Annotated in this window: 44 protein-coding genes and 1 pseudogene (1 of these 45 cut by a window edge); 13 read left to right on the top strand and 32 right to left on the bottom strand. The window is 72.8% G+C overall.

Annotated features, from left to right (window positions below):
* Nucleotides 1-193 (top strand): annotated as a pseudogene (locus GRQ65_RS22660) (hypothetical protein); the annotation flags it as partial.
* Between the two features lie 41 nt (nucleotides 194-234).
* Here GRQ65_RS22660 and GRQ65_RS08875 read toward each other — a convergent pair.
* From GRQ65_RS08875 to GRQ65_RS08855, 5 genes are all read right to left on the bottom strand, one after another.
* Nucleotides 235-1,170, bottom strand: a complete 936-nt coding sequence (locus tag GRQ65_RS08875; protein ID WP_160877285.1) for a carbamate kinase — start codon at nucleotides 1,168-1,170, stop codon at nucleotides 235-237.
* Nucleotides 1,170-1,841 carry an SDR family oxidoreductase gene (locus tag GRQ65_RS08870; RefSeq protein ID WP_160877283.1) on the bottom strand — a complete coding sequence of 224 codons (672 nt, stop codon included), beginning with the start codon at nucleotides 1,839-1,841 and terminating at the stop codon, nucleotides 1,170-1,172. Before GRQ65_RS08870 ends, GRQ65_RS08875 begins: the two co-directional genes overlap by 1 nt.
* A gap of 115 nt (nucleotides 1,842-1,956) precedes the next feature.
* Nucleotides 1,957-3,954: a hydantoinase B/oxoprolinase family protein gene (locus tag GRQ65_RS08865; protein ID WP_237447935.1), complete on the bottom strand. Its 1,998-nt coding sequence runs from the start codon at nucleotides 3,952-3,954 to the stop codon at nucleotides 1,957-1,959.
* Nucleotides 3,954-6,077 carry a hydantoinase/oxoprolinase family protein gene (locus GRQ65_RS08860; RefSeq protein WP_160877281.1) on the bottom strand — a complete coding sequence of 708 codons (2,124 nt, stop codon included), beginning with the start codon at nucleotides 6,075-6,077 and terminating at the stop codon, nucleotides 3,954-3,956. Before GRQ65_RS08860 ends, GRQ65_RS08865 begins: the two co-directional genes overlap by 1 nt.
* A gap of 93 nt (nucleotides 6,078-6,170) precedes the next feature.
* A complete protein-coding gene (locus GRQ65_RS08855; protein WP_160877279.1) occupies nucleotides 6,171-7,019 on the bottom strand; it encodes a LysR family transcriptional regulator in 849 nt (282 codons plus the stop codon).
* A gap of 95 nt (nucleotides 7,020-7,114) precedes the next feature.
* Here GRQ65_RS08855 and GRQ65_RS08850 point away from each other — a divergent pair, with 95 nt between their 5' ends.
* Nucleotides 7,115-7,861, top strand: a complete 747-nt coding sequence (locus tag GRQ65_RS08850) for an SDR family oxidoreductase (RefSeq protein WP_160877277.1) — start codon at nucleotides 7,115-7,117, stop codon at nucleotides 7,859-7,861.
* A 122-nt stretch (nucleotides 7,862-7,983) separates the two neighbouring features.
* Here the strand turns inward: GRQ65_RS08850 and GRQ65_RS08845 are convergent, their stop codons facing one another.
* The 7 genes from GRQ65_RS08845 to GRQ65_RS08815 form a co-directional block, all read right to left on the bottom strand.
* Nucleotides 7,984-9,378, bottom strand: a complete 1,395-nt coding sequence (locus GRQ65_RS08845) for an amidase (RefSeq protein ID WP_160877275.1) — start codon at nucleotides 9,376-9,378, stop codon at nucleotides 7,984-7,986.
* Nucleotides 9,375-10,079: an SRPBCC family protein gene (locus GRQ65_RS08840; protein ID WP_160877273.1), complete on the bottom strand. Its 705-nt coding sequence runs from the start codon at nucleotides 10,077-10,079 to the stop codon at nucleotides 9,375-9,377. The genes GRQ65_RS08845 and GRQ65_RS08840 overlap by 4 nt, the downstream gene beginning before the upstream one ends.
* Nucleotides 10,079-12,514 carry an aerobic carbon-monoxide dehydrogenase large subunit gene (cutA, locus tag GRQ65_RS08835; RefSeq protein ID WP_160877271.1) on the bottom strand — a complete coding sequence of 812 codons (2,436 nt, stop codon included), beginning with the start codon at nucleotides 12,512-12,514 and terminating at the stop codon, nucleotides 10,079-10,081. The genes GRQ65_RS08840 and cutA overlap by 1 nt, the downstream gene beginning before the upstream one ends.
* Complete coding sequence (locus GRQ65_RS08830) at nucleotides 12,511-13,152, bottom strand: 2Fe-2S iron-sulfur cluster-binding protein (protein WP_160877269.1); 642 nt, start codon at nucleotides 13,150-13,152, stop codon at nucleotides 12,511-12,513. The genes cutA and GRQ65_RS08830 overlap by 4 nt, the downstream gene beginning before the upstream one ends.
* Nucleotides 13,145-13,984, bottom strand: coding sequence for an FAD binding domain-containing protein (locus GRQ65_RS08825; protein ID WP_160877267.1), 840 nt, complete (start codon nucleotides 13,982-13,984; stop codon nucleotides 13,145-13,147). The genes GRQ65_RS08830 and GRQ65_RS08825 overlap by 8 nt, the downstream gene beginning before the upstream one ends.
* Entirely contained in the window at nucleotides 13,981-15,354 is a 1,374-nt protein-coding gene (locus tag GRQ65_RS08820) for a uracil-xanthine permease family protein (RefSeq protein ID WP_202387794.1), read from the bottom strand. The genes GRQ65_RS08825 and GRQ65_RS08820 overlap by 4 nt, the downstream gene beginning before the upstream one ends.
* A gap of 114 nt (nucleotides 15,355-15,468) precedes the next feature.
* On the bottom strand, nucleotides 15,469-16,734 hold the full coding sequence (locus tag GRQ65_RS08815; RefSeq protein WP_160877265.1) for a PucR family transcriptional regulator: 1,266 nt from the start codon (nucleotides 16,732-16,734) through the stop codon (nucleotides 15,469-15,471).
* 78 nt (nucleotides 16,735-16,812) lie between these two features.
* On the opposite strand from GRQ65_RS08815, the gene GRQ65_RS23940 reads away from it, so the two are divergent.
* Genes GRQ65_RS23940 through GRQ65_RS08795 form a run of 4 tightly spaced genes read left to right on the top strand, consistent with a single transcriptional unit; the run spans nucleotide 16,813 to nucleotide 23,953 of the window.
* Nucleotides 16,813-17,559: an oxamate carbamoyltransferase subunit AllH family protein gene (locus GRQ65_RS23940; protein WP_160877263.1), complete on the top strand. Its 747-nt coding sequence runs from the start codon at nucleotides 16,813-16,815 to the stop codon at nucleotides 17,557-17,559.
* Nucleotides 17,556-18,968 (top strand): AllF/FdrA family protein, encoded by a 1,413-nt coding sequence (locus GRQ65_RS08805; protein ID WP_160877261.1) that lies wholly within the window; start codon nucleotides 17,556-17,558, stop codon nucleotides 18,966-18,968. The genes GRQ65_RS23940 and GRQ65_RS08805 overlap by 4 nt, the downstream gene beginning before the upstream one ends.
* Nucleotides 18,965-20,395, top strand: a complete 1,431-nt coding sequence (locus GRQ65_RS08800; protein WP_160877259.1) for a YlbE family protein — start codon at nucleotides 18,965-18,967, stop codon at nucleotides 20,393-20,395. Before GRQ65_RS08805 ends, GRQ65_RS08800 begins: the two co-directional genes overlap by 4 nt.
* Before the next feature lie 12 nt (nucleotides 20,396-20,407).
* Complete coding sequence (locus GRQ65_RS08795; RefSeq protein WP_160877257.1) at nucleotides 20,408-23,953, top strand: ATP-binding cassette domain-containing protein; 3,546 nt, start codon at nucleotides 20,408-20,410, stop codon at nucleotides 23,951-23,953.
* A 318-nt stretch (nucleotides 23,954-24,271) separates the two neighbouring features.
* Here the strand turns inward: GRQ65_RS08795 and moeZ are convergent, their stop codons facing one another.
* Nucleotides 24,272-25,477 carry an adenylyltransferase/sulfurtransferase MoeZ gene (moeZ, locus tag GRQ65_RS08790; protein WP_337191582.1) on the bottom strand — a complete coding sequence of 402 codons (1,206 nt, stop codon included), beginning with the start codon at nucleotides 25,475-25,477 and terminating at the stop codon, nucleotides 24,272-24,274.
* Nucleotides 25,478-25,650: 173 nt separating this feature from the next.
* Between moeZ and GRQ65_RS08785 the strand changes: the two genes are divergently transcribed.
* Both GRQ65_RS08785 and GRQ65_RS08780 read left to right on the top strand, forming a co-directional pair.
* Nucleotides 25,651-26,289: a TetR/AcrR family transcriptional regulator gene (locus tag GRQ65_RS08785; protein ID WP_337191581.1), complete on the top strand. Its 639-nt coding sequence runs from the start codon at nucleotides 25,651-25,653 to the stop codon at nucleotides 26,287-26,289.
* A gap of 67 nt (nucleotides 26,290-26,356) precedes the next feature.
* Nucleotides 26,357-26,581 (top strand): DUF3107 family protein, encoded by a 225-nt coding sequence (locus tag GRQ65_RS08780; RefSeq protein ID WP_160877255.1) that lies wholly within the window; start codon nucleotides 26,357-26,359, stop codon nucleotides 26,579-26,581.
* A gap of 16 nt (nucleotides 26,582-26,597) precedes the next feature.
* Here GRQ65_RS08780 and GRQ65_RS08775 read toward each other — a convergent pair whose 3' ends face one another.
* The gene (locus GRQ65_RS08775; RefSeq protein ID WP_160877253.1) at nucleotides 26,598-27,311 is read right to left on the bottom strand and encodes a ferritin-like fold-containing protein; all 714 of its coding nucleotides are present in this window, start codon (nucleotides 27,309-27,311) and stop codon (nucleotides 26,598-26,600) included.
* Nucleotides 27,312-27,566: 255 nt separating this feature from the next.
* Between GRQ65_RS08775 and GRQ65_RS08770 the strand changes: the two genes are divergently transcribed.
* A complete protein-coding gene (locus GRQ65_RS08770; RefSeq protein ID WP_439331853.1) occupies nucleotides 27,567-28,982 on the top strand; it encodes a DEAD/DEAH box helicase in 1,416 nt (471 codons plus the stop codon).
* A 114-nt stretch (nucleotides 28,983-29,096) separates the two neighbouring features.
* Here the strand turns inward: GRQ65_RS08770 and GRQ65_RS08765 are convergent, their stop codons facing one another.
* Complete coding sequence (locus tag GRQ65_RS08765; protein ID WP_160877249.1) at nucleotides 29,097-29,786, bottom strand: L,D-transpeptidase; 690 nt, start codon at nucleotides 29,784-29,786, stop codon at nucleotides 29,097-29,099.
* Nucleotides 29,783-30,562 (bottom strand): ParA family protein, encoded by a 780-nt coding sequence (locus GRQ65_RS08760; protein WP_160877247.1) that lies wholly within the window; start codon nucleotides 30,560-30,562, stop codon nucleotides 29,783-29,785. Before GRQ65_RS08760 ends, GRQ65_RS08765 begins: the two co-directional genes overlap by 4 nt.
* A 55-nt stretch (nucleotides 30,563-30,617) precedes the next feature.
* Between GRQ65_RS08760 and GRQ65_RS08755 the strand changes: the two genes are divergently transcribed.
* Nucleotides 30,618-31,376: an SDR family NAD(P)-dependent oxidoreductase gene (locus tag GRQ65_RS08755; RefSeq protein WP_160877245.1), complete on the top strand. Its 759-nt coding sequence runs from the start codon at nucleotides 30,618-30,620 to the stop codon at nucleotides 31,374-31,376.
* On the opposite strand, the gene GRQ65_RS08750 is transcribed toward GRQ65_RS08755, so the two are convergent.
* From GRQ65_RS08750 to GRQ65_RS08735, 4 genes are all read right to left on the bottom strand, one after another.
* Nucleotides 31,377-32,267 (bottom strand): PHP domain-containing protein, encoded by an 891-nt coding sequence (locus GRQ65_RS08750; protein ID WP_160877243.1) that lies wholly within the window; start codon nucleotides 32,265-32,267, stop codon nucleotides 31,377-31,379. It abuts the gene before it with no gap.
* Nucleotides 32,268-32,405: 138 nt separating this feature from the next.
* A complete protein-coding gene (locus tag GRQ65_RS08745; protein WP_337191580.1) occupies nucleotides 32,406-33,053 on the bottom strand; it encodes a DUF6758 family protein in 648 nt (215 codons plus the stop codon).
* Nucleotides 33,050-33,610, bottom strand: coding sequence for a histidine phosphatase family protein (locus tag GRQ65_RS08740; RefSeq protein ID WP_160877241.1), 561 nt, complete (start codon nucleotides 33,608-33,610; stop codon nucleotides 33,050-33,052). Before GRQ65_RS08740 ends, GRQ65_RS08745 begins: the two co-directional genes overlap by 4 nt.
* A 41-nt stretch (nucleotides 33,611-33,651) precedes the next feature.
* Nucleotides 33,652-35,616: a CASTOR/POLLUX-related putative ion channel gene (locus GRQ65_RS08735; RefSeq protein ID WP_160877239.1), complete on the bottom strand. Its 1,965-nt coding sequence runs from the start codon at nucleotides 35,614-35,616 to the stop codon at nucleotides 33,652-33,654.
* Nucleotides 35,617-35,671: 55 nt separating this feature from the next.
* Here GRQ65_RS08735 and GRQ65_RS08730 point away from each other — a divergent pair, with 55 nt between their 5' ends.
* Nucleotides 35,672-36,850 carry an MFS transporter gene (locus GRQ65_RS08730; protein WP_160877237.1) on the top strand — a complete coding sequence of 393 codons (1,179 nt, stop codon included), beginning with the start codon at nucleotides 35,672-35,674 and terminating at the stop codon, nucleotides 36,848-36,850.
* On the opposite strand, the gene GRQ65_RS08725 is transcribed toward GRQ65_RS08730, so the two are convergent.
* The 7 genes from GRQ65_RS08725 to GRQ65_RS08695 form a co-directional block, all read right to left on the bottom strand.
* Nucleotides 36,828-38,303 carry a hypothetical protein gene (locus tag GRQ65_RS08725; RefSeq protein ID WP_160877235.1) on the bottom strand — a complete coding sequence of 492 codons (1,476 nt, stop codon included), beginning with the start codon at nucleotides 38,301-38,303 and terminating at the stop codon, nucleotides 36,828-36,830. The two genes, GRQ65_RS08730 and GRQ65_RS08725, sit on opposite strands and share 23 nt — an antisense overlap.
* Before the next feature lie 16 nt (nucleotides 38,304-38,319).
* Nucleotides 38,320-39,789, bottom strand: a complete 1,470-nt coding sequence (locus GRQ65_RS08720; protein WP_337191579.1) for a peptide MFS transporter — start codon at nucleotides 39,787-39,789, stop codon at nucleotides 38,320-38,322.
* A gap of 40 nt (nucleotides 39,790-39,829) precedes the next feature.
* Entirely contained in the window at nucleotides 39,830-40,357 is a 528-nt protein-coding gene (locus tag GRQ65_RS08715; protein WP_160877231.1) for a MaoC family dehydratase, read from the bottom strand.
* Between the two features lie 83 nt (nucleotides 40,358-40,440).
* The gene (locus GRQ65_RS08710; protein WP_160877229.1) at nucleotides 40,441-40,605 is read right to left on the bottom strand and encodes a DUF5302 domain-containing protein; all 165 of its coding nucleotides are present in this window, start codon (nucleotides 40,603-40,605) and stop codon (nucleotides 40,441-40,443) included.
* Between the two features lie 39 nt (nucleotides 40,606-40,644).
* Nucleotides 40,645-42,237, bottom strand: coding sequence for a metallophosphoesterase (locus tag GRQ65_RS08705; RefSeq protein WP_160877227.1), 1,593 nt, complete (start codon nucleotides 42,235-42,237; stop codon nucleotides 40,645-40,647).
* A 48-nt stretch (nucleotides 42,238-42,285) separates the two neighbouring features.
* Nucleotides 42,286-43,479 (bottom strand): acyl-CoA dehydrogenase family protein, encoded by a 1,194-nt coding sequence (locus GRQ65_RS08700; RefSeq protein ID WP_160877225.1) that lies wholly within the window; start codon nucleotides 43,477-43,479, stop codon nucleotides 42,286-42,288.
* Between the two features lie 62 nt (nucleotides 43,480-43,541).
* Complete coding sequence (locus GRQ65_RS08695) at nucleotides 43,542-44,756, bottom strand: endonuclease/exonuclease/phosphatase family protein (protein ID WP_160877223.1); 1,215 nt, start codon at nucleotides 44,754-44,756, stop codon at nucleotides 43,542-43,544.
* Nucleotides 44,757-44,880: 124 nt separating this feature from the next.
* Here GRQ65_RS08695 and GRQ65_RS08690 point away from each other — a divergent pair, with 124 nt between their 5' ends.
* On the top strand, nucleotides 44,881-45,534 hold the full coding sequence (locus GRQ65_RS08690; protein WP_160877221.1) for a DUF4245 family protein: 654 nt from the start codon (nucleotides 44,881-44,883) through the stop codon (nucleotides 45,532-45,534).
* A 110-nt stretch (nucleotides 45,535-45,644) separates the two neighbouring features.
* Here GRQ65_RS08690 and GRQ65_RS08685 read toward each other — a convergent pair whose 3' ends face one another.
* The 4 genes from GRQ65_RS08685 to GRQ65_RS23935 are packed head-to-tail and all read right to left on the bottom strand — an operon-like array spanning nucleotide 45,645 to nucleotide 50,118.
* Nucleotides 45,645-47,147, bottom strand: coding sequence for a phospholipase D-like domain-containing protein (locus GRQ65_RS08685; protein WP_160877219.1), 1,503 nt, complete (start codon nucleotides 47,145-47,147; stop codon nucleotides 45,645-45,647).
* A 43-nt stretch (nucleotides 47,148-47,190) separates the two neighbouring features.
* Nucleotides 47,191-48,243: a hypothetical protein gene (locus GRQ65_RS08680; protein WP_160877217.1), complete on the bottom strand. Its 1,053-nt coding sequence runs from the start codon at nucleotides 48,241-48,243 to the stop codon at nucleotides 47,191-47,193.
* Between the two features lie 13 nt (nucleotides 48,244-48,256).
* Nucleotides 48,257-48,508, bottom strand: a complete 252-nt coding sequence (locus tag GRQ65_RS08675; RefSeq protein WP_237447934.1) for a DUF6752 domain-containing protein — start codon at nucleotides 48,506-48,508, stop codon at nucleotides 48,257-48,259.
* Nucleotides 48,508-50,118, bottom strand: coding sequence for a LicD family protein (locus GRQ65_RS23935; RefSeq protein WP_160877215.1), 1,611 nt, complete (start codon nucleotides 50,116-50,118; stop codon nucleotides 48,508-48,510). Before GRQ65_RS23935 ends, GRQ65_RS08675 begins: the two co-directional genes overlap by 1 nt.
* Nucleotides 50,119-50,241: 123 nt before the next feature.
* On the opposite strand from GRQ65_RS23935, the gene GRQ65_RS08665 reads away from it, so the two are divergent.
* Complete coding sequence (locus tag GRQ65_RS08665) at nucleotides 50,242-51,657, top strand: family 43 glycosylhydrolase (protein ID WP_160877213.1); 1,416 nt, start codon at nucleotides 50,242-50,244, stop codon at nucleotides 51,655-51,657.
* 333 nt (nucleotides 51,658-51,990) lie between these two features.
* On the opposite strand, the gene GRQ65_RS23930 is transcribed toward GRQ65_RS08665, so the two are convergent.
* Nucleotides 51,991-52,696 carry the 3' portion of an endonuclease/exonuclease/phosphatase family protein gene (locus GRQ65_RS23930; RefSeq protein WP_160877211.1) on the bottom strand. The gene runs 488 nt beyond the window's last position, so 706 of the gene's 1,194 nt are visible here — the last part of the coding sequence; the start codon falls outside the window, past its right edge; it ends in the stop codon at nucleotides 51,991-51,993.

Here is a 52,696-nt window from a genome sequence, read left to right as displayed (position 1 = left end):
CCGGGCCCTGCACACCATCGTCTTGACCAGGCAACGACACGACCCCGCCACCATCGCCTACACCCAACGACGCACCAGCGAAGGCAAGAACCCCCGCGAGATCCGCCGCTGCCTGAAGAACTACATCGCCCGCGACCTCTACCGACTCCTCGAGAACCCACCACAGGCCGCCGCCAGGGTTGACAGCCCATAGGAGCGTCAGGACTTCGTCCTTCCTCAACCCCCGGTGGGGGCTCAGCCCGGGAGGATCGTCGTCCCTGCGTTGCTGGTGACCGCGTCGACGATGTGGTCGAGGCTGGTGATGACCGAGCGGGCCCCGCCGCGCTCGACGAAGCGGCAGGCGGCGTCGACCTTGGGGCCCATCGAGCCGGAGGCGAAGTGGCCCTCGGCGGCCAGCGCGCGCATCTCCTCGAGCGTCACGGTCTCGACGTCGCGGGCCTCGGGGGTGCCCCAGGCGACGACGGCGTGGGGCACGTCGGTGGCGATGACGAGCACGTCGGCCCCGACGCTGCGGGCGAGCAGGTCGGCGCCGAGGTCCTTGTCGATGACGGCCTCGACACCGCGCAGGCGGCCCTCACCGTCGCGCACGTGCGGGATGCCCCCGCCGCCGTTGGCGACGACGACGAAGCCCGCCTCGACCAGCGCCTGCACAGCCGGGGCGTCGATGATCTCGAGCGGCTCGGGCGAGGCGACGACGCGGCGCCACCCCTTCTCGCCGCGGTCCTCCCAGGTCTCGCCGTGCTCGACGAGGACCTGCGCCTCCTCGGCGGGCAGGTAGCGCCCGATCGGCTTGGTGGGGGTCGTGAAGCCGGGGTCGTCGGGGTCGACGAGCGTGCGCGTGACGAGCGCCGCCGTACGCCGCAGCACGCCGTGCTCGAGCAGCGCGTCGTCGAGAGCGTCCATGAGCACCGAGCCGAGGGTGGCCTGGGTCTGGGCACCGCACCAGTCGAGCGGCACGGGCGGCACGACGCCGGCGGCGAGCTCGTTCTTGACGAGCAGGTTGCCGACCTGGGGGCCGTTGCCGTGGGTGATCACCACGTCGACGTCGTGGGCGAGCAGCTCGGCGACCGAGCGCATCGCGACCTGGGCGGCGGCGATCTGGTCCTCGGGCCGGGCGCGGCCCTCGGCGTTGGTCATGGCGTTGCCGCCGAGCGCGAGCAGGACTCTCATCAGGGGTTCCTTCCCAGCAGCATGTCGAGGACACGGGTGCCGACCGGCAGCCCGTGGCGGTCGTAGTGGTCGAACATCGCGCCGAGCGCGCCGCCGGTGGTGTTCGGCACCTGCACGGCGTGCACGCCGGCCTCCGCGGCCAGCTCGCGCACGGTCGCGACGCGGGTCGCGAGCTCGTAGGTCGCGCCCTCGTGGCCCGGCTCGGTGAGCACGACGGCGGCGGCCTCGCCCACCTCGGCGAGGTCGGCGAACCCGAAGGTCGCGTCGAGGTCGTACGGGACCTGCAGCTCGGCCCCCAGGTCGAGGTTCTGCAGGTAGGCCCCTGGCTGCAGCAGCGTCCAGGCGAGCCCGCTGCGGCGCACGAGGTCCTCGCTCATCGCCTTGCCGAGGTGGTGCGGCATCTGCGGGGCGTACGGCGAGGCGACGGAGTGGTAGACCACGCGCCCCACCCCGGCCTCGACGAGCCCGTCGAGCACCGTGGCGGCGTACGCCGGCTCGTCGGGGTGGAGGTTGGGCGCGACGACGTAGGCCGCGTCGCAGCCCGCGACCACCTCGGCGAGCCGGTCCCACTCGGCCCGGCCGGTGGCGACCGTCTCGACCCCGCGCGCGGTGAGCGCGGCGACGACGGCCCGGCCGGTCTTGCCCCGGCCGCCGACGACGGCGACGCGCATCAGCCGCACTCCGCTGGTTGAGGAGGTCGCGCTAGCGACCGTCTCGAAACCACACGAAGGCGACAGTGGTTTCGAGACAGGACTTCGTCCTTCCTCGACCACCAGCCCCGCAGCCTCATGCCAGCACGTCGACCTCGGCGTGGGCGGCGCCGCCGGCGAGCTCGGCGTAGCCCGGACCGCGGTGGAAGAACGCCTCCCCGGCCGCGGGGCGACCCGCGCGCTCGGCGGCGGTCGCGTCGGCGTCGAAGGACAGCGAGTCGTCGTCGACCGAGCCGGTCAGCACCACGCCGTACGACGACAGGGCGGCCTCGGGCGAGACCTTGCGCCACACGACGTCGCGCACGACGAGCTCGGGGTCGCGCTGCAGCGGGTCGCCCCAGCCGCCACCGCCGGTGGTGCGGATGCGGATGACCTCACCGGCCTTCACGGGCTCGTCGTCGGCGAGGGCGTCGACCTCGCGCTCGTTCGGGCCGCCAGGGTCGATGGTGACCTGGAACGGCGCTCCGGCGTGACCGCCCTTGACGCCCCAGCAGGCCAGGATCGAGCGGTCCGCGATGGACATGAAGTGGCAGTCCTTGAGCATCCGGATCGACTTCTCGTAGCCGAGGCCGCCGCGGAACTGGCCCGCTCCCCCGCTGTCGACGGCGAGCGAGAGCGACTCGACCCGGAACGGGAAGCGCGCCTCGGTGAACTCCGTCGGGAGGTTGCGGGAGTCGGGGACGACGTGGATGGTGTCCTCACCGTCGGCGTAGTAGCGCCCACCGGAGCCGCCGCCGAGCACCTCGCGCATGAGGTAGGAGCGACCCTCGAGGTCCTCGCCGTAGACGCCGGTGTAGCGGATCGTCTCCTGGTCGGCCGGCATCTTGCCGTCGACGGCCTTGGCGACCACGCCGGCGAGCACGCCGAGCAGACGCAGGATGACGAACGTGCGGGCGTTGGTCGGCGCCGGGAAGACCGGCGTGAGCAGGGTGCCCGGCGGCGGGAACTTCATCTCGATGAGCGGCACGATGCCCTCGTTGACGTCGAGCTCGGCCATCCGCTCGGGGGTGTCGGCGAGGTTGCGCAGGATCGGCGCCAGCCACTTCTTGAGGAAGACGCCGTCGCTGTAGTCGCCGCAGTGGTTGATCGGGCCCTTGGCCTGCGGGCTCGTGCCGCCGAAGTCGAGGACCAGCCGCTCACCCTCGGGGTCGTCGGCCGGCGTGCGCGTCAGGGTGATGCGCTGGGTGTGCAGCTGCGGCTCGTCGACGCCGTCGTGCTCGGCGTAGTCCTCCCACGTCCAGGTGCCGACCGGGATCTTGGACAGGATCTCGCGGCGGTAGGTCTCGGTCGTGCGGCTGATGATCGCGTCGAAGCAGGACTCGACGGTCTCGACGCCGTAGCGGTCGAAGAGCTCACCGAGGCGGCGCGCGCCCATGAGGCACGCCGAGCACTCGGCGTCGAGGTCGGCGGCGAGCGACTCGGGCATCCGGCTGTTGCGGGTCATGATCGACAGCGCGGCGCGGTTGGGCACGCCGGCGTCCCACAGCCGGATCGGGGGCACCATCAGCCCCTCCTCGAACACGCTCGTGGCGTGCGAGGGCATCGAGCCCGGCACGGCGCCGCCGATGTCGTCGTGGTGGCCGAATGCCTGGACGAAGGCGACGACCTTGCGCTCACCCTCGGGCCCGGCGAAGACCGGCACGGTGACGCACAGGTCGGGCAGGTGCCCGATGCCGCCCTCGGAGCGGTAGACGTCGTTGTGGAAGAAGACGTCGCCCTCGCGCATCTCCTCGATCGGGAAGTCGCGGGCGACCGGGTGCACCAAGGCGCTGTACGAGCGGCCGGTCAGCTTGCGCAGCAGCCGGTCGTGGATGCCGGCGCGGAAGTCGTGGGCGTCGCGGATCATCGGGCTGCGCGAGGTGCGGCCGATGGCGGTCTCGACCTCCATCTCGACGCTGGCCAGCGAGCCCTGGACGATCTCGACCAGCACCGGGTCGGCGCTCGCCCCGGCGTCGCCGGTGAGGTGGCCGAACGGGAAGTCCGTGGGAGCGCGGCGGCTCTCGGCGGCCCGGGCCGTCTCGTCCGCGTGGTCGTGCGGGGCGGAGGTGACGACTCCGCTCGAGCAGGTGCACATCAGCTGTTCTCCTTGTCGGCGCCGGCGTTCGAGCGGGTGACGATGATGTTGAGGAACTCGTCGATGCGGGCCGAGAAGCCCGGGTGCAGCGGCACCGTGGAGCCGAACTCCTCGATGATCGCCGGGCCCTCGACGACCGAGCCGGGGGTGAGGTCGGTGCGCCAGAGGACCGGCGTGTCGACGTACCCGTCCTCGGCGGCGAAGCAGACCTGGCGTCGGCCCTTCTCGGCCGGCAGGGTGCCGTCGCCGGAGGCGTGCTTGGCGATGTCGGGGCGCTGGATCGGACCGATGCCCGACACGCGCAGGTTGACCCACTCGACCTGCTGGGACGGGTCGGCGCTGAAGTCGTAACCGTAGAGCGCCTTGTGCTCGGCGTGGAACCTCGCGGCGACCTCGTCGAGGACGCTCGCGTCGACGTCGCCCTCCGGCACGCTGACGCGGACCTCGAAGGCCTGGCCGAAGTAGCGCAGGTCGGCGGTGCGCACGAACTGGTGGTCGTCCGCGGCGAAGCCCTCCTTGGTCAGCGCGACCGCGGCCTGGGCGGCGAGGTCGTCGAAGACCTGGCCGACGGCGGCCGGGTCGAGGGCGTCGGCCAGCGCGACGTGGGTCTGCACGTAGTCGTTCTTGACGTCGACGGTGAGCAGGCCGAACGCCGAGACGTTGCCCGGGTTGGGCGGCACCAGCACCGCGGGCAGGCCGAGCACGTCGACGAGGCGGCACAGCAGCAGCGAGCCGGAGCCGCCGAAGGTGGTGAGCGTGAAGTCGCGGACGTCGAGGCCGCGCTTGACGGTGACCTGGCGCAGCGCGTTGGCCTGGTTCCACGCCGAGATCTCGAGGACGCCGGTGGCGCATGCCTCGGGGCTGAGGCCGAGCTGCTCGGCGAGCGCCACGATGCCCTCGCGGGCGGCGTCGACGTCGAGCGGGATCTCGCCGCCGAGCAGGTGGGGCGGGATGCGGCCGAGGAAGACGTGGGCGTCGGTGATGGTGACCTCGCGGCCGCCCTTGCCGTAGCAGAGCGGGCCGGGGTCGGCGCCGGCCGACTGCGGACCGACCTTGAGGGTGCCCTCGGGCGAGAGCCAGGCGATCGAGCCGCCGCCCGCGCCGACTGTGACGACGTCGATCATCGGGATCTTCGACGGGAACGCGCCCACCGAGCCCTCGGTCGTCAGCGTCGGCTCGCCGTCGATGACGACCGAGACGTCGGTCGAGGTGCCTCCGCCGTCGGAGGTCAGCACCTTGTCGAAGCCGGCGACCTTGGCGATCAGCGCGGCGCCGAGCGCGCCGGCGGCCGGGCCGGACAGCACGGTCGTGATCGGCTGGTGCACGACCTCGTCGGCCGAGAGGACGCCGCCGTTCGACTTCATGACGTAGAAGGGCAACGCACGGGGGGCTCCGCCCCCCGTGGACCCCCCGTAGACGGACAGCCGGGACTTGATGTTGTTGACGTACGCCGAGAGCCGCGGCTTGACGGCGGCGTCGACCAGCGTGGTCATGGCCCGCTCGTACTCGCGGTACTCGCGCAGCACCTCGCTCGACAGCGAGACGACGGCGTCGGGGTGCTCCTCGCGGATCAGCTCGAGCGCGCGCTCCTCGTGGGCGGGGTTGGCGTAGGCGTGCAGGAAGCAGACGGCCAGGGTGCTGATGCCCTGGGCGCGGAACCACCGCGCGACGGTGCGCACGGCGTCCTCGTCGAGGGGGCGCACCTCCTCGCCGTTCACGTCGAGGCGGCCCTCGACGCCCTTCACCAGGTGGCGGGGCACGATGCGCTCCGGCTTCACCCAGAAGTAGCTGTTGCCGTAGCCGTCCGGCACCGACTGGCGCGCGATCTCGAGCATCGCCTCGTAGCCGGCGTTGGTGATGAACCCGAGCCGGTCGACCTTGCCCTCGAGCAGCTGGTTGGTCGCGACCGTCGTGCCGTGGCTGACCGCGTCTATGGCCGAGCCGTCGGCGCCGAGCAGACCCAGGACCTTGTCGATCCCGGCCAGGAACCCGTCGGCGGGGTTGCTCGGCGTGGACGGCGTCTTGGTCGTGACCAGCTCGCCGGTCTCCTCGTCGAAGGCCACGACGTCGGTGAAGGTGCCACCGGTGTCGATCCCGATCCGGATGCTCCGCGCTCTGGTCATGCCGGAGATTCAAGCCGCTGCAGCACCTCTGCCGCCATGGCAGGAGTTGCCTACGGATCGGCCGGTCTCGGGCTGTTGTCGCCATCAACGCCGCTACAGGGCCGTGGCGACCTCGACGAACCGTGCGACGTCGTGCGACCGGCTGTGAGCGGGCCACGCGAGCACCGTCTCGACCTCCGGGGCGTCGAGGAGCGGGACGGCCGCGACGGCCGAGCCCGCGTGGTCGGCCGCCGATGCCGGGGCGGTGAGGTGGGTGCGGCCGAGCTCGATCAGCTGGAGGAGCTGGGCGGTGTCGCGCACGGCCGGACCGGGCCCGTCGGCGTAGCGACCCGCGTCGTCGGGCCAGCGCGGGGCGGGCAGCCCCTCGAGGGAGGCGAGGTCGGCGCCCCGCAGCCCCGCCGTGCCGGTCGCCGGGTGTCCCGCCGGCAGGAGCACCACCTGCGGCTCACGGACGAGCACCTCGACGTCGAGCCCCGACGTGTCGTCGTACGGCGCGTGCAGGATCGCCAGGTCGGCGCGTCCGTCCCTCACCGCGCGGGACTGGTCGCCCGGCGCGCCCAGCAGCACCTCGACCACCACCGCACCGGGCTCGGCGGCGTAGCGGTCGAGCAGCTTGGCCACCAGCTCGTTGGCGGCCCCGGCCTTGGTCGCGAGCACCAGCCGCGGGGCTGCCTCGACGGCCTCCGCGGCCCGTCGGGTGCGCCGCTCGGCCGCCGCCACCGCGTCGAGCGCGGTCCGCGCCTCGTCGAGCAGCACCTGTCCCGGCGCGGTCAGCGACACGCTGCGGCTGCTGCGCTCGAGCAGCCGCACCCCGAGACGGCGCTCGAGCTGGCCGATGGCGCGCGAGAGCGGCGGCTGGGCGATCCCCAGGCGCTCCGCGGCACGACCGAAGTGCAGCTCCTCCGCCACCGCCACGAAGTAGCGCAGCTCTCTCGTCTCCACCCGGCCCGATCCCCTCGCTCACCGATACCCCCACGGTATCGCTGCAGACCCAGACGGTGTTGGGGTGCCGTTCGGCAGCGGAGGAGGCTCGAACCATGACCGAGACACCCGAGACCAGCACCTGCACCGCCCTCGTCACCGGCGCCAACAAGGGCATCGGCTACGCCATCGCCGCCGGACTCGGCGCCGAGGGCTTCCGCGTCGGGGTCGGCGCCCGCGACGAGGCCCGCCGCGAGGAGGCCGTCGCCTCCCTGCGCGACTCCGGCGTCGACGCCTTCGGTGTGCCCCTCGACGTCACCGACGACACCAGCGTCCGTGACGCTCTCGCCCTCGTCGAGAAGGTCGCCGGCGGCCTCGACGTGCTCGTCAACAACGCCGGCATCACCGGCACCGTGCCGCAGGAGCCCACGCAGGTCGACCTCGACGTGATCCGCACCGTCGTCGAGACCAACGTGCTCGGCGTCATGCGGGTCACCAACGCCGCACTCCCCCTGCTGCGCCGCTCGGCCCACCCGCGCATCGTCAACGTCTCCAGCGGTGTCGGCTCGCTCACCCGCCAGGCCGCGTCCGCCGACGACGGCTCCGCCGGACCCGTCGCGGCGGCGTACTCACCGTCGAAGACGTTCCTCAACGCCGTGATGCTGCAGTACGTCCGCGAGCTCGTCGGGACCGGCATCCTGATCAACGCCGCCTGCCCGGGCTACGTCGCCACCGACCTCAACGGCTTCCGCGGCACCCGCACCGTCGAGCAGGGCGCGGCGACGCCGATCCGACTCGCCCTGCTGCCCGACGACGGCCCGACGGGTGGGTTCTACGAGGACGCCGGCGTCGTCCCCTGGTGAGTGCCGTCGGGGACGCAGGCCCAGGTCAGCGGGAGCCGGAGCTCTGTCGCTGGTCGAGCAGGGAGGCGCCCCAGCGCCGACCCTCGTCGAGACCACCGGCGTGCGCCCCTGGCGTCTCCGGCTCAGCGCGCCTCGAGCGCTGCGGCCGCCTCGAGCAGGAACCGGTCGCGCCCGTGGGCGGCGACGAGCTGGACGCCGACGGGGAGGCCGTCACGGGTGGTGCCGAAGGGCACCGAGATCGCGGGACAGCCGGTGACGGTGATGAGGTAGGCCGCACACATCCAGTCGAGGTAGGTCTTCATCGGGGCGCCGTTGATCTCGTGCGGGAACTCCTGGTCCGCCGGGAACGGCGGCACCTGGGAGACCGGCAGCACGAGCAGGTCGTGGTCCAGGAACCACAGCCGCATCCGCTCCGAGAGCGTCGTGCGCTGGGTGTAGGCCCGCGCCACGTCGGCGCCGCTGAGCGTGGCGCCGAGGTCGATGTTGTCGGCGAGCGAGCGCTTGAACGACGCCCGGTGCTCGGCGAGCCGGGTCCCCAGCTTGGCCTGCAGGTGCCAGGCCCGCAGGGTGCGGAAGGTGTCGTCGGCCTCGGCGAGGTCGGGCACGTCGGCCGACACCTGCGCGCCGAGCGAGGCGAGGACGGACCGGCTCGACTCGACGACGGCCGCCACCTCGTGGTCCACCTCGAGCAGCCCGCCGAGGTCGGGGCTGACGGCGACGCGCAGCCCGGCGAGCGAGCCGCGCACGGGCGGCGCGAAAGTCGAGCCCGGGTCGCCGAGCGCCTGCGGGGCCCGCGGGTCCGGGCCGGCCATGACCGAGAGCAGCAGCGCGAGGTCGCCGACGTTGCGGGCCATCGGGCCGCCGACCGAGGTCGTCTCCCACTGGTTGTAGAGCGGCCACTCCGGCACCCGGCCCAGGCTCGGGCGCAACCCCACGACCCCGCAGAACGACGCGGGGTTGCGCAGCGAGCCGCCCATGTCGGAGCCGTCGGCGAGCGGCACCATCCCGCTGGCGAGCGCGCACGCCGCTCCCCCGCTCGACCCGCCCGCGGACCGGGTCGGGTCGTGCGGGTTGAGGGTCGTGCCGAAGACGGGGTTGAAGGTGTGCGAGCCCGACGCGAACTCCGGCACGTTGGTCTTGCCCATCACCACGACGCCGGCCCGGCGCACCCGCTCGACGAGCAGCTCGTCGGCGTCGGGCACGTGGTCGGCGAAGAGCGGGGAGCCGAACGTCGTGCGCCAGCCCGCGACCGCGTGCGTGTCCTTGAACGCGAACGGCAGCCCGTGCAGCGGCCCGACCTCGTCGCCGTGGGCGAGCGCCTCGTCGGCCGCGTGTGCGCCCTCCCGGGCCCGCTCCTCGTCGAGCGAGACGACCGCGTTGAGCTCGGGGTTGCGCTCGGCGATCCGGGTCAGGTGCAGGTCGAGCAGCTCGCGCGCCGAGATGTCCCCGGTGCGGACCGCGGCCGCCTGCTCGCGCGCGGTGGAGTCGACGGTGACGTCAGCGGCGTGGGCGCTCATCGACGACGGCTCGCGAGCGAGCCCGCGAGGACGCCGAGCAGCACCAGACCGGCGCCGACGGCGACGCCCTTGACGAAGTCGTCGGCCGAGCCGACGCCCGCGCCCGACGCGGCGCGCGCGGGCGGCGTGAACGTCTGGGCACCGCCGGCGGACGCACCGGACGGCGTCCCGCTCGTCTCCCCCGCGCCGGCTCCGGCCGCGACCGGCCCGGTCGCGGTCGAGCTGAGCTGCGAGCCGGCGCTGCTGTTGCTCGGCGCGGCCGGGGAGCCGATCTGGCGGGCGACGTTGGAGAAGAACTCCGAGGCCATCCGCTTCGAGACGCTAGTGAGCATTCGCTGGCCGACGCCGCCGACCATGCCGCCGACGGTCGCGTCGGCCTCGTAGGAGATCTGGGTGCCCTCGGCGCCGAGGTCGCTGAACGACACGTCGACGGTCGCGTCGACGGTGCCGGGCGCGCCGGCGCCGCTCAGCTTCATGACGAGCGACTCGCGCTCCTTCAGATCACCGAGCGAGCAGCTGCCGTTGTAGGTGCCCTTGATCGAGGCGACGCCGGCGGTGACGGTCATGGCGTAGGCGTGCTCGCCGGTGGTCTCGAGCTTCTCGCAGCCGGGGATCGTCGCGACGAGCACCCGGGGGTCGAGGAGCGCGTCCCAGACTTGGTCGACGGGGTAGGGCACGGTGTTGGAGCCGGAGATCTTCATCAGGACTGTTCCTGTCGGGGGGTCTGTCGCAGGGCGTAGAGCTCGGAAGGGGAGATGGGCATCGCGGTGATCGAGGCCTCGGTGCGCGTACGGCGCTCCGCGTCCTCGATCGCGCCGGCGAACGCCGCGGCGGTCGGGATGACCCCGGCCTCGCCGGCGCCCTTGATGCCGAGGGGGTTGAGCGGTGAGGGGGTCTCGAGGTGGTCGATGGCGATGCCGTCGGGGACCTCGGTGACGTAGGGCATGAGGAAGTCCATGAACGAGGCGTTGAGCAGCTGCCCGGAGGAGTCGTAGGCCATCCGCTCGTAGAGCGAGCCGCCGATCCCCTGCGCCACTCCCCCGTGGATCTGGCCCTCGACGATCATCGGGTTGATGACCGTGCCGCAGTCGTGGACGACGGCGTACTTCAGGATCGTGATCTCCGCGGTCTGCGGGTCGGTCTCCACGATCACGGCGTGCATCCCGGACGCGAACGTCGCCCGGTCGGGCGAGTAGAAGTCCTTGCCCTCCAGGCCGGGCTCGTCGTCCTCGGCGACCGGCGGCTTGCCGGGGTCGCCGACGGAGAACTGCGTGGCGGCCTTGGACGCCTCGTCGAAGGCGTAGCGCAGCGGGTTGGACAGCACCGAGACGGTCCCGAGGTCGATCGAGGCGCCTACTGCATCGGGGGGCGCACCCTTGACCGACACGACCCCGTCGACGATCTGCAGGTCGGCCTCGTCGGCCTCGAGCGCGTCGGCGGCGATGCGCAGCACCTTCTCCTTGGCCCGCTTGGCCGCGAGGTGCACGGCCGAGCCGCTCATCACCGCGGCCCGGGAGGCGAAGGTGCCGACGGCGTACGGCATCCGGCGGGTGTCGCCGGCGACGACCTCGACGTCCTCGAACTTCACGCCGAGCTCGTCGGCGACGAGCTGCGCGAAGACCGTCTGGTGGCCCTGGCCCTGGGTGGTGAGGCCGATGGCGACCTTGACCTTGCCGGAGGTCTCGACGTGCACGTGGGCGCCTTCGTAGGGACCGACGCCGGTGCCCTCGACGTAGCACCCGAGGCCGATGCCGACCTGGCGCCCCTCGGCCGCCATCTCGGCCTGGAACGCCGGGAACTCGTCCCAGCCGACCAGCGCCTTGAGCTTCTCCAGCATGGCGGGGTAGTCACCGGAGTCGTAGACCAGCGGCCGGCCGTCCTGGAAGACCATCTGGTGGTCGTAGGGGAACTCGTCGGGCTGGATGAAGTTGGCGGCGCGCACCTCGGTGCGGTCCTTGCCGAGGTAGTCGGCGATCGCGTCCATCGTGCGCTCCATGGCGAAGCAGCCCTGCGGGCGCCCGGCGCCGCGGTAGGGCGTGACGATGACGGTGTTGGTGTAGAGCGACTCGAACGCCACCCGGTAGGCGCCGGGCTTGTAGGGCCCGAGCAGCTGGGTCGAGGTGATGATCGGGACGATCAGGCCGTAGGGCGTGTAGGCGCCGTGGTCGTGCCAGAACTCCACGTCGAGGCCGAGCACGCGACCCTCGTCGTCGAAGCCGACCTCGACGTGCTGCACCTGGCCGCGCTCGTGCGCGGAGGAGATGAAGTGCTCGCGGCGGTCCTCGGTGAACTTCACCGGCCGGCCCAGGGCGCGGGCGGCCAGCGGGACCAGCAGCTCCTCGGGCCAGGGGTGGACGATCTTGACGCCGAAGCCGCCGCCCACGTCGGGGGTGATGACGTCGACCTGGCCGAGCGCGAGCCCGAGCTTGACCGCGACGGCCGCGCGCACTCCGGTGGAGGACTGCGTCGAGGTCCACAGCTGGAGCCGGTCGGTGTCGGGGTCCCAGCGCGCGACGGTGCCGCGTCCCTCGAGCGGCATGCAGGCGCTGCGCTCGATGGTGAGGTCGAGCTCGAGCCGGTGCGGGGCGGCGGCGACGGCTGCGGGGGCGTCGCCGACCTCCTGCACGAGCCGGGCGCCGCGGTTGCCGGGCACGTCGTCGTGGACCAGGTGGCGCGCCTCGCGGGCGGCCTCGACGCCGACGACGGCGGGGAGGATGTCGTAGTCGACGCGGATCAGGCCGACGGCGTCCTCGGCGACGTAGCGGTCGTCGGCGACGACGAGCGCGACGGCCTCGCCGACGTAGTTGACCTCGTCCTTGGCCAGGGCGTACTGCGTGCGGCCGTGGCTCAGCGCCGGGTGCGGGATGAGCAGCGGCAGCGGCGCGGCCATCGCGGGCGAGAGCCCTTCGAGGTCCTCGTAGGTCCACACCGCGTGGACGCCCTCGACGTCGAGGACCTCGCTCACGTCGATGTCGACGATGCGCGCGTGGGCGTGCGGCGAGCGCAGCACGGCGGCGTGCAGCACCGCGTCGTCGCCGGGGGTGGTCAGCACGTCGTCGGTGTAGCGGCCCTGACCGCGCAGGAAGCGCTGGTCCTCGACCCGCTGGACCGGCTGGCCCATCAGCTTGGTGGTCATGCGCCCAGCCCCGTCGTCGCGGCGTCGTCCTCGCGGTCCACCACGTCGTCACCGTGGTTTCGAGACGGTTGCTGCGCAACCTCCTCAACCACCGAGGCGTCCCCGGTGGTTGAGGAAGGACGAAGTCCTGTCTCGAAACCACCCTCGGAGGGACCGCCCTCGCGCGCCAGCACAGCGGCGCGCTCGACGGCCTTGACGATGTTCTGGTAGCCCGTGCACCGGCAGAGGTTGCCGGCGATCATCTCGCGGGCCTCCTCGTGCGTGGGCTCGGGGTTGTCGCGGATGCCCGCGGTGATCGTGGTGAGGAAGCCGGGGGTGCAGAAGCCGCACTGCAGGCCGTGGCACTCGGCAAAGGCCTGCTGCACCGGACCGAGCGCGCCGTCGGGGCGGGTCAGCCCCTCGACGGTGGTGACCTCCTGGCCCTGCACCGAGACGGCGAAGACCAGGCAGGCGCGCACGGGCTCGCCGTCGAGCAGCACCGTGCAGGCGCCGCACACGCCGTGCTCGCAGCCGACGTGGGTGCCGGTGAGCGCGAGGTCGTGGCGCAGCGCGTCGGAGAGCAGGCGCCGCGCCGGCACCCGCAGGTCGTGCGCCGTGCCGTTGACGGTAAGCCTGATCTGGTGCAGCTCCTCAGCCACGTGTCCTCCCGAGTCGGTGTGCGGCGTGCTCACGGGCCGCGGCGACGACGCGGGGCGTGAGGACGCGGACGAGCTGGGCGCGGTAGTCCGCGCTGGCGTGGATGTCGTCGCCGGGCTCGAGCTCGGCGAGCGCCGCCTCGCCGAGGTCGGCCTCGGCCACTCCGCTGAGGTCGACGACGGTCGGCAGGTCGCTGACGGACAGGAAGCCGACGCGCACGGAGTCGCCGTCGACGATCGCGCCGGCACCGACGAGGGCGTAGTCGCCGTGGCGGCGCGCGATCTCCTCGAACGCCGCGCCGGCGCCCGGCGCCAAGGCCGGGAAGTGCGCCGAGACGGCGATCTCGTCGTGGTGCAGCGAGGTCTCGAGCGGCCCGACGAACAGCTCGCTCGCCGCGACCGTACGCCGGCCCGCGGGTCCCTCGACCTCGAGCGAGCCGCCGGTGAGCACGAGCACGACCGGCATCTCGGCGGCGGCGTCGGCGTGCACGAGCGAGCCGACGGTGGTGCCGCGGTTGCGGATGGTGGGGTGCGCGACGTTCGAGAGCGCCATCGCGACCAGCGGCTGCACGCGTCGGGCCTCGACCGAGGCGAGCACCGCCGCGTGGCGGGCGAGCGCCCCGACCCGCACCCCGGCCTCGTCGACGGTGACGTCGTCGAGGCCGGGCAGTGCGTTGAGGTCGATCAGGGTGGTCGGGGCCGCGAGCCGCATGTTGAGCAGCGGGACCAGGCTCTGACCACCGGCGAGCACCTTGGCGCCGGGGTCCCCGGCCAGGGCCGCGACCGCCTCGGCGAGCGTCCCGGGCCGGAGGTAGCCGAACGGTGCAGGCTTCACAGCGCTCTGGTCACCCGCCCGGACGGGTCGCGCGGGTCGCTGGTGCGGTTGCGCACGTTGACCATGTGGAAGAAGACGATGACGAGGATCGTGCCGAGGGCGATGCCGCCGAGCTCGAAGTCGTCGGTGATCTTCAGGGTCACGCCGCCGATGCCCGCGATGATGCCGGCGGCGAGGCCGACCATGTTGACGGGGTTGCCGAAGTCGACGCGGTTCTCGACCCAGATCTTGGCGCCCACCAGACCGATCATCCCGTACAGCACCACTGTGATGCCGCCCAGGACCCCACCCGGCGTCGCGTTGACGATCGCGCCGAACTTGGGGCAGAGGCCGAGCAGGATCGCGACGATCGCGGCGACGTAGTAGGCCGCGGTCGAGTAGACCTTGGTGGCGCTCATGACGCCGATGTTCTCGGCGTACGTCGTGGTCGGCGAGCCGCCGAACAGCGAGGCGAGCGCGGTGGCGGCACCGTCGGCGCCGATGGCTCGGCCCATGTAGGGGTCGAGGTTGTCGCCGGTCATCTCGGCGACGGCCTTGACGTGACCGGTGTTCTCGGCGAGCAGGGCGATGACGCCGGGCAGCACGAGCAGGATGAAGCTGAGGGAGAAGCTCGGGCCGTGCACGACGCTGACGCCGTCGGCCAGGGTGCCGCTCGGGAGCCCGATCCAGTTGGCGGCCTCGACGCCGGCCCAGCTGACGCGGTCGTGCGACGTGGCCTCGGTGGCCCCGCCGAGCACGGAGGTGATGGGGCCGAAGATCCCGTCGAAGAGCCACGAGATCAGGTAGCCGAAGACCAGCGCGAGGGCCACCGCGATGCGCGAGAAGAAGCCCGGCAGCAGCACGGAGGCCGCGACGAGGAACGCCGCGGTCAGCAGCGCGACCCACTGGTCCTGGGGCCAGTAGACGCCGGCGACGACCGGGGCGAGATTGAAGCCGATGAGCATGACCACGGCGCCGGTGACGGCCGGGGGCAGCAGGGTGTGGATCAGGCCCGCGCCGGCGAAGTGCACGACGACGCCGATGGCGAGCAGCACGAGGCCCGCGACCAGGATCGCGCCGGTGACGTCGGCGGAGTCGCCGCCCTGGGCCCGGATCGCCGCGACGGCGGCCACGAACGACGCGCTGGTGCCGAGGTAGCTCGGCACCTTGTTGTTGCAGACCAGCAGGAACAGGATCGTGCAGATGCCCGAGAACATGATGGCGAGGTTGGCGTCGAGCCCCATCACCAGCGGGAAGACGAACGTCGCACCGAACATCGCGACGACGTGCTGGGCTCCGAGGCCGATCGTCTTGCCCCACGGCAGCCGCTGGTGCGGCGCTACGGCCTCGCCGGGAGCCGGGTCGACGACGTCCCACTTGAACATTGACATGGATGCACCCTTCGGGCGGGCGGCACGGTGCCGCGACACGAGAGTGCTCAACCTAGTGAGAACTGGCTCACGTCCTACATAGCAACACCTGCCGAAGCACGCCCGGTCCCGGTGTCATGTGTTGGCGAGGTCATACACACGCAACGCGACGGCAACGTTGAGGCGCAGGTGCGGGTCGTCCGACAGCGGGCCGAGGAGCCGCTCGAGCTTCGAGAGGCGGTAGCGGATCGTGTTGTAGTGGAAGAACTGCACCCGAGCGGCCTCGGCGAGGTTGAAGTTGGTGTCGAGCAGCACCTGCAGCGTCTCGCGCAGCTGCGCCGCCTCCTTGGTCGACTCGGACAGCGGGCCGAGCACGTCGCGCACGAAGGCCCGCAGCTCGCGCTCGTCGGGGATCAGCGCGATCAGCCGGTGCAGCCCCAGCTGGTCGAAGAACGTCGCCGAGCCGGTGCCGCTCACGCGGTAGCCCACCTCGAGCGCCCGCCGGGCCTGGGCGTAGGCCTCCGGCAGCTCGGCCACCGACCGGGCGACCCGGCTGACCCCGACGGAGAACGGCCGCCGCCCCCCGCCGCGGTCGCCGGCGATCGCCACGACGGCGCGGTGGACGAGGTCGTGGCCCGGGTGCGGCTCGAGGTCGGTCGGGGCGACCGGCAGCAGGGTCACGACCTCGGAGGAGAAGTCGACCGAGGCGATGCCCTCGCCCAGGGTCGCGCTCACCTGGCGCCACGCGGCGGAGAACCGCTCCTGCCACTGACGCCGCTCCAGGCTGGAGGCGGGCTCGTCGCGGCCGGGGTCGATCTCGGCGGCCACCACGACCAGGGGGCGGTCGAGGTCCCAGCCGAAGGTCTCGGCGTGCTCGGCGACGTACGCCGGGTCCGCGCTGCGGCGCAGCAGCAGGTCGCGCAGGAAGTCGCCCTGGTACTTGTTCTCGACCGCCGTCACCGCCTCCTGGCGGGTGATGAGCAGCGCGGCGACCGCGGCCGCGCGCTCGAGGGCGTGCACGTCGTCGTCGGTGAGCGGACCGTCGGTGCGCACGCAGACGAGGCGGGCCAGGTCGGCGCCACCGGCCGCCACCCGCAGCGCACGGGCCTCGCCGTCGGGCACCACCGGGGCGCCGCCGCCCATCCGCTCGGTGCGCAGCCGGCCGGTGGGGTCGAGCAGGTCGCTCAGCGACAGCGCGGAGCGCGTCGCCTCGTCGAGCGCGCCGGCCCGCTCGCGACCGTCGGTCGAGGTGAACGCCACCCCCACCTCGAGCACCCGGCCGACCTCGGCGGCGATGCCGCTCAGGTCGCCGCCCTCGAGCGCGATCTGGGTGAGCCCGGTGTGGAGGGCGTCGATGCGGGCCAGCGCGGCGATGGCCTGCGCCTCATCCAGCTTCGGCAAGTTCTGGCCCCCTCACGGTGAGTCGTTGGCAGATGTGCACATCGGCAAACCCTAGACCCGGCCGCTAGCGTCCTCGGGGTGATCCCCGCCAGCGCTCCCCCCCGCGTGGCGGCGGTCCTGAGCACGGCACCCGACGGCGCCGTGCCGGTGCTCCACCGCGGCCCCGACGCGGTCTACGTCGCGCTCCACGACCGCCCCGGCGAGCCAGGCGGCTGCGTGGGCGTGGTCGGGCGCCGCGCCGTCCGGGTCCCGTGCGCCCTGCACACCCGCCTCGACACGCTCCCGCCGGTCTCCTCGGCCCGGGTCGCCCGCGGCGTGCTGCACCTCGACGACGTCCCCGTCGTCGTCGGTCGCCGCGAGGACCCCTCGGTCCCCCGCCTCCGCCTGCCGCTCGAGCTCCCGGCCCGCCCAGCGCCCGCTCCCGACGTCGAGGCGATGGTCGGGCGCGGCGACGGCCTGACGCCGTACGACGACGACGTGCTGTGCGGCTGGCTCGCGGTGCACCGCGCCGCCGGCGTGGCGACCCCCGAGGTCGACGCCCGGGTCCGCGCCGCCGCCCAGCGCACCACGGCCCTGTCGGCCGCGCTGCTCGACTGCGCGGTGCACGGCGAGGTCGTGCCGGCGTTCGCCGCGTGGGTCCGTGCACTCGGCACCCCCGACGCGGCCGACCGCACCCGTGACCTGGCCGCCATCGGCCACAGCTCGGGGCGGGGGCTGCTCGAGGGCGCCCGCCTCGCCCTGGCCTCGCTCGCCCCTGCCTCAGCCCCTGCCTCAGCCCCTGCCTCAGCCCCTGCCTCAGCCCCCCACCACCGAGGAGCAGCATGACCACCCACGTCGAGCTCCGGCGCGGCGCCTACGCCGACTCCGTGACCCTCCTGCAGGTCAGCCGGACCGTGCAGGGCCTGCCCGGCGTCAGCGCCGCCCAGGTCGCGATGGCCACCCCGCTCAACGTCGAGGTCCTGCTCGGCATGGGCTTCGAGGTGCCCGAGGAGGCGACCACCAACGACATGGTCGTCGCCGTCCGTCTCGACGAGGGCGGATCACTGGACGACGTGCTCGCAGGTGTCGACGCCGCCCTGCGCGACAGCACCCGCCGCCGCGAGGGCGGAAGCAGCGAGGTCGCGCCGCCGCGGACGACAGCCGCCGCGCTGCGCCGGGCCCCCGGCTCGGTCGTCGTCGTCTCGGTGCCCGGCGAGAACGCCTTCGTCGAGGCCGTCGACGCCGTCGAGGCCGGCAGCGACGTCTTGGTGTTCAGCGACAACGTGCCGGTGGCCCAGGAGGTGCGGCTCAAGGAGCTCGCCACCGAGCGGGGCCGGCTCGTCATGGGTCCCGACTGCGGCACCGCGGTCCTCGGCGGTGTCGGGCTCGGCTTCGCCAACGTCGTCTCCCCCGGCCCCGTCGGTCTCGTCGCGGCCTCCGGCACCGGTTGCCAGCAGCTCCTCGCCCTCCTCGACCACGCCGGGGTCGGCGTCACCCACGCGCTCGGCGTCGGCGGGCGCGACCTGTCCGCAGAGGTCGGCGGCCGCTCGACGCTGACCGCCCTCGACCGCCTCGACGCCGACGACGACGTCGAGCTGGTCGTGGTCGTCTCGAAGCCCCCCGCCCCCGAGGTCGCCGCGGCCGTCGAGCAGCACGCCGCCTCGCTCTCGACGCCCGTCGAGCTCGCCCTGCTCGGCGCCGGGCAGCCCGACCTGACCGAGGCCGCCGAGCGGATCCTGGCCCGGCTCGGCCGCGAGGTCCCGCAGTGGCCGGTGACCGGCTCGACCGCGGCCCCGTCGGGAGGTCACCGCCTGAGGGGACTGTTCGTCGGCGGCACGCTCGCCTCCGAGGCGAAGCTGCTCGCGACCTCGCTCCTGGGCGGCGCCGCGGAGGGCGACCACACCTTCACCGACTTCGGCGACGACGCCTACACGACCGGCCGCGCCCACCCGATGATCGACCCGACCCTGCGCCTGGAGCACCTCGCGCAGGCCGCGGCCGACCCCGACACCGCCGTGCTGCTGCTCGACGTCGTGCTCGGCCACGGCGCCGAGGCCGACCCGGCCGCCCAGCTCGCCCCTGCGCTCGCGGGCGTCGACAAGCCCGTCGTCGTCGCCGTCGTCGGCACCGCCTCCGACCCCCAGGGGCTCGAGCGCACCGTCGACGCCCTGGCCGCCGCCGGCGCCGAGGTCCACCTGTCCAACGCGCGCGCCGTACGCCGCGCGGTCGAGCTGGTCCAGGAGGCCACCCGATGAGTGCTCCCACCGCAGTCGAGTCCGTCGTGAACGTCGGCGCCGACCTGCTCGCCGACGCGGCCGCCGGCCAGGCTGTCGACGTCACCCGCGTCGACTGGCAGCCGCCGATGGCCGGCACCGCGGCCGACCTCGCGACCGTCGCGGGCGACCCGCGGCGGGCCGCGGCCAACGAGCGCGCGCTCGCGGCCGTCCTCGAGGTCACCGCGACCCTGGTCGACGTCGTGCCGGCCTCGGAGGCGCTCGGCCTGGAGGCGGGCGAGTTCCTGCACGCCGGGCCGCCGATCGCCTGGGACCGCGCATCGGGCCCGCTGCGCGGTGCGCTCATGGGCGGCGCTGCGCTCGAGGGGCTGGTCGACGACCCCGAGGACGCGGTCGCGCTCTTCGAGTCGGGCTCCTCGGTCTCGCTCGAGCCCTGCCACCACCGCTCCGCCGTCGGCCCGATGGCCGGCGTGGTCACCCCCTCGATGTGGATGTGGGTCCTGGAGGACGCCGCCACCGGACGCCGCACCTACTGCTCGCTCAACGAGGGGCTCGGCAAGGTGCTGCGCTACGGCGCCTACGGTCCCGAGGTCCTCGAGCGGCTGCGGTGGATGTCGGACGTGCTCGGCCCGCTGCTGCAGACCGCCGTCCGCGCGGTCCGTGACGAGTCCGGCCCGGTCGACGTGACCGGCATCCTGACCCAGATGCTGCAGATGGGCGACGAGGCCCACAACCGCAACCGCGCCGGCACCCTGATGCTCCTGCGCGACCTCTCCCCCGCGCTCGTCGGCGCCGGCGACCCCGGCGACATCGCGCAGGCGCTGCGCTTCGTCGGCGGCAACGACCACTTCTTCCTCAACCTCGCCATGCCCGCCTGCAAGCTCGCGCTCGACGCGGCCCGCGGCACGGAGGGGTCCACGATGGTCGTCGCGATGGCGCGCAACGGCACCGACTTCGGCATCCAGACCGCCGGCACGGGCGACGAGTGGTTCACCGGGCCGGCGCAGCTCGCCGACGGGCTCTTCCTCGGCGACTACGGCCCCGAGGACGCCAACCCCGACATCGGCGACTCGGCCATCACCGAGACCGCCGGCATCGGCGGCTTCGCGATGGCCACCGCCCCGGCGATCGTGCGCTTCGTCGGCGGCTCCGTGCCCGACGCCCTCGCCACGACCCGGCGCATGCACGAGATCACCCTGGGCGAGAACCCCCGCTGGTCCGTGCCCGTCCTGGAGTTCCAGGGCACGCCCACCGGCATCGACGTCGCCAAGGTCTGCCGCACCTCGGTGCTGCCCCAGATCAACACCGGCATGGCCGGTCGCGTCGCCGGCGTCGGACAGGTCGGCGCCGGCCTCGTGACCCCGCCTGCGGAGATCTTCCCCAAGGCCCTGGCCCGCCTGGCCGAGCTCGCCGAAAACCAGTCGAAGGGTGTCGGTGGAGCGGCGTAACGTCGGCAGGCGATGACCGGCACCTCCCTCCTCCCCGCTCCCCCCTCCTCCCAGCCCGCTCCGCACGCCGCGTCCGCCGGCGCCGTCGCCCGATCGGTCGACTGGCGTCGGCTGCGCACGCCCGCGGCCGCGCTGGCGATGGCGTTCGCGCTGGTCGCCTCGATCGGGCAGGCGCTCGGCACCGTCGCCGCCGGCCGGCTCGCCGAGACCCCGACCGGGCGGCTCGTCGCCGTCCTCGCCCTGTGCGTCGTCGGCGCCGCGCTGCTCGACACCGGAGGCCGGGTCGTGTGGGCCGCGGTCGTCGACCGGGCCGCGGGCCGGCTGCGGGCCGACCTGCTCGACGCCTCCCTCCACCAGCCGCTCAGCTCGCTGGGTGAGCAGGCCGTCGGCGAGATCCTCGACCGCGTCGACGACGACACCCACGAGGTCAACACCCTGCTGCGCCAGCAGGTCTGGGGCCTGGTGCGCACGGTCTTCCTCACCGGTCCGATGTGGGTCGTCGCCGGCCTCACCTGGTGGCCGGCGTGGGTGCTGTTCCCGCTCTTCGGGCTCGCCACCTTCCTCGTGGTCCGGCCCCACCTCGCTGAGATCTCGCGCCGCAAGGTGCTCGAGGAGATGGCCTGGACCGACCACGCCGCCGCCCTCGAGGAGGGCGTCGCCGGTCGCGACGACCTGCGCACCAGCCTGGGGCAGGCCCACGTCGTACGCCGCCTGAGCCGGCTCTCCGCCGAGATCTTCGAGCGCTTCCGCAGCGTCGTCGACGTCGAGGCGAAGGTGACCCGCCGTGCCGGCGTCCTGCTGCACGCGCTGCTCGCCGCCATCGGCGTGGCCGGGGTCTTCCTGGTCTCCGCTGGCAGCCTCGACGTCAGCCGGCTCGTCACCCTCTTCCTCGTCACGACGACGTTCGTCGGCCAGCTCGACCAGGTCGCGCGCCAGCTCCCCGACCTCCAGGCCGGCCTGGGCGCGGTCCTGCGGCTGCGGCAGATGCTCGACATCGAGCCGGAGCCGGTCGGCGGCGAGGCCGTCCCCGGCCCACGGGTCGACCTGGAGTTCCGCGACCTGCACTTCTCCTACGCCGAGGGCGCCTTCGCCCTGCAGGGCGTCGACCTGCTGGTGCCCGCGGGACAGACCTGCGCGCTGGTCGGGCGCACCGGCTCGGGCAAGTCGACGCTCGCCTCCCTGGTCTCGCGCGCGGTCGACCCCGAGCCCGGCACGGTGTTCCTCGGCGGCGTCGACGTCCTCGACCTCGACCTGCAGCAGCTGCGGGCCGCGGTCGGCGTCGTCACGCAGCGCACCGAGATCCTCGCCGGCACCCTCGCCGAGAACATCACCCTCTTCGCCGACCTGCCCCGCGCCCGCATCGAGGCGGCCGTCGACGAGCTCGGCCTGCGCGAGTGGGTCGCAGGCCTGCCCGACGGGCTCGAGACCCCCCTGGGCCCCGGCGGCACCCGGCTGAGCGCCGGGGAGGAGCAGCTCGTGGCCTTCGCCCGGCTGCTGGTGCGCGACGTCGAGGTCGTCGTGCTCGACGAGGCCACCGCACGGATGGACCCGCTCACCGAGTCGCTCGTCGTCCGCGCGGCCGACCGGCTGCTCTCGGGCCGCACCGGCATCCTCGTCGCCCACCGCCTCTCGACCGTCGCCCGGGCCGACCTCGTCACCGTGCTCGACCACGGCCGGGTGGCCCAGCAGGGCCCGCGCGCCCGGCTCGCGGTCGAGCCCGGACCGTTCCGCGCCCTGCTCGAGTCCGGCGGCCTCGACCTCACCCCCGCCGACCTCGCCGAGCCCGAGCCCGAGCTGGTCGACGAGCCCGACCCCGAGCTGGTCGTGGGTGGCGCGCGTCGTACGGGCCCCCCGCCCGAGGCCCCCGAGCCCGGCGACGGTCCCAGCCTCGCCCGCGGCATCACCCACGCCCTGCTGATCCACCCGCGCTGGGGCGTCGTCGGAGCGGTGCTGTTCCTCGCCTCGGCCTCGCTCGGCGCCAACGGCGTGCTGACCGGCTGGGTGTGGGGCCACGTCGTGCAGGACCTGCAGGGCGGCGAGACACCCGTGGGACTGACGGTCGCGCTGGTCTTCGTGCTCGTCGCGGCGCCGCTGTTCCTCGCCGAGGCGTTCCGGCGCTACCCGATGTGGTGGATCGCGGTCATGCTCCGCACCCGGATGGCGGTGCTCATCGGCCAGACCCGCCAGCACCGCCTCGCCCGCACACCGCCCGGCGAGGTCGTCGCGCGCAGCATGGACGCCGACCGCTACGCGCGCTACGCCGACCGCTGGGTCGACTTCCTCAACGGTCTCTTCATCGTCGCGGTCACCGCCCTCGTGGGGCAGAGCCTGCTGGCCGGCGGCGTCCTGCTCGCCGTGATGGTCGGCTCCGCGCTGGCCTCGACGCTGGGGCGCCCGATCGCCGGACGCTCGGCTGCTGCGTCCTCGGCGGCGCGGGCGACGTTCGGCCGCTCGCTGGTCTCGGCGCTCGAGTCCGCCCGCACCGTCAAGCTGGCCGCGGCCACGCCCGACGTGCACCGTCACCTGCAGGTCGTCGACGGCGGTCGCGTCGACGCCGCGGTGCGCGAGCACCGCGTGCAGGCCGTCCTCGACGGCGTCCCGATCGTCATGGTCCAGCTCGGCGTCGTCGCCGCGTGGGGCGTGCTCGTCGCCGGCGGCTGGGGCCTGGCCACCGCCCTGCTGGTCGTGAGCGCGGTCAACGGCTTCGACTGGTTCGGCCGCGTCGCCGGCTCGATCATCACCGAGGCCCCCGGCACCCGCGCCTGGCAGGTCGCCACGAGCCGGCTGGCCGGTGGCGCCGACCTCGTCGACGTCGCTCCCGACGTCGACCTCGTCGCCGGCACCGCGCCGGAGCCGTCCGCCCCCGGCCGGGTCGCGCTGCAGACCCTGCGGGTGCGCGGCCTCGACGCCGTCCACGACGACGGCACCCGCGGCGTGATCGACGTCGACCTGACGCTCCGGGCGGGCGAGCTGGTCCTCCTGCTGGGCCAGGTCGGCTCCGGCAAGTCGAGCCTGCTCTCGGCCCTGGCGGGGCTGATCGACCACACCGGCGAGATCACCTGGAACGACGAGCCCGTCGAGGACGCCCAGCGCTTCCTCCGCCCGGGTCAGGTGTCCCACGTGGCGCAGGTGCCGCGGGTGCTCTCGGGCAGCTTCGCCGACAACGTCCACCTCGGCCACGAGCGCCCGGTCGAGGGCGCGGTCACCGCCGCGCGCCTGCGCGACGACGTCAGCGAGGCCGGCGGCATCCAGTCGCTCGTCGGCCACCGCGGGGTCCGCCTCTCCGGCGGTCAGGTGCAGCGCCTGGCCCTGGCCCGGGCCCTCGCGACCGGCGCCGAGCTGCTGCTCGCCGACGACGTCTCCTCGGCCCTCGACGCGGCCACCGAGGTCGAGCTGTGGGAGGCCCTGCGCGAGCGGGGCACCACGGTCCTCGGTGCCACGTCCAAGCAGGCCGCCCTGGCCCGAGCCGACCGGGTCGTGGTGCTCGTCGACGGGCGCGTCGCCGCCGTCGGTCCCTGGTCCGACCTCGCCGCCGACTGGGGCCACCTCGCCGGCTGAGGGTCCGCGCCCACCCGCGCCAGTTTCACCGGGTACCCGGTGAAACTGGCGCTTCCCTCACGAAGTTTCGTGCGGCAAGCGTGACTTCTGTGCGGTCAGTTGCCCGGCACGGCGCCTGCGGGCAGGTGCGAGTGACTTCCCGGCCGGAACTCACGCTGACCGGCTGAAGTTTCAGCCGGTCAGCGTGAGTTCCACCGGGTACCCGGTGAAACTGGCAGACCACGAGACACAGACGACGAGGCCCCGACCGGTAGCAGCGGTCGGGGCCTCGTCGGGCTCTGCGGTGGTGTGCGGCGGTGCGGTAACCGCCGCGGGCCGTCAGTACGCCGGCTGGCTGGGGTCGATCTGGTCGACCCAGGCGGCGACGCCGCCCCCGACGTGCACGGCGTCGGCGTAGCCCGCGCCCTTGACGATCGCCAGGGTCTCGGCGGAGCGGACGCCCGACTTGCAGTGCATGACGATCTGCTTGTCGGAGGGGAGCTTCTCCAGCGCGGAGCCGTTGAGGAACTCGCCCTTCGGGATCAGCACCGAGCCGGGGATGCGGTTGATCTCGTACTCGTTGGGCTCGCGCACGTCGACGAGCACGAAGTCGCGGCTGCCCTCCTCGCGCTCCTTGAGCATGTGCTCGAGCTGCACGACCGAGATCGTGCTGCCGACCGCAGCGTCGGCGGCCTCCTCGGAGACGGCGCCGCAGAAGGCGTCGTAGTCGATCAGCTCGGTGACGTCGGCGTCGGGACCGCACAGGCGGCAGTTGGGGTCCTTGCGCACCTTCAGCTTGCGCCAGCTGAGCTCGAGCGCGTCGTAGATGACCAGGTCGCCGACGGCGGGGTCACCCATGCCGGTGATCAGCTTGATCGCCTCGTTGACCTGGATCGAGCCGATGCTGGCGCACAGCACGCCCAGCACACCGCCCTCGGCGCAGCTCGGGACCATGCCCGGCGGCGGCGGCTCGGGGTAGAGGCAGCGGTAGCACGGCGCGTCGTCGGTGAGCGTCGGCGCGAAGACCGAGGCCTGACCGTCGAAGCGGTAGATCGAGCCCCAGACGTAGGGGATGCCGAGGAAGTACGCCGCGTCGTTGACCATGTAGCGGGTCGCGAAGTTGTCGGTGCCGTCGACGATGAGGTCGTAGCCCCGGAAGACGTCCATGACGTTGTCGTTGTCGAGGCGCTCCTCGTGCACGACGACCTCGACGTAGGGGTTGGCCTCGGCGATCGACTCCTTGGCCGAGACGGCCTTGGACTTCCCGATGTCGGACTGGCCGTGGATGATCTGGCGCTGCAGGTTGGACTCGTCGACCTCGTCGAACTCTGCGATGCCGAGGGTGCCGACGCCGGCCGCGGCGAGGTAGAGCAGCGCGGGGCTGCCGAGGCCGCCGGCGCCGATGACGAGCACCTTGGCGTTCTTCAGCCGCTTCTGCCCCACCATCCCGACGTCGGGGATGATCAGGTGACGGCTGTAGCGACGCACCTCGTCGATGCTCAGCTCGTCGGCGGGCTCCACCAGCGGGGCCAGGTCTGCGGACACGGAGTGCTCCTCGTGGGACGGTCGTTCGGGTGTTCCGGGGGTCAACACCGCGGGAGGCGTCACGTGTTCCCCGCGGGTCTCGCCTCCATCGTCCCCACCCGGTGGTGACCGGGGTGACGCGTCCCGTCATCCGGGCACCTCGCACCGTGCTCGGCGCCTTGTAGGGTCGGAGCGTGAGTACCGGCCAGTACGAGACGAGCGTGGGCTCGGCGCGCCCGCGGGGCGGTCGCCTGCCGCGTCGTGAACGCCGCGCGCAGCTCCTCGCCTCGGCGCTCGAGGTCTTCTCCGCCCAGGGCTACCACGCGGCCGCGATGGACGACATCGCCGAGCGCGCCGGGGTCTCGAAGCCCGTGCTCTACCAGCACTTCCCGGGCAAGCTCGACCTCTACCTCGCGCTGCTCGACGCCTCCTGCGACACGATCATCGCCAGCACCCGCAAGGCCCTGGAGTCCACCCAGGACAACCGCCAGCGGGTCGAGGCCACGATGGCCGTCTTCTACGACTACGTCAGCAGCGACAGCGGCGCCTTCCGCCTGGTCTTCGAGTCCGACCTGACCAACGAGCCGGCCGTGCGCGAGCAGGTCGAGCGGGTGACCAGCGAGACCGCGGCCCTGGTCGCCGAGGTCATCCACGAGGACACCGGCCTGACCGACGAGCAGTCGCGCCTGCTCGCCGTCTCCCTCGTGGGAATGGCGCAGGTCAGCGCGCGGTTCTGGCTCACCGAGGCCGGTGGCATCGAGCGCGCCGACGCGGCAGCGCTCGTCGGCGGCCTCGCCTGGCGCGGCATCCGCGGCTACCCGCGCGCGGACTGAGCCGTCCTCTCCCGTCCCGAGCACCACCCCCTGCACCAACCCAGATGAACCAGACGAAGGAGTGACCGTGGAGGTCAAGATCGGCGTCCAGCAGGTCCAGCGCGAGCTGACCGTCGACGTCAACGAGTCGGCCGAGGACGTCCAGAAGCTGGTGGCCGACGCCGTCGGCTCGAGCGACGGCGTGCTGACCCTCACCGACAGCAAGGGCCGCACCGTCGTGGTCCCGACCGCCAAGCTCGCCTACGTCGAGATCGGTGGCGGCACCCCCGGCACCGTCGGCTTCCGCAGCTGACCAGCGGGGGCTCGGCTCAGCTGTCGAGCCCCAGCTCCTCCATCCGGGCGGCGTGCCGCTCGGTGATCCGGGCGAACATGCGCCCGATCGCGGCGAGGTCGAGCCCGGGCCGGTCGACGCCGCCGGCGAGCAGCGACGACAGCGCGTCGCGCTCGGCGGCGACGCGCTGGGCCTGGGTGAGCGCCTCCCCCATCAGCCGGCGTCCCCACAGGGCGAGCCGGCCGCCGAGGCGCGGGTCGGCCCGGATGCCCGAGCGGACCCGGTCGACGACGAACGCCGCGTGGGTCTCCTCCTCGAGCGAGGCCAGCACCAGGTCGCGCGTGTCGGCGTCGAGGTAGGCCGCGATCTCGCGGTAGAAGTCGTCGGCGAGGCCGTCGCCGACGAAGGCCTTGATGAGGCTCTCGTACCAGTCGGCGGGTGCCGTGTGGGCGTGGAAGGAGTCGATGGCGCTGCGGAACGGCGCCATCGCCCCGAACGGGTCGGAGCCCAGCTCCGCGATCCGGGTGTGCAGCGCCGCGACCTTGCCGAACTCCGCGCTCGCCATCGTCGCGAGCGCCACCTTGTCCTCGAGGCTGGGGGCGGACGACGCGTCCTCGGCCAGCCGCTCGAAGGCCGAGATCTCGCCGTACGCGATCGCGCCGAGGAGGTCGACGACGGCCTCGCGGTAGAGCGGGTCCTCGGGGAAGGCCGGGTCAGGTTCGGCGGTCGGGTCCGGCACAGATGCAGCCACGTCGGCACCCTACCGATACGATGAGGGTGGTAGAGGCCGTCAACAGACGGCCCGGTATGTGCGCGGCAGACGCGCAGGTCGATCAGCGAAGTCCGCCGCACCGAACTGACTCCTCTCCCTGTTCGGGCCCTGACGGGCCGGCGTTGACACGAAAGCGACAAGACCCTGACCACGTTCCGCGAACTCGGGGTGCTCCCCGGCATCTGCGACGCGCTCGAGCGCGCCGGCATCACGACCCCCTTCGCCATCCAGGAGATGACCCTCTCGGTCGCCCTGATGGGCACCGACCTCATCGGCCAGGCCCGCACGGGCACCGGCAAGACCCTCGCCTTCGGCATCCCGGTGCTGCAGCGCAGCATCGCGCCCACCGACCCGGCGTACGCCGACCGCCCGCAGGGCAAGCCGCAGGCGCTGATCGTCGCCCCGACGCGCGAGCTCGCGCTGCAGGTCTCCAGCGACCTCACCCTCGCCAGCGCCGACCTCGGCCTGCGCGTGCTGACGATCTACGGCGGGGTGTCCTACGACATCCAGCTCGACGCGCTCGCCGAGGGCGTCGACATCGTGGTCGGCACCCCCGGCCGCCTCATCGACCTCGCCGACCGGCGCGCCCTCGACCTCTCGCACGTCCACGCGGTCGTGCTCGACGAGGCCGACGAGATGCTCGACCTCGGCTTCCTGCCCGACGTCGAGAAGCTGCTCTCGAAGACCCCCGAGACCCGCCAGACGATGCTGTTCTCGGCGACGATGCCCTCGGCGATCGTCGCCCTGGCCCGCCGCCACCTGCGCCACCCGATGAACATCCGCGCGGAGTCGTCCTACGAGAACGCCACCGTGCCCGCCACGGCGCAGTTCATCTACCAGGCCCACGACCTCGACAAGACCGAGATCATCGGCCGCGTCCTGCAGGCCGAGGACGCCGGCAAGATCATCGTCTTCACCCGCACGAAGCGTCAGGCCCAGCGCGTGGCCGACGACCTCGAGGAGCGCGGCTTCAAGACCAGCCCGCTGCACGGGGACATGCAGCAGGCGGCGCGCGAGCGGGCGCTGACGAAGTTCCGCGAGGACAAGCTGCAGGTGCTCGTGTGCACCGACGTCGCGGCCCGCGGCATCGACGTGCGCGGCGTCACCCACGTCATCAACTACACCTGCCCCGAGGACGACAAGACCTACGTCCACCGCATCGGCCGCACCGGCCGCGCGGGCGCCTCGGGCATCGCGATCACCTTCGTCGACTGGGCCGACCTGCACCGCTGGAAGATGATCAACAAGGCGCTCGACCTGCCCTTCGACGAGCCCGTCGAGACCTACTCGACCTCCGAGCACCTCTTCCACGACCAGGGCATCGCCCCGGGCACCAAGGGCCGCATCGTGCCCGAGAAGCCGGCCGAGCGCGCTCCGCGTGAGGACCGCGGCGACCGGGGCGAGCGGTCCGAGCGGGCCCCGCGCAACCGCAGCCGCACGCGCACCCGCAGCGGCTCCGCCGCCGAGACCGGTGAGACCGGCCCGTCGGAGACCGAGTCCCCGGCCGCGTCGGAGACCGGCGACCAGCCGGCCGGCGAGGGCAGCGGCCCCTCGCGCAACCGCCGCCGCCGTCGCCGTCGTTCGGGGGGCTCGGGTGGCGGTGCGGACGCCGGCTCGTCCTCCGACGGCCAGGCTCCCGCCTCCGCCTGACTCGCGTCTCGCCGCTGGTTGAGGAGGTCGCGCTAGCGACCGTCTCGAAACCACCCTCACCAGATGGTGGTTTCGAGACAGGACTTCGTCCTTCCTCAACCACCGTTGGCGCCCTCAGGCGACGACGTCGACCCGGGTGCCGACGGGGGCGAAGCCCCACATGGCCAGGGCGTCCTTGCGGGCCTGGCGGATGCAGCCGTGCGACTGCGGGGTGCCGAGCTGGGCGGTCGTCTGCACCTGGGCGCCGTCGTCGACGGGGATGTCGTGGAAGCCGATGGCCGAGCCGCCCGTGCCGTGCGTGAACCGCACGAAGTAGCGCATCGTGCCCGAGTCCTCGATGCCCGTGGCGTGGGCAGAGCGGGAGAACACCTCGAAGGTGCCGGGCCTCAGGTTGTCGGTGAGGCTGCCCGAGACGAGGTAGGTGCGGGCGACGGTCTCGTCGTCGCGCACCAGCCAGACCCGCTGGTCGCTCTGGTCGAAGACCACGCGGCGCCCCTCCCCGGAGCCCGCCGGCACCGGCGGCGGTCCGCTCGGCGCGGCCTGCTCGACGACGGCGTCCAGCTCCTGCACCAGCTCCTGCTCCACGCCCGGCTCGGGCGGCGCGGCGGCGGACGGCGTCGAGGTGGGCACCCCGGCGACGGTGGTGACACGGTCGGTGTCCTCGTCCTCCGACGACCCGGTGGCCACCGACGGGAGCACGCCGAGGCTGCCGAGGACGGCGATCGCGGTCACGCTCGCCGAGGTCCCGAGCACCGCCATCCGGCCGTACAGGGGCCGGGAGGCGGCGGCGCGGTGGCGGCTCATGCGCCCTGGGCGGCCCGGCCTGCACGGGCGGCGAGGCCGACGGCGACCTCGCGGTAGGCCTGGGCACCCTTGTTGCCGCGGTTGGTCGCCAGGATCGAGCGCCCGGCGGCCGGCGCCTCGGCGAACTTGATCGTCTTCGGGATCGGCGGCTCGACGACCTGCAGGTCGTAGGTGTCCGAGGTCGTCTCGAGGACGGTGCGCGCGTGGTTGGTGCGCCCGTCGTAGAGCGTCGGCAGCACGCCCCACACCTCGAGCCCGCGGTTGGTGAAGCGGCGCACGTCGTGGACGGTGTCGAGCAGCTGCCCGACCCCGCGGTGCGACAGGGTCTCGCACTGCAGCGGGATGAGCACGCCGTCGGCGGCGGTGAGGGCGGCGACCGTGAGCACGCCGAGCGAGGGCGGGCAGTCGAGCAGCACCCAGTCGTAGTCGGTGTCGAGGTCCTCGAGCACCCCGCGCAGCACCTGCTCGCGCCCGGTGCGCATCAGGAGGTCGGCCTCCGCGCGCGCCAGCTCGATCGTGGCCGGCAGCAGGTCCATGCCGTCCTCTGTGGTCACCATGGCCTCGGACGGCGCCAGACCGCGGGTCAGCACCTGGTGCACGGACAGCTCGAGGTCCTCGGGGTCGATGCCGAGGGAGAAGGTCAGGCACGCCTGCGGATCGAGGTCGACGAGCAGCACGCGGTGGCCCAGCTCGGCCAGGGCCGCACCCAGGGAGGCCACCGTGGTCGTCTTGGCGACGCCGCCCTTCTGGTTGGCGATCGCGAGGGTCGTGGTCATCGGGGCCCATCATGCCCGACGCGGCGCCCAGCCACGGGGACGACACAATCGGGTCATGGCCACCTCCCTCGTCACAGGTCCCACCGCCGGCATCGGCCTCGCCTTCGCCGAGCAGCTCGCCGCCCGGGGCGACGACCTCGTCCTGGTCGCCCGCGACAGCGCCCGGCTCGAGGCGCTCGCGGCCCGGCTGCGGGCCACCCACGGCGTCGAGGTCGAGGTGCTCGTCGCCGACCTGACCGACCGCGACGACCTGGCGCGGGTGGAGCAGCGGCTCGCGGAGGACGCGCGCCCGGTGGAGCTGCTGGTCAACAACGCCGGCTTCGGCCTCAAGGGCCGCTTCCTCGACAACTCCGCCGACGAGGAGACGGCGATGCTCGAGGTCCTCACCGTCGCGGTGCTGCGGCTCAGCCACGCCGCACTCGGCCCCATGGTCGAGCGCGGCTCCGGCGGGGTCATCAACGTCTCCAGCGTGGCGGCGTTCCTGCCCCGCGGCACCTACGGCGCGGCCAAGGCGTGGGTCACCAGCTTCACCGAGTGGGCCGCCCACGAGTACGCCGACCGCGGCGTCCGACTGATGGCGCTGTGCCCCGGCTTCGTGCGCACGGAGTTCCACGAGCGGATGGGCGTGCAGGCCGACTCGGCCCCGGAGTTCATGTGGCTCGAGGCCGATCGTCTCGTGGCCGACGCCCTCGCCGACTTCGAGCGCGGGGCGGTGCTGTCGGTGCCGTCCCTGCAGTACAAGGCGATCGCTACGGTCTCGCGCCTGGTGCCGACCTCGCTGCTGATCCGGCTGCAGTCGCTCGGGCGCAGGTAGTCAGGGCGCGAGCACCTCGGGAGCCGGGCGCCCGGACTCCGCCGCGGAGCGGGCCGCCAGCTCGACGAGGCGCTCGTACTCCTCCGGCGCCGTGGTGTTGACCCCGAGCTCGTGGTCGCGCTTGCCGGTGCCGTGGTGGTCGCTGGAGCCGGTCACGACGAGGTCCAGGTCGCGGGCGATGGCGCGCAGCCGCTCCCGCTGGGCCGGCGGGTGGTCCTGGTGGTCGACCTCGAGGCCCACCAGCCCGAGTTCGACCAGCTCGGCGATCGAGCCCCGGTCGAGGCTCTCGGACGGGTAGCGGCCCCACGGGTGGGCGAGCACGCTCACCCCGCCCGCCTCGCGGACCAGACGGATCGTGTCGACGAGCGAGGCGGCGTAGCGCTCGACGTAGGCCGGGCGGCCGGGCTTGAGGTAGCGGTCGAACGCCTCGGTGCGGTCCCCCGAGACCCCGAGGGCGACGAGCGCGTCGGCGACGTGGGGGCGCCCGGTCGCGGCCGTGCCGTCGCTGGCGCGGCGCACGTCGGCGATGTCGATGGCGATCCCGAGCCCGCGCAGCCGCTCGAGCATCGCCGGGACCCGGCTGCTGCGCCCGTCGAGGATGCGCTGCAGGTGCGCGTCGAGCGGGGCGTACGTCGGGTCGGGGAGGTAGGCGAGCAGGTGCACGCCCCGGCTGCCCCACGAGCTGGTGTGGCGGGTGCTGACCTCCATGCCGCGCACGAGCGTCAGCCCGGCCTGGCTCGCCGCCCGCTCCGCCTCGGCCCAGCCGCCGGCGCTGTCGTGGTCGGTCAGCCCCAGCACGTCGAGCCCCGACGCGACGGCAGCCTCGACCAGCTCGGTCGGCGTCTGCGTGCCGTCGCTCACCCGGGTGTGGGTGTGGAGGTCGATGCGCACGGTCAGCAGCCTAGGGTCCGGCACCGACCAGCTGCTCCGGTGGTTGAGGAAGGACGAAGTCCTGTCTCGAAACCACCCGACGGTCGGGTGGTTTCGAGACGGTCCTGGCGGACCTCCTCGACCACCGCCGGCGATGGCTCACCAGGCGGGGGCCGGACCCCCGAAGGGCAGCTCGACCAGCGGCGGGCCGAGGCCCGAGACGTCGCGCAGGATCCACTCGTCGCGCAGCAGCAGCATCGCCGAGGCCGGCCGCAGCACCAGCCAGAGCCAGCGGCCGTGGGCCTCGCCGGCGACGACCGAGCGGTCCCACTCCCCCGTGCTCGCGCTCGTCGAGACCGGCCACAGAGGCACGCTCTGCGAGTCGATGCGCACCCGCACGGTGGCGGGCCCCTCCCCCAGCTCGACGCCGGGGTCGTCGGCGGTGGTGCCGGCGATGCGCGCACCGAGGCCGGTGCCGGGCTCCTCGTGCACGACCAGCACGTCGACCGGACCGTCGAGCGCGCTGGTGCCGGAGACGCAGGTCATCGCGGCGCGGCCGTCGCCGACCGTGCCGACCGCGGCGAAGTCGGTGACCCGCCAGCCCGGGCTCATCGGCCAGGGCAGGTACGTCGGGAACAGCGGGGTCGCTCCGAGGTGCTCGACGAACGCGTCGTACGACGCCTCCCGGGGCCGCCACAGCGGCGGGACGACGCCGTGGTCGGGGCACGACCAGCGCCCGTCGCCGACCTCGCCGACCGGGGTCGGGCAGCGGGGGCAGCCGACCTCGAGCCGCTCGGGGCGGCTCACGAGTTCCACCTCAGCACCACGGGCGTCTCCCTCTCGAAGCCGAGCACCGAGACCCGCCCGGTGTCGAGGCGGAAGTGGCGCCCGTCGGTCACCGGCAGCTCCAGCCACCGGGCGGTGAGGGCGCGCAGGCAGTGTCCGTGCGCGACCAGGAGGACGTCGCCGTCGGCGTCGTGGCAGCGCGCGACCACCCGGTCGAGGCGGGCCGAGACCTGCTCGGCGCTCTCGCCGCCGGGCGAGGGGTGCGTCCACACCGTCCAGTCCGGGACGCTCTCGCGGATCTCGTCGGTCGTGATGCCCTCGTAGTCGCCGTAGTCCCACTCGACGAGGTCGTCGTCGATCTCCGGACCCGCGAAGCCGGCGAGCTCGGCCGTGCGCCGCGCGCGCACGCGAGGTGAGCACAGGACGAGGGAGAACGACTCGGCGGCCAGCCGCGGCGCGAGCTCGCGGGCGGCGGCCTCGCCGGCCTCGGTCAGCGGGATGTCGCTGGTCGAGGTGTGCCGACCGCTCGCCGACCACTCGGTCTCACCGTGCCGGACGAGCCAGACCTGGGAAGCCACGCTCCGAGGTTAACCGCCCCCGAGCTCGACGGCCCGCGGGCTCAGTCCTCGGCGAGCACGACGACGCGGTCGCCCGGCCCCACGACGTACGCCGCGGACTTGGGCGGGTTGACGACCACGCCGAACCGCTCGTCCTCTGTCGCGAGCGCGACGGACTTGAAGCCGATGGCGGTCTCGCCGCGCCGGGCCGCACCCGCCACGACGGTCGCCCAGGTGACCGGGTCGTCGGGACCGGCGCTGGGCTGGACGTACCACGCCGCCGGGCGCAGGTAGATCTCGCTGCCCTCGTTGCCGAGCAGCTCGCGGAAGACCGGCTCGAGGCGGGCGTCCTCCGACATCTGGGTGACCAGGAGGGAGACGATCTCACCGCTCACGACGACGTCGTCGACGTCGGCGACCGAGGCGAGCACGCGGTTGCGGTCGTCGAGCATCTCGCTGACGACCGGGACCTCGGCACCGAGGCGGGACAGGATGTCGCGCACGTGGAGCAGGGTCACCAGGGTGCGCGCGTCGGCCGCCTGCGTGTCGAGGTGCTCGGAGTAGCAGAGCACGATGATCTGGTCGAGGTCGGCGTCGACGTGGGCCTCGAGGGTGGCGCGGTCGGTCGTCGAGGCCTTCACCACGGTGACGTCGAGGTGCGGCAGGGCCGGCACGACGGGCTCGCCGAGGGTGGTGAGCACGGTCAGCGAGGAGCCGGGCGGGGCGTAGAAGTCGAGCTCGCGCAGCACGATGTCGGCGCGCTCGTTCCAGCCCACGACCAGGGCTCGGGTGGGCTCCGGCGCGGTCTCGGGCTGGGTGCCGAGGCGGTTGAGGGCGGGTTCGGTGCTGGACCGGGCCTGGCCGTCCAGGGCCGAGTCGTCCGAGGCCACGATGATCAGGGTCTGCCCGGCGTCGAGCAGGGTGCCCGGCGGCGGGTTGAGCTTCGAGGTGCCGTCGGGGCCCATGACGCCGACGACGGTCGCGGCCTCGAAGACCTGCTGCGCCTCGGTGTACGTCGTGCCGGCGAGCCCGTGGTCCTCGAGGAAGTAGAACTCGTCGCCGTCGTAGTCGAACAGCTCGGTGTAGACCGCCGCGGCGCCCGACTGGCGCGAGGTCTGCACGACGAGCTTGGCGACGGTCTCGCGGATGTCGAGCAGCACGGTGCGGTCGGCGCCGACCAGCGCGGCGGCCTCGAGGTTGGTGGGGTTGCGGATCTCGGCGACGATGCGCGGGCCTTCGGGGGCGGCGTGGGTCAGCGCGAGCAGCGTCTTGATGACCTCGGAGTCGGGGTCCTCGCTGTCGGGGGCCAGCAGGATCACCGAGCGTGCGCTGGCGTGGCTGCTGATCGCCAGGTCGTCGATGTCCATGGGCGATCCGGAGCGGCAGAGCACCCGGGTGCCGTGCCGCTCGGGCACCTTGGCCTTGAGCTCCTCCTCCATCTCGACCTTGTCGCGGTCGGCGAGCACGACGACCACCGGCTTGTGCCGGCTCTCGTTGGCCAGGCAGAGCTCGCGCACGATCGTGAAGATGGAGTCGGACCACCCGAGGATCACGGTGTGGTCGCTCTCCAGGACGATCGAGCGACCGCGGCGCAGGTCGGCGAGCTTCTCGTCGATGCCGTTGGCGATGACGCCGATGAGGGCGCTGACGATGAACAGGCCACCGATCGTGAGCACGAGCATCGTGAGCAGGAAGCCCCACGACCCGACGTCGCCGCCGATGTAACCCGGGTCGAGCGCGTGCAGCAGGGAGTAGAACGTCTCCTTGAGGAAGCCCCCGCCGGTCGGAGCCTGCGAGCGCAGGCCCAGCACGGAGGTGATCACCGCGAAGACGACGGTCAGCAGCACCGTCGCGGCGGTCAGCCAGCCGATGAGGGCGACCGTGCCGCGCGTCATCGAGTTGTCGAACATGTAGCGGAGCCGGTCACCCCAGTCCGACTTCGGCTGGGTGGTGGTGCGGACGGTGCTGCGCTGCTGCGCCATCGCCCGTGCCGTGCGGACCCTCAACTGCTGACCTGTGCGCGCCATGACGGCGGCCATCATCTCCTGGCCGCGGACCCGCGGTCACTGGCACGATCGGGCCATGCAGGACGCCCTGACGGCTGGCGACACCGATGGCGACACCGATGCCTCGGCAGCGCGGCGGGCGACCGCGCTGACCTTCGCCACCCAGGGCCTGCTCTTCATCAGTCTGACGACGCGACTGCCGCGGTTCGCCGACCGGTGGGACCTCGGCGAGGTCGAGCTCTCGCTCCTGCTGCTCATGATCGTGCTGCTGGCCGGTGTCGGGTCGGTCCTCGCCGAGGTGGTGGCCCGGCACCGCTCCAGCGCCTCCACCCTGCGCACCGGCCTGCTCGTGGTGGCGCTCGCCGTGCCGGTGGTCGCGGCCGCGCCCGTCGGCGCCGTCTTCGTCGCCGGCCTGGCGGTGTACGGCGTCGGGCTGGGGGTCGTCGACGCCACCTCCAACATGCAGGCCGTCGCGGTCGAGCACCGCTACGCCCGCCCGATCCTGCCGTCGTTCCACGGGGCCTGGACCTTCGGTGGCCTGGTCGGCGCCGGGCTCGCCCTGGCCGGCGCCCACCTGCCGCTGTGGACCCTCGCCGTGCTGGCCGCGGTGCCGCTCGCGGCCCTCGCCGCGCCGTACCTCCCCCGCGCGGTGGTGGCACCCTCCGCCGCCGAGGTGGTGCCCGTGCCGTGGCGCCCCATCGTGCGCGTGGGGCTCGCGCTGGTGGTCTTCTACGCGGTCGACACCGCCGCGCAGACCTGGGGTCCGACCTACCTCGAGCGCGCGGTCGACGCCCCGACCGAGCTCGTCGCACTGGCCACACTGCCCTACCTGACGGCCAGCCTGGTGCTGCGCCTGGCCGGCGACGGCCTCGTGGGGAGGTACGGCGCGACGCCGGTCCTGCGCACCGGCGCGGTCCTCGCCTCGCTCGCCCTCGTCGTGGTGGTGGCCGCGCCGACCTGGCCGGTGGCGGTCGCGGGGTTCGCCCTCCTGGGCGCCGGGGTCTCGGTCGTCGCGCCGCTCAGCTTCTCAGCCGCCGCCCGGATCGCGGGCGGCGACCCCGCCCGCGTCGACGCCGTGATCGCGCGGTTCAACCAGTTCAACTACGTCGGCGGGCTGCTCGGCGCGGTCCTCACCGGCCTCGTCGGCGCCGGGTCGCTGCGGGTCGGGTTCGCGGTGCCGATGGTGCTGGTGCTCGCGATCGTGCCGCTGGCGCGGACGTTCGGCGAGGGCGTCAGGGCGCCGGGCAGACCCTGAACGGCGTCGTCGTGCGCAGAGCCCGCCGCTCGCCACCGCGCGCGAGCACCGTCTGGGCGCGCAGCACGTGGCGCGAGCCCGGCGCGAGCCGGGAGGCGTCGACGACCGCGCGGCGCACCACGCGACCGTCGAGGGTCACGACCGCTCGCGACGCCCGCCAGCCCCGGGTGGCGACGGCGCGGGAGCGCACCGGGACGTCGACGGCGGGCACGCAGGAGACCGGCACCGTCGAGCGGAGGCGGCCGGCCGCGGTCCGTCGCGTGACCTCCCGGGTCAGCGCCGGCAGCACGATCGGCCGCGCGACGAGGGTGCTGCGCTCGGTCGCGAGCCACACGACCCAGCCACGACCGCTGGGCAGGGTGGCGATCTGGGCGTCGGTGTCGATCGAGGTCAGGCCTGCCTCGAACTCCGTGCGGGCGCCGACCCCGCCCGTCTGGTGGTTGCCGAGGGCGAGGCGGTCGCAGCCGATCGCGACCGAGGAGACGCGCCCGCTCGCGTCGGTGCTCACGTCACGACCGCCGGTGGCGCAGGTCTGGCCCGGCAGCGCGGGCACGGGCTTGCCGAAGCGGTGACGCTTCGGGTCCCAGGCGGCGATGACGGACTGGTCGCCGCCACGCTTGCGGTCGGGCGCGGTGGCGAGGAGGCGGATGCCGCGGCCGCTCGTGGCCAGCCGCGCGGTGCCGTGGTCGGTCGTGGTGCCGCTGACCGGCGCGAACGCGCTCCACGTCCCCGACCCGGACGGCTTCCAGGCGGCGCGCACCGGCGAGCCGACGGCGGCGTACTCGCTGACCACCATGACGGTCGAGGTGCCGTCGTCGGCGAGCTGCACGTCGCCCACCGAGTACGGCGCGGGCACGGTGACGGGCGCCGAGGCGACGGTGTCGTAGTAGAAGACGGTGCGGGCCTCGTCGTCGGGGCCTGACACGACCGCGGCCGCGATGCCCCGCGGGCCGGAGCTCACCGCCGCCAGCGTGCTGGACGTCGGCGCCTGGGCGACGTCCACGCCCGGTCGGAGCACACCACCCACGACCTGCGCCGCCGCGATCCGGTCCTGCATCGGGTCGCCGGTCAGCGAGTCGCCGGCGAGGTGGTGCCACACGAGGGTCGCGCCGTCGGCCCCCGCGACGACGAAGAGCTGCTCGGCGGTGACCCGGTCGAGTGCGTCCGTCGTCTGCACCCCGCCCGCGCAGCCGGTCGCTCCCTGCGGGAGCACGCACACGTGCACCTGCGAGAGCAGGTCGTCGCCCGGGTGCGAGCTGATCCACCCGACGTACGCCGTGCCCGCTGCGTCGGTCGCGACGTCGAAGCGGGAGTAGTTCGCGTCGCGGTCGAGTGCGATCCCGGCCCCGGCCGGACCGGGACGAGCGGCCTGGGCCACGGACGGCAGCAGGACTGTGAGCAGGGACAGGACCAGCGCCACGACCGGCGCCACGAGCACACGCGGAGGAGTCACGCGAGCATTCAACCGGTCAGCGCACCCCCGCCATCAACCGGGTGACGGGTCGGGAGAAGACCAGCACGAGGGCGCCGACCCCGACGGCGACGAGCCCCAGCACCAGGAAGTACGGCGTCTCGCGGTCGACGTCGTAGTAGCCCGCGAGCTTGCCGGCCATCGCGGTGCCGAAGGCGACCGAGAGGAAGTAGAGCGCCACCATCTGGGTGTGGAAGCGCCGCGGCGCGAGCTTGGTCGACAGCGACAGCCCCACCGGCGAGATCAGCAGCTCGGCCATCGTGAAGACGAAGAGGATGAAGGCGAGCAGCAGCAGCGGCGAGGTGTTCTCGCCCGAGGGGCTCAGCAGGAACAGCAGGAACGCCATGCCCATGACGATCGTGCCGAGGCCGAACTTCACCGGGGTCACCGGCTGCCGCTCGCCGAGGCGGGTCCACACCGCGGCGAAGACCCCGGCGAAGACGATGACGAAGACCGGGTTGATCGAGTTGACCCACGAGACCGGCATCTCCCAGCCGAACAGGTCGCGGTCGAGGCGCTGGTCGCTGAAGATCGAGACCACCGTGAACTGCTGCTGGTAGAGCGACCAGAAGACCGCGTTGACGACGAACAGCGGCACGAACGACCACACCCGGCTGCGCTCGTCGGCGCTCAGCTCGCCCGAGGTCAGGATGACGGTGAAGTAGGCGACGGAGGCGACGACCACGACGCCCAGCACCCAGTCGGGCAGGTTGCCGACCGTCATCAGCCCGGTGAGGGCGAGCACCGCCACGAGGGCGGCGGCGGCGACCAGCGCACCGGCGTACGCCGCGCGCCGGCTGGGCGGCAGGGGGTTGGCGACGACGTGGGTCTCGGCCGGCAGCGCCCGCCGACCCACGGCGTACTGCGCGAGGCCGGCGGCCATGCCGACCGCGGCCAGCCCGAAGCCCCAGTGGAACCCCTGCGCCTCCTGCAGCAGCCCGGTCAGCAGCGGTCCGGCGAAGGCACCGAGGTTGATGCCCATGTAGAACAGCGAGAAGCCGGCGTCGCGCCGCTCGTCGTCGGCGGCGTAGAGCGATCCGACCAGCGACGTGGCGTTGGCCTTGACGCCGCCGCTGCCGAGCGCGATCAGGGCGAGCCCGACGGCGACCCCGCCGAGTCCCGGGATCAGCGCCAGGGCGACGTGACCGGCCATGACGACGACCGCCGAGGCGAACAGGGTGCGCTCGGGTCCGATCAGCCGGTCGGCGACCCACGCGCCGAGGATCGTGGCGAGGTAGACCGCGCCGCCGTAGGCGCCGACGATGCCGGTCGCGGTCGTCTCGTCGATGCCCAGCCCGCCCTCGGCGGCGGAGTAGTAGAGGTAGATGACGAGGATGCCCTGCATCCCGTAGAAGCTGAACCGCTCCCACATCTCCACCCCGAACAGGCTGGCCAGCGGCCAGGGCTGTCCCAGGAAGCGACGGTCCTGCTGGATGTCGGGCGGCGGTGCCGAGGTCTGCGGGCTCACCGGGACACGGTTGCCGCGCGGCAACCGACTCATGCCTGGGTCAGGCGGGACCCGGCCAGTTCTTGTCCGGCTGCGGCACGGGACGGCCCGGCTGCTCGCCGCCGCGCTCGTCGAGGTAGCTCTGCTTCGGCACCATCACCTTGCGGCGGAAGATGCAGACGACCTTGCCGTCCTGGTTGTAGCCGATGGTCTCGACGTGGACGACGCCGCGGTCGTCCTTGCTCTTCGACTCCCACTTGTCGAGCACCCGCGTCTCGCCGTACAGGGTGTCGCCGTGGAACGTCGGCGCCACGTGGCGCAGCGACTCGATCTCCAGGTTGGCGATCGCCTTGCCGGAGATGTCGGGGACCGACATGCCGAGCAGGATCGAGTAGACGTAGTTGCCCACCACGACGTTCTTGCCGAACTGCGTCGTCTCCTCGGCGTAGTTCGTGTCGAGGTGGAGCGGGTGGTGGTTCATCGTGAGCAGGCAGAACAGGTGGTCGTCGTACTCGGTGACCGTCTTGCCCGGCCAGTGCTTGTAGGTCGCGCCGACCTCGAACTCCTCGTAGCTGCGTCCGAACTGCATGGCCCACATGCTGCCGTGACCCGCTGCGAAAAGCAGCGGGTCACGTCATGGGAAAGATCACGGGCGCTGGCCCGCCAGTTCGCTCAGGAGCCGCCGGCCTTGCGCCGGTGCATCCGCGGACCCGCGCCGACCACCTCGGACCCGTGGGCCTTCTCGGGGGTGGGACCGTCCTGGTGGACGCCCTTCTCCTTGCCGTTCTTCTTGTCGAGCGCTGCGCGCATCTTCGCCTTGAGATCGTCGTTGGCCATGCCCCCACCCTCGCACCGACGGCGCGCGAGCGCGAGTGACTACCTCCCGGGGCGGTACGGCGTGAGGATGCCCGAGCGCTCCGACAGCGACCCGTCCGCGCCGATCGTCAGCGTGCCGATGGTGAACGGCGTGGGGTCGACCCGGATCGAGGGGCGCAGCCCCGAGCGCACGGTCTCCCACAGAGTTCGCTGCCCGCGCGGCGTGCGGGTGCGCACGTCGTAGTCCTCGAGGGTGACCTCGAGCCGGTCGTCGTGCACGTCGAGCAGGGCGTAGGTCGTCAGGCCGAACTGGAAGGCGCCGCCGTGGGCCAGCTGCACGATCCCGTCGCGGTCGGTGGCCGTCACGTCGTGCACCTCGCCGGTGAGGTAGAGGTCGACCCCGCCGGCCCGCATCACGCGCCACAGCGCCGACTGCGCTCCGCCGGGGTAGCGCAGCTCGCTCGAGCCGCGGGCGCGGACCGGCTCGAGGATCGGCACGTGCCCCTGCACGATCGTCCAGCGCACCCCGTCGGCCCGGGCCTCGCGCAGCACCCCGCGCAGCCAGCGCAGCTGGTCGCGGTCGACGCGGATCCGGGCGTGGCCCGGGGTGATGTCGAAGGGGTCGATGCTCACGACCTGCACGTCGGGCGAGGGGCGGAAGGCGTACGCCGTCCCGGCGTGAGGCCCGCTCGGGTGGTCGGGGAAGCGCGCCTTCGCCCCGTCCCGGGTGAGGTAGCGGGCGAAGGCCTGCTGGAACACCGGCGCGAGGCGCCGCTTCGATACCGTCCACGGGTTGTCGCCGTACTCGTGGTCGCCGGGGGCGGCGTAGAGCTCGAGGTCGTGGTCGGTGAAGCGCTGGAGATACTGCGGGTAGTACGTCGCGGCCGCGCGCCGGGTCGCCTCCGCGCGCTGCGCGGCCGTGCCGACCGGGCCGAAGGTGCCGGTGTGGCGCGGGTCGCGACCCCAGCGGCCGTTGACCAGGTCGCCGGCGACGAGCACGCCGGCGGGGTCCTTGGCCTGCCAGTCGTCTAGCACGGTGTCGAGCGCACGGCGGTAGGCCGCGTTGATGCCGTTGGTCGAGCGCTGCGGCGTCCACGAGCCCGGGCCGCGGCGCAGGTCGGCGACGTCGGCGTTGAGGAAGTCGGGGCTCGAGACGAGGCGCAGGGTGCGGGGCGTGCCGGGCGCGCCGGCCGTGACCGGTCGTGAGGGCGCCGAGACCGCGGTGCCGCTCTCCGAGACCGTCAGCGCGAGCGCGGACGCCCCGGCGTCGGCGCGCACCTCGACCCGTACGGCGACGGGGTCGCGGGACGCGACCTCACAGCGCAGGCCGACCCGGTCGTCGTCGAGGAAGGAGTGGCGGCGCACGACTGTGCTCGGGACGCACTCCCGCGGCAGCGTCCGCAGGGTGCCACCGGTGACGGCGACCCGGAACGTCGTCGGACGGCCCCCGACGAGGGTCACGTCGGCCGTCGCGGTGCTCCCGCCCGCGACCTGGGGCGCGGTGTCTGTCTGGTAGGTCCACGTCACGCCCGTGACGCGGTGGACCTCGCCGTGGCGGTGCGGGTGGGCCGCGGCCGGCTCACCCGGCGCGGCCGCGAGGCCCGCGACCAGCAGGGCCGGCAGCGCGAGCAGGAGCGTCCGAGAGCGAGCCACCCGCGCGACGATAGACCCTCGGACACCCCTCGACCGGTCAGCAGCGGGTCAGCGGAGCTTGTACTCCTTGAGCATCGAGCGACCGATGATCATCTTCTGGATGTCGGTCGTGCCCTCGCCGATGAGCATGAACGCCGCCTCGCGGTAGAGGCGCTCGATCTCGTACTCCTTGGAGTAGCCGTAGCCGCCGTGGATGCGGAAGGAGTCCTGCACGACCTCGTTGCAGTACTCCGAGGCGACCATCTTGGCCATACCGGCCTCGACGTCGTTGCGCTCGCCCGAGTCCTTCTTGCGGGCGGCGCGCACCATCATCGAGTGCGCGACCTCGACCTTGGTCGCCATCTCGGCGATGCGGAACAGGATCGCCTGGTGGTCGGCGATCTGCTTGCCGAAGGTCTCGCGCTGCTGGGCGTAGGCCACGGCGAGCTCGAAGGCTCGGTTGGCGATGCCGCAGGCGCGGGCCGCGACGTTGACGCGACCGACCTCGACGCCGTCCATCATCTGGTAGAAGCCCTGGCCGTTGGCGCCGCCGAGCACCTGGTCCTCGGTGGTCACGAAGTTCTCGAAGACCGCCTCGGTGGTGTCGACGCCCTTGTAGCCCATCTTGTCGATCTTGCCGGGGATGGTGAGGCCCGGCGCGGTCTCGCCGAAGCCCTCCTGCTTCTCCACCAGGAAGGTCGTCATCGACTTGTACGGCGACTCCTCGCCCTCGTCGGTGCGGGCGAGCACCGCAACGAGGTTGGACGACCCACCGTTGGTCAGCCACATCTTCTGGCCGTTGATCGTATACTTGTCGCCGTCCTTGACGGCCTTGGTCTTGATCGCCGCGACGTCGGAGCCGAGACCCGGCTCGGACATCGAGAACGCGCCGCGCACCTCGCCGGTCGCCATCCGCGGCAGGTAGCGCTGCTTCTGCTCCTCGGTGCCGTGGCGCATCAGCATGTAGGCCACGATGAAGTGGGTGTTGATGACGCCCGAGACGCTCATCCAGCCGCGCGCGATCTCCTCGACGCACAGCGCGTAGGTCAGCAGCGACTCGCCGAGACCGCCGTACTCCTCGGGGATGGTGAGCCCGAAGACGCCGAGCTCCTTGAGCCCGTCGACGATCTCCTGGGGGTACTCGTCCTTGTGCTCGAGCTCGGTCGCGACCGGGATGATCTGCTCGTCGACGAACTGGCGCACGGCCTTGAGGATCTCGGTCTGGTCTTCGCTCAGGCCGTCGGTCTCGCAGAGTCGAACCATGGTCGCGGGGCTCCTTGCCGGGACACGGGTGGATCAGGACTGGGTCCCGGCAAGGCTACCCGTCAGTACTTCGGTGGGACCGTGGAGAAGATCACAGGCAGCGGGGTCGTCACCAGGCACGACGACGTCGGCGCCAACGTCGGGGTGACTGTGATCGTCGGGTAGGTCGTGGACACCGGCGTCGGCGTCGCCGACGGGGTCGCGGGCGTCGGGGTCGAGTAGGTGATCGACGGAGTGGTCGTCGCGTACGGCGTGCCGGTCGGCGTCGTGGTGGTGCACGTCGTGACGGGCAGCGGCGGCGGCGGCACGGTGGCGGTCGAGGGGTTCATGACCACCTTCGCGGAGATCAGGTGGTGGTCGGTGGTGCGGGCGATCTTGCGGTCGCGCAGCTGGGAGTACTTCTTGAACTTCACGCCGCTGCCGAAGATCCAGTCGACGACCATCTTGCCGGGGGGCTGGCAGCTCGCACCGTCGTTGTAGCCCCCGTTGGCCGCGATCATCCCGGCCTGCGAGGTGACCCGGCAGAAGACCTGCTCCTTGGCGTTCATGTCGCCCACCCACAAGATCGGCAGGCTGTTGGACGCACGGAGCTGGTTGACCAGCGCGATCTGCCAGCGCTGGCCGGTGAGGCGCCACTGAGCGGCGTTGCCACGCACGTCGGCGGGGTTCTGGAAGTTCATGACGTAGAACTGCTGGCCGGTCACGTTGGAGCGCAGCAGCACGACCGGCATCCGCAGCACGTCGCCCTTGAAGTAGGGCAGCTTCACCCAGGTGTTGGACACCATGGTGAACATGTCCTTGCGCCAGGCGATCGAGTTGCGCAGGAAGCCGACGGTGTCGGTGTAGCCGGGCCAGATGTCGTAGGTGCCCGACGCGCGCTTGACCCACTTGTCGTACTGCTGGGGCTGGAACTCCTGCAGGCCGACCACGTCGACGTCGTTGCTCTTCAGCGACTGGATGGCCCAGCGCATCCGCTTGGCGCCGTCGGCGTAGCCGCGCTTGGTGCCGCCGGGGGCGGTGTGGTCGTAGCCGAGGATGTTGAACGACGCCACCCGGAACTTCGTCTTGCCGGAGACCGCGTCGACGACCGGCACGGGGCTCGCCCCGGTCTGGCCCACCTCGGTGGCCTTCTTCTTCGCCGCGGTGTCCGCGCCGGTGCCCGCGAAGGCGAGCGCCGAGCCCGCCAGGAGCGTGGCGACGGTGAGGGCCGCGACGCTCCAGACGCGCGCCCGGCGCGTACGTCCGGGCGATCGAGTGGGCGTGGTGGTCGACGTCATGAGAATCCTCCGAGTATCCGCGGCGTGTCGCGCGAGCAGTCTGCCTGGACAGATGGTAGTTGCACAACAGCCACTCCAGTCACAGTTTTCACAGGACTGCGTCGACAGCAGGCACTATGGAGACATGACGGACTCCAGGCCCCACCCGTTCGGTGCACGATCCGCAACTCTCGCCGTCGCGTCCCTGGCGCTGGTCGCGCTCGCCGGCTGCGGCGGCGACGGCGGCGAGGCGACCGACGGCGGCGCCTCCCCCACCGCCTCGTCGACGGCTTCGGCCAGCGCCTCGGCCAGCCCGACCATGAGCGCCTCCGCGAGCACGTCCGCAACGCCGTCCGAGTCGGCCACCAGCGACGTCCCCACCATGGACCCGGTGGTCGTCGCCGGGGTCCAGGACGCCCTGGCCGAGCAGTTCCCGGCCCTGATCCCGACCTCGCTGCCGGCGGGCTGGAGCATCACCAGCGCGACGTACGACGCGCAGGGCTGGGTCGTGCAGGCCACCGACGACACCGGCGCCCCGGTCGTGCTCACCCAGCGCACGGGCAAGCTGGCGCCCCTGGTCGCCGAGGTGCTCGGCGACGGCGCCACCGAGAGCGGCAGCGTCGACCTCGAGAGCTCGGGCCTCGGCACCTGGAGCTCCTACGACGGCTCGACCACCGGCATCGGCCGGGCCCTGCCCTCGACCGCCGTCGTCGTGACGGCCGCCGACACCGACACCGCCGCCGAGTTCGCCGGCACCCTCATCACCGCCGAGGACTCCGACATCCCCGAGGCGGGCTGACGTCACCGGACGTGGTTTCGAGACGGGCCTAGCGGCCCTCCTCAACCACCGGCGGTCCCAGTGGTTGAGGAAGTCGCGCTAGCGACTGTCTCGAAACCACCTGCCGAGACTCAGTCGCCTTCCCAGTACTTCCCGCCGGCCTTGTGGTGGTCGGGCAGCACCATCGTCACGGGGCGGCGCTCGGTCTTGTAGACCGTGCGGGTGACGCCGTCGGCGCCGGTCACCTGGGTAGCGACGCGGAAGTTGTCGTACGTCGTGGTGTAGGCGTTGCGCGAGTTGCCCGGCTTCCACATGAAGTCGTAGTTCTTGAGGTAGCGCTTGTAGGTGCCCGGGCTGTTCAGGATGGTGAAGAACATCTCGTCCTGCGCCGTGCCGAGGCTCGCCCAGTTCGACGACCCCGTCAGCACCAGCTTGGTGCCCGGCTTGCCGTTGTAGGTGCCGTCGATGAGGAAGTACTTCTGGTGCGTGTAGCGGTCGAGGATGAGGTCGTCGTCGCCGTCGTTGTTGAGGTCGAAGTTGTCCTCGGTGTTGAAGTCGAAGCCCGTCGAGCGCAGGGGGATGCGACCGCGCGGCGTCGCGGCACCGAGGATCTGCTTGGCCTGGTAGCCGATGAGGCCGTAGTTGACCCGGAAGTCGCAGCCCTCGGCGAACTTCTGGCGGATCGCGGCCGAGAGGTAGTTGCCGCGGTTGCCGCGGATGGTGTGCATCGACAGGTCGAGCTTGGTGCGGGTCTGGCCGCCTGCGCCGTCGGGGGTGAGGCACTGGATCTTGTTGAGCATGTCGAGCACGACGTCGTTCTTCGGGCTCGTCGGCTTGGGGAAGACCCAGTTGGTGTACTTGTCGACCGAGTCGTCGCACGAGGTGCCGTTGACCGGCGTGCCGCAGTAGTACATCGGCGGCTGAGCCTTCTCGTAGTCCTTCTTCATGTCCTTGAACGTCGCGTTGATCTGGTCGAAGATCGCGGCGTCGCCGTTGAAGAAGTACATGTCGTTCCACTGGTGGTGCGTGGCGTTGCGCATGAAGTTCGCCGACCCGATCACCACGACGTCCTCGGACTTGCCGGACTTGGTGAAGGTCAGGAACTTCGAGTGCAGGTTGCGGTCGTCGACCGCGACGCTGCGACAGCCCCAGTGGCACTTGTAGATGAAGCTCTTGGCCTTGCGGTTGGTGCCCAGGGCGCCGCGGACCATCTTCATGGCCTTGGTGTCCTGGTGGTCGTTGAGCAGCATCTGGATGTTGACGCCGCGCTTGTGCGCCGCGATCAGCGCGTTGGCGACGGGGATGCGGTCGAAGGAGTAGAGCGCGATGCGCGCGGTCTCGCCCTTCGGCACGTGACGCAGGACCTCGAGGATCTTGCGCTCGATGGCGGTCTTCTTGGCCAGGCTGCCGCGCGGGTTGTTGAAGTACGGGCCGGTCGGTGCCTTGTAGCGGCGCTTCTTGCCCGCCACCGCAGCGGGAGCGACCGTCGCGTCGGCGGCGGCGTACGCCGCGGCGGGGGCGGTGTTGGCCGCGGTCGCGGGGTCGGGCGAGGCGACCGACGGCGCGGTCGCACCCATCGTGGCCACCAGGGCGGCGGCGACCGCACCGGACATGAGCGCCGAGAGCTTCTTCACGGACAACCTCTCCAGGAGACGAGGGGTGCGTGGTGGGAAGAGGCTACGCACCCTCGATCAGGTCGGGGGCGTCACGACTGAGTCGTCGCACGTCCTCGAGCAGACCAGCGACGAGCATAGACGCGGAACCGAGCAGTTCCGCATCCGACACGTCGTGAGGTCGTTGACGGACCGGGAGGTCGTGGGGTACGAGGAGACTCTCCACCTCACCCTGCACGTGGAACCCGCGGCGCCGGATCATCGCCACGGCCTTCTCCGCGCGCTCGCGGCACTCGGCCACCTGCTCAGGGCCGGCGCCGAGGCGCTCGCCGCCCTGGCCCACCAGGTGGCGCTCCGCGAGGTAGCCGCGGATCCACGTGCCCCGGTCGACCGGTCGGCGGAACCCGCCACCCTCGCCCGTGAGGTGGGGGTTGATGCGGCGCAGCAGCTCGACCTGGGTCACCCCGAGGGCGGGGTTGCGGGCCTCTTCCGGCGCGTCGTAGCGGGCGGGGTCGAGGCCGAGCACCGTGGCGACGTTGCGCCAGTGCTGGTCGCGCGGGGCGCCGCGGCCCGGCATCGGCACGACGTGCACCTGCTCGGGCGGCAGCTGCCTGCCCCAGCGGCGCAGCACGCCGGCGAGGTCCCAGGTGCGCCACCCGAACTCGGCCTGGCCGTCGGTGGCCTCGCCGCCCATCTCCGAGAGCGGGGTCGTGCCGCCGTTCTTGACGTACTCCGCCCACCCGGCGGTGAGCATGCCGAGCGCGTCGCGCGCGGTGACGACGACGTGCACCTGCGCAGGAGCGAGCCGCTCCAGCAGTCGGTCGACCTGGGCGCGACGAGCGCCGCAGAAGAACTCGTGGGTGATGATCGCGGGGCCGCGGTGGCGCTCGACCTCCGCGAGCAGCCGCTCCAGGGTGCCGGGCGCGTCGGGGTGGCGCCGGGCGAGGTTGCGACGCTCCTGCAGGTCGAGCGCGGCCCACAGGTGCTCACGGTGGCCGGAGCCGGGCAGGAGGTAGCCGTCGCGCGCGAGCTGGTCGCGAGCGCCCCACAGCACCGACTGGAGATAGGTCGTGCCGGTCTTGGGCAGGCCGATGTGGAGATAGACCGTCGAGGCCACGAGCGGACCGGTCTCAGACGCTCGTGCGGTAGCGCTCCAGGAGCGCGGCCAGCCTCTCCTCGTCGCGCGAGGCGACCGGCAGCAGCAGCTCCGTGACGACGTCGGTCAGCTCGGCGAGGCGGACGTTGAGCGCGCGGCACTCCTGCACCTCGGCCTCGAGGCGCTGCACCCGCTCGCGCAGCTCGCGCACCTCCCGCATGTCGGCGCGCACCTCGCGCACCCGACGCACGAGCGCCCGGGGGTCCTTGCCACCCAGCTCAGCCATCACTGCCTCCACTCCACGACGAGCCGGCACAGCCGCGAGGCGTCCGGTGACTGCGAGACCTCGACGTCCTCCCGGTGCACCACGGTGCCCCCGGCGGCCTCGATCTCCTTGACGATCATGGCAGCCCGCCGGCGGCGTACGCGGTGTCGCCCGGCGTAGCCGTCCTCGCCGGCCTTGGCGAGGAACTCGACGTAGAACCGGCCGGCCGGCGCACCCGCGGGCCCGACGGTGGCCATCCGGGCCAGGCGCCACAGCCGAGTGCGGGCCGGGCGCTTCAGGGTGTCGACGAGGTGCCGGGCGAGGACCACCCGCGGCCCGGGCAGCCGCGCGAGCTGCGCGCCGATCACGAGCAGCTGGCGCACCTCGAGCAGGTTGAGGGTCTGGAACCGAGCGCCGGCGAGTCCCTGCTCCTGGGCCCGCGCCTCGGCGCGGGCGTAGGAGCGCGGCTGGAAGTCGAGACCGAGCGAGGGCACCCCGCGCGCGGCCATCTCCAGCACGTCGGCGCCGCGACCGCAGCCCACGTCGACGAAGCTCGCCACGTCGGGCTCGCGCTCCGCGACCCACCGCACGAACGGCGAGGGGTCGGGCACGCCCTTGAGGACGCGGGAGTAGATCCGGTCCCATCGGGCCCGGCCGACGCGCAGGCCGCGGAACCAGCCGTTGAGCCGACGGTAGGTCGAGGGGGGCGTCGAGAAGTGGAACGCCGGGTCGGGCGTGCGCCACTGCGCGCCGTACATCGCCGACAGGAGGCGGTCCGGGTCGGCCGGCGCCGGGAAGGTGCGGCCCTCCAGGGTGGTCGTGCCGAGCGGGAAGATCCACGAGCGCTCGAACGGCTCGCGCACCTCCCCCATCAGGTGCAGGTGGCCGTCCATGAGGAAGCCACCGAAGACGTCGAGGCCACGCACCACTCCGTCGCCCTCCTCGACGTCGACCTTGAAGGCGAGCGCGGAGTAGCGGGTGATGCGGTAGCCGAGGTCGATGAGCGCGCGCTGCACCCGGAACGACTCCCGGATGACGTCGACGGGGTGGCTCAGCTCGCTGACGTAGCCGAGGTCGGCGTCGCTGTCGTGACCGATCAGCCGGCCCTCGCGCACCGCGCCGAGCAGCGTGCCGTAGGCCAGGAACGCCTCGATGCCGGCCTCGCGCAGCGCGTCGATGACGACCTGGACGGCGTCCATGAGCGGCGCGATGTTGTGCTCGGAGCGGGTGTCGAAGGTGACGACCCGGCGCCACGACTTGTCGAGGCTGAGCGGCTGGCCCGTGCGCGGGTGGACGATCGCGAGCGGCTGGTCGCCACCACCGAGTCGCACCGTCTCGTCGAAGACCCGCTCACCGCTCTCGTGCACCGCGACCGTGACCCGGCCGGTGCCGACCAGGAACTCCTGCAGCGTGCGAGGCCACCCCACGTGCCAGTCCCGGCCGCGCTGCTCGCCGTCACGGTGCAGCCAGAAGGAGAAGATGCGGCGCTCGTCGACGAGGAGGTCGAGCACCGCCTCCTCGGACGCGGTGGCGGTGATGCCCTCGTCGTCGACCCGGACGTCCCGGACCGCGGCGCCGGCCGCTCCGGCGTCTCCGACCCGGCGGCGGGCACGGTCGACCACCCTGCTCACGAGTCCGCCTGGTTCCACGCGGGGACTCTACGCGGATCGGTCCCAACCGATTTCTCCCGGGCTGCGTCTGCATGGTGAGGTTCTGCCTCACCGACCACCGTCCGACCACTGACACGGGTGCACATGTCTCAGGTCCGCTCCAAGGTCCACACGTCCCGCCGTACCTCCGGCCGCACGCAGGCCCGCCGCACGAGCGTCGTCTCGCTCGCCGCGCTGGCGCTCGCCCTCGTGGGGACGCTGCTCGCCGCCCAGAGCGGATCGGCGGCACCGGGGCGCGACGGGGCGTGGACGTCGCAGCCCGCGGGGCGCTACGCCGGCGCCCAGCGCGAGACCCAGCAGACCTGGCGCGCGGTCCAGACCGCCGCGCAGACCGCGGGCCAGGGCGCGAAGGCGGGCAAGACGTTCGGCGCCCAGCCCGTGCTGTCCTACCGCGGCGCCGCCGACCCCACGGTCGTGCGCTACCCCGGCGGCTGGCTCGCCGTCTCGACCGGCCCGGCTGCGCCGCGCGCCGTGGCCCCCTCCCCCGGCGGGCCCTGGACCAACATCCCCTCCGCGCTGACCGCGCTCCCCTCGTGGGCGATCAGCGGTCGCATCTGGGCCTCCGACCTGGTCCAGGTCGGCGGCACCTGGCTGCTCTACTTCTCCGCCGAGGTCGCGGGGCTCGGACTGGACGGCCGCTGCATCGGCGTGGCCACCGCGACCGACCCGACGGCGACGTTCGTCCCCGACGAGCGTCCGGTGGTCTGTCCCAAGGGCGCCGCCGCGCCCGCGGCGTACGACAAGATCAAGCGGCGCGGCAAGGGCATGCCCAAGAACGGCGTCATCGACCCGGAGTACTTCAAGGACCGCGGCGGCCAGCAGTACCTCATGTACCGCACCCAGAGCATCCCCTCCTCGATCCGCATCGTGGCGCTGCCCGCCAGCGGCCGCGCCGAGGGCAACCCGGTGCGCAGCACCGAGATGGTCCGCAGCAACGACGACGTGATCGAGAACCCCACGATGGTCCGCAGGGGCCGCACCTACGTGCTCATCACCTCCGAGGGCTACTTCGGCGACTGCTCCTACATCACCACCTCGCGCCGCTCGGTCAAGATCACCGACTGGTCGAGGTCGAAGCGCCAGGTGATGCTCAACCAGGCCAAGACCGGCCTGTGCGGGCCCGGCGGCGCCGACCTCGGCCGCGGACCGAACAACGAGCTGATGCTCTTCCTGCACGCCTGGACCTGCCCGAGCATCGGCAACTGCCCCGCGGGCGTGAACTACGACCGCACCTCGACGTACGACGCGCGGCGCTCGATGTTCGCCGGCACGCTGAAGTTCACCAAGCGCAAGGCCCCGCGCATCGCCGCGTGGACCACGCCGATCCTGCCGCCGCCCTGCACCCCGGTGACCCCCACCGCCACGGTCACCGTGACCGGGACGCCCACCTCGACGCCCGTCCCCCCGACGCCGGCTCCGGCCAACCCCTGCCCGCCGTCCCCCACCGTCACCACGACGCTCACCGTCGCGCCGACGAGCGCACCCGCCGCTCGCCCTTAGCCCCTCGGTGCCGCTGGTGGTTTCGAGACAGGACTTCGTCCTTCCTCAACCACCGGAGCAGGCGGTGACCGTCGCCACCGCTGGTGGAGGTCGCGCAGCGACCGTCGCCACCGCTGGTTGAGGAGGCGCGCCAGCGCCGTCTCGAAACCACCCTCGCTCGACGCTGGTGTTTTCGAGACAGGACTTCGTCCTTCCTCAACCACCGGAGCAGGCGGCGACCGTCGCCACCGCTGGTTGAGGAGGCGCGCCAGCGCCGTCTCGATACCACCCTCGCTCGACGCTGGTGGTTTCGAGACAGGATTTCGTCCTTCCTCAACCACCGATGGCGTCGGGTCAGTCGGTGGTGGCGTCCTCGGAGGCCGTCGCGTCGTCCGAGGGCGTGGACGTGGTGCCGGGGATCGGCTCCTCGGGGATGTACGCCGTCGCGGAGACGTAGGGGTGGTCGCTGACGCGGCCCACGACGCCGCTGCTGACCGAGGCGAAGTCGGACCACTCGATGCCGGAGCCGAAGACCCAGTCGACGTCCATCCGCGCCGGGGGCGCGCAGCCGCCGTCCGCAGAGCCGCCGTTGGCTGCCGCGAGGTCGGTGCCGCCGACCAGGGGGCAGAGCGCCTCGGCCCGGTCGTTGAAGTCGCCGGTGAAGACCACCGGGGTGCCGTCGGCGCCGAGCTCGTTGGCGAGCTGGATCTCGAGCGAGATGGCCGCGGCGCGCCAGCGCGCGTTGTTGCCCCACCGCGGCGTGGTGGCCGGGTTGTGGGTGTTGAAGAACCACACCTCGCGCCCGGACTCGATGTTCTCGAGGCGGACGACGGGACGGCGGATGATCTGGCCGCCGAAGTAGGGGATGCCGATGCTGCGGGCCTCGACGAGGCTCCACACGTCGGGGTCCCAGGCGAGCGAGTTGCGGATCGAGCCGCGGTCGAGGGTGCGGCCGGGGTAGGCCTGCCAGCCCGACAGGCTGAGCATCCGGTCGTACTGCGGGTCCTCCAGCTCCTGGAAGCCGACGACCGAGGCTCCGGAGCCGGCGATCATCGACCAG

This window comes from Nocardioides flavescens (assembly GCF_009823805.1).
GTDB lineage: Bacteria > Actinomycetota > Actinomycetes > Propionibacteriales > Nocardioidaceae > Nocardioides > Nocardioides flavescens.
The sequence above is the reverse complement of the archived record's forward strand: the minus strand, read 5'-3'. Positions and strand labels throughout refer to the sequence as shown.

Excerpts from the sequence above, each read along its gene's own strand:
- GRQ65_RS08875 (WP_160877285.1), bottom strand. The coding sequence starts at position 1,170 with ATGAGAGTCCTGCTCGCGCTCGGCGGCAACGCCATGACCAACGCCGAG.
- GRQ65_RS08870 (WP_160877283.1), bottom strand. The coding sequence starts at position 1,841 with ATGCGCGTCGCCGTCGTCGGCGGCCGGGGCAAGACCGGCCGGGCCGTC.
- GRQ65_RS08865 (WP_237447935.1), bottom strand. The coding sequence starts at position 3,954 with ATGTGCACCTGCTCGAGCGGAGTCGTCACCTCCGCCCCGCACGACCAC.
- GRQ65_RS08860 (WP_160877281.1), bottom strand. The coding sequence starts at position 6,077 with ATGACCAGAGCGCGGAGCATCCGGATCGGGATCGACACCGGTGGCACC.
- GRQ65_RS08850 (WP_160877277.1), top strand. The coding sequence starts at position 7,115 with ATGACCGAGACACCCGAGACCAGCACCTGCACCGCCCTCGTCACCGGC.
- GRQ65_RS08845 (WP_160877275.1), bottom strand. The coding sequence starts at position 9,378 with ATGAGCGCCCACGCCGCTGACGTCACCGTCGACTCCACCGCGCGCGAG.
- GRQ65_RS08840 (WP_160877273.1), bottom strand. The coding sequence starts at position 10,079 with ATGAAGATCTCCGGCTCCAACACCGTGCCCTACCCCGTCGACCAAGTC.
- cutA (WP_160877271.1), bottom strand. The coding sequence starts at position 12,514 with ATGACCACCAAGCTGATGGGCCAGCCGGTCCAGCGGGTCGAGGACCAG.
- GRQ65_RS08820 (WP_202387794.1), bottom strand. The coding sequence starts at position 15,354 with ATGTCAATGTTCAAGTGGGACGTCGTCGACCCGGCTCCCGGCGAGGCC.
- GRQ65_RS08805 (WP_160877261.1), top strand. The coding sequence starts at position 17,556 with ATGACCACCCACGTCGAGCTCCGGCGCGGCGCCTACGCCGACTCCGTG.
- GRQ65_RS08800 (WP_160877259.1), top strand. The coding sequence starts at position 18,965 with ATGAGTGCTCCCACCGCAGTCGAGTCCGTCGTGAACGTCGGCGCCGAC.
- GRQ65_RS08795 (WP_160877257.1), top strand. The coding sequence starts at position 20,408 with ATGACCGGCACCTCCCTCCTCCCCGCTCCCCCCTCCTCCCAGCCCGCT.
- GRQ65_RS08770 (WP_439331853.1), top strand. The coding sequence starts at position 27,567 with ATGACCCTCTCGGTCGCCCTGATGGGCACCGACCTCATCGGCCAGGCC.
- GRQ65_RS08765 (WP_160877249.1), bottom strand. The coding sequence starts at position 29,786 with ATGAGCCGCCACCGCGCCGCCGCCTCCCGGCCCCTGTACGGCCGGATG.
- GRQ65_RS08760 (WP_160877247.1), bottom strand. The coding sequence starts at position 30,562 with ATGACCACGACCCTCGCGATCGCCAACCAGAAGGGCGGCGTCGCCAAG.
- GRQ65_RS08755 (WP_160877245.1), top strand. The coding sequence starts at position 30,618 with ATGGCCACCTCCCTCGTCACAGGTCCCACCGCCGGCATCGGCCTCGCC.
- GRQ65_RS08735 (WP_160877239.1), bottom strand. The coding sequence starts at position 35,616 with ATGGCGCGCACAGGTCAGCAGTTGAGGGTCCGCACGGCACGGGCGATG.
- GRQ65_RS08730 (WP_160877237.1), top strand. The coding sequence starts at position 35,672 with ATGCAGGACGCCCTGACGGCTGGCGACACCGATGGCGACACCGATGCC.
- GRQ65_RS08715 (WP_160877231.1), bottom strand. The coding sequence starts at position 40,357 with ATGCAGTTCGGACGCAGCTACGAGGAGTTCGAGGTCGGCGCGACCTAC.
- GRQ65_RS08710 (WP_160877229.1), bottom strand. The coding sequence starts at position 40,605 with ATGGCCAACGACGATCTCAAGGCGAAGATGCGCGCAGCGCTCGACAAG.
- GRQ65_RS08700 (WP_160877225.1), bottom strand. The coding sequence starts at position 43,479 with ATGGTTCGACTCTGCGAGACCGACGGCCTGAGCGAAGACCAGACCGAG.
- GRQ65_RS08695 (WP_160877223.1), bottom strand. The coding sequence starts at position 44,756 with ATGACGTCGACCACCACGCCCACTCGATCGCCCGGACGTACGCGCCGG.
- GRQ65_RS08690 (WP_160877221.1), top strand. The coding sequence starts at position 44,881 with ATGACGGACTCCAGGCCCCACCCGTTCGGTGCACGATCCGCAACTCTC.
- GRQ65_RS08675 (WP_237447934.1), bottom strand. The coding sequence starts at position 48,508 with ATGGCTGAGCTGGGTGGCAAGGACCCCCGGGCGCTCGTGCGTCGGGTG.
- GRQ65_RS08665 (WP_160877213.1), top strand. The coding sequence starts at position 50,242 with ATGTCTCAGGTCCGCTCCAAGGTCCACACGTCCCGCCGTACCTCCGGC.